The organism is Coprococcus sp. AM100_B19A, from assembly GCF_027662015.1.
In the GTDB taxonomy this organism is placed as follows: Bacteria; Bacillota; Clostridia; order Lachnospirales; family Lachnospiraceae; genus Allocoprococcus; species Allocoprococcus comes.
The window spans coordinates 57,672-115,342 of the sequence record NZ_JAQDKN010000005.1; the positions used below are offsets into that span (position 1 = coordinate 57,672).

Annotated in this window: 56 protein-coding genes, 2 tRNA genes, 5 pseudogenes, 1 riboswitch and 1 other annotated feature (1 of these 65 only partly in view); of the genes and pseudogenes, 55 read left to right on the forward strand and 8 right to left on the reverse strand. The window is 43.3% G+C overall.

Features of this window, described 5'->3' with window-relative positions:
* From PGQ33_RS06410 to PGQ33_RS16960, 9 genes and pseudogenes are all read left to right on the forward strand, one after another.
* A protein-coding gene (locus PGQ33_RS06410) for a putative ABC transporter permease (RefSeq protein ID WP_270205483.1) crosses the window boundary here: on the forward strand, positions 1 to 282 show its 3' portion. 1,026 nt of this gene lie to the left of the window's left edge; the window shows 282 of its 1,308 coding nt (coding positions 1,027–1,308); its start codon lies off the left edge, out of view; it ends in the stop codon at positions 280 to 282.
* Positions 283 to 424: 142 nt separating this feature from the next.
* The gene (locus PGQ33_RS06415; RefSeq protein WP_270205484.1) at positions 425 to 1,426 is read left to right on the forward strand and encodes a permease; all 1,002 of its coding nucleotides are present in this window, start codon (positions 425 to 427) and stop codon (positions 1,424 to 1,426) included.
* A gap of 260 nt (positions 1,427 to 1,686) precedes the next feature.
* Entirely contained in the window at positions 1,687 to 2,025 is a 339-nt protein-coding gene (locus tag PGQ33_RS06420; protein ID WP_270205485.1) for an ArsR/SmtB family transcription factor, read from the forward strand.
* A complete protein-coding gene (locus PGQ33_RS06425; RefSeq protein ID WP_117556840.1) occupies positions 2,022 to 2,954 on the forward strand; it encodes a CobW family GTP-binding protein in 933 nt (310 codons plus the stop codon). The genes PGQ33_RS06420 and PGQ33_RS06425 overlap by 4 nt, the downstream gene beginning before the upstream one ends.
* A gap of 15 nt (positions 2,955 to 2,969) precedes the next feature.
* Positions 2,970 to 3,203, forward strand: a complete 234-nt coding sequence (locus PGQ33_RS06430; protein WP_008374309.1) for a thioredoxin family protein — start codon at positions 2,970 to 2,972, stop codon at positions 3,201 to 3,203.
* 26 nt (positions 3,204 to 3,229) lie between these two features.
* Positions 3,230 to 3,670 (forward strand): hypothetical protein, encoded by a 441-nt coding sequence (locus PGQ33_RS06435; RefSeq protein ID WP_270205486.1) that lies wholly within the window; start codon positions 3,230 to 3,232, stop codon positions 3,668 to 3,670.
* Positions 3,671 to 3,703: 33 nt separating this feature from the next.
* Positions 3,704 to 3,811 (forward strand): annotated as a pseudogene (locus tag PGQ33_RS06440) (Rid family hydrolase); the annotation flags it as partial.
* A gap of 43 nt (positions 3,812 to 3,854) precedes the next feature.
* The gene (locus PGQ33_RS06445) at positions 3,855 to 4,118 is read left to right on the forward strand and encodes a hypothetical protein (RefSeq protein ID WP_243014353.1); all 264 of its coding nucleotides are present in this window, start codon (positions 3,855 to 3,857) and stop codon (positions 4,116 to 4,118) included.
* A pseudogene (locus PGQ33_RS16960) lies at positions 4,033 to 4,206 on the forward strand (carbohydrate kinase); the annotation flags it as partial. The gene PGQ33_RS06445 and the pseudogene PGQ33_RS16960, both read left to right, overlap by 86 nt.
* A gap of 60 nt (positions 4,207 to 4,266) precedes the next feature.
* On the opposite strand, the pseudogene PGQ33_RS06455 reads toward PGQ33_RS16960, so the two are convergent.
* Positions 4,267 to 4,603 (reverse strand): annotated as a pseudogene (locus PGQ33_RS06455) (LacI family DNA-binding transcriptional regulator); the annotation flags it as partial.
* 217 nt (positions 4,604 to 4,820) lie between these two features.
* Here PGQ33_RS06455 and PGQ33_RS06460 point away from each other — a divergent pair.
* The 8 genes and pseudogenes from PGQ33_RS06460 to PGQ33_RS06495 all read left to right on the forward strand — a co-directional run bounded on the left by PGQ33_RS06460 (position 4,821) and on the right by PGQ33_RS06495 (position 8,615).
* Entirely contained in the window at positions 4,821 to 5,090 is a 270-nt protein-coding gene (locus PGQ33_RS06460) for an integrase DNA-binding domain-containing protein (RefSeq protein WP_243263392.1), read from the forward strand.
* An 89-nt stretch (positions 5,091 to 5,179) separates the two neighbouring features.
* Positions 5,180 to 5,290 (forward strand): annotated as a pseudogene (locus PGQ33_RS16965) (TnpV protein); the annotation flags it as partial.
* 227 nt (positions 5,291 to 5,517) lie between these two features.
* Positions 5,518 to 6,648, forward strand: a complete 1,131-nt coding sequence (locus PGQ33_RS06470; protein ID WP_195250583.1) for a PDDEXK nuclease domain-containing protein — start codon at positions 5,518 to 5,520, stop codon at positions 6,646 to 6,648.
* 76 nt (positions 6,649 to 6,724) lie between these two features.
* A complete protein-coding gene (locus PGQ33_RS06475; protein WP_243014337.1) occupies positions 6,725 to 6,886 on the forward strand; it encodes a hypothetical protein in 162 nt (53 codons plus the stop codon).
* Positions 6,883 to 7,056 carry a hypothetical protein gene (locus tag PGQ33_RS06480; protein WP_243014339.1) on the forward strand — a complete coding sequence of 58 codons (174 nt, stop codon included), beginning with the start codon at positions 6,883 to 6,885 and terminating at the stop codon, positions 7,054 to 7,056. Before PGQ33_RS06475 ends, PGQ33_RS06480 begins: the two co-directional genes overlap by 4 nt.
* A gap of 54 nt (positions 7,057 to 7,110) precedes the next feature.
* Positions 7,111 to 7,386 (forward strand): annotated as a pseudogene (locus PGQ33_RS17145) (ATP-binding protein); the annotation flags it as partial.
* Positions 7,387 to 7,622: 236 nt separating this feature from the next.
* Positions 7,623 to 8,048, forward strand: coding sequence for an Hsp20/alpha crystallin family protein (locus PGQ33_RS06490; protein ID WP_008374340.1), 426 nt, complete (start codon positions 7,623 to 7,625; stop codon positions 8,046 to 8,048).
* A gap of 105 nt (positions 8,049 to 8,153) precedes the next feature.
* Positions 8,154 to 8,615: an Hsp20/alpha crystallin family protein gene (locus PGQ33_RS06495; RefSeq protein WP_270205487.1), complete on the forward strand. Its 462-nt coding sequence runs from the start codon at positions 8,154 to 8,156 to the stop codon at positions 8,613 to 8,615.
* Between the two features lie 428 nt (positions 8,616 to 9,043).
* On the opposite strand, the gene PGQ33_RS06500 is transcribed toward PGQ33_RS06495, so the two are convergent.
* Complete coding sequence (locus PGQ33_RS06500; protein WP_270205488.1) at positions 9,044 to 10,072, reverse strand: YeiH family protein; 1,029 nt, start codon at positions 10,070 to 10,072, stop codon at positions 9,044 to 9,046.
* 229 nt (positions 10,073 to 10,301) lie between these two features.
* On the opposite strand from PGQ33_RS06500, the gene PGQ33_RS06505 reads away from it, so the two are divergent.
* Entirely contained in the window at positions 10,302 to 12,026 is a 1,725-nt protein-coding gene (locus tag PGQ33_RS06505) for an ABC transporter ATP-binding protein (protein WP_118217469.1), read from the forward strand.
* Between the two features lie 221 nt (positions 12,027 to 12,247).
* Here PGQ33_RS06505 and sdaAA read toward each other — a convergent pair whose 3' ends face one another.
* Together sdaAA and sdaAB are read right to left on the reverse strand one after the other, a co-directional pair.
* Positions 12,248 to 13,117, reverse strand: a complete 870-nt coding sequence (gene sdaAA / locus PGQ33_RS06510; protein ID WP_117824148.1) for an L-serine ammonia-lyase, iron-sulfur-dependent, subunit alpha — start codon at positions 13,115 to 13,117, stop codon at positions 12,248 to 12,250.
* A 20-nt stretch (positions 13,118 to 13,137) separates the two neighbouring features.
* Positions 13,138 to 13,806: an L-serine ammonia-lyase, iron-sulfur-dependent subunit beta gene (sdaAB, locus tag PGQ33_RS06515; protein ID WP_195502376.1), complete on the reverse strand. Its 669-nt coding sequence runs from the start codon at positions 13,804 to 13,806 to the stop codon at positions 13,138 to 13,140.
* Positions 13,807 to 13,948: 142 nt separating this feature from the next.
* On the opposite strand from sdaAB, the gene PGQ33_RS06520 reads away from it, so the two are divergent.
* The 10 genes from PGQ33_RS06520 to PGQ33_RS06565 all read left to right on the forward strand — a co-directional run bounded on the left by PGQ33_RS06520 (position 13,949) and on the right by PGQ33_RS06565 (position 25,403).
* Positions 13,949 to 14,830, forward strand: a complete 882-nt coding sequence (locus PGQ33_RS06520; RefSeq protein WP_195502377.1) for a LysR family transcriptional regulator — start codon at positions 13,949 to 13,951, stop codon at positions 14,828 to 14,830.
* A gap of 14 nt (positions 14,831 to 14,844) precedes the next feature.
* Positions 14,845 to 16,905, forward strand: coding sequence for an ATP-binding protein (locus tag PGQ33_RS06525; RefSeq protein WP_195250579.1), 2,061 nt, complete (start codon positions 14,845 to 14,847; stop codon positions 16,903 to 16,905).
* A 54-nt stretch (positions 16,906 to 16,959) separates the two neighbouring features.
* Positions 16,960 to 17,217: a binding site (T-box leader), on the forward strand.
* A 246-nt stretch (positions 17,218 to 17,463) separates the two neighbouring features.
* Positions 17,464 to 18,924: an anthranilate synthase component I gene (gene trpE / locus PGQ33_RS06530; RefSeq protein WP_195250588.1), complete on the forward strand. Its 1,461-nt coding sequence runs from the start codon at positions 17,464 to 17,466 to the stop codon at positions 18,922 to 18,924.
* Positions 18,924 to 19,490: an anthranilate synthase component II gene (locus PGQ33_RS06535; protein ID WP_195502378.1), complete on the forward strand. Its 567-nt coding sequence runs from the start codon at positions 18,924 to 18,926 to the stop codon at positions 19,488 to 19,490. The genes trpE and PGQ33_RS06535 overlap by 1 nt, the downstream gene beginning before the upstream one ends.
* 138 nt (positions 19,491 to 19,628) lie before the next feature.
* Positions 19,629 to 20,651 carry an anthranilate phosphoribosyltransferase gene (gene trpD / locus PGQ33_RS06540; RefSeq protein WP_195502379.1) on the forward strand — a complete coding sequence of 341 codons (1,023 nt, stop codon included), beginning with the start codon at positions 19,629 to 19,631 and terminating at the stop codon, positions 20,649 to 20,651.
* 9 nt (positions 20,652 to 20,660) lie between these two features.
* The gene (gene trpC, locus PGQ33_RS06545; protein ID WP_195502380.1) at positions 20,661 to 21,446 is read left to right on the forward strand and encodes an indole-3-glycerol phosphate synthase TrpC; all 786 of its coding nucleotides are present in this window, start codon (positions 20,661 to 20,663) and stop codon (positions 21,444 to 21,446) included.
* Complete coding sequence (locus PGQ33_RS06550; RefSeq protein WP_195502381.1) at positions 21,447 to 22,070, forward strand: phosphoribosylanthranilate isomerase; 624 nt, start codon at positions 21,447 to 21,449, stop codon at positions 22,068 to 22,070.
* A complete protein-coding gene (gene trpB, locus PGQ33_RS06555) occupies positions 22,063 to 23,247 on the forward strand; it encodes a tryptophan synthase subunit beta (RefSeq protein ID WP_195502382.1) in 1,185 nt (394 codons plus the stop codon). Before PGQ33_RS06550 ends, trpB begins: the two co-directional genes overlap by 8 nt.
* Positions 23,240 to 24,022 carry a tryptophan synthase subunit alpha gene (gene trpA, locus PGQ33_RS06560; protein ID WP_195250575.1) on the forward strand — a complete coding sequence of 261 codons (783 nt, stop codon included), beginning with the start codon at positions 23,240 to 23,242 and terminating at the stop codon, positions 24,020 to 24,022. The genes trpB and trpA overlap by 8 nt, the downstream gene beginning before the upstream one ends.
* A gap of 202 nt (positions 24,023 to 24,224) precedes the next feature.
* Complete coding sequence (locus PGQ33_RS06565; protein WP_270205489.1) at positions 24,225 to 25,403, forward strand: iron-containing alcohol dehydrogenase; 1,179 nt, start codon at positions 24,225 to 24,227, stop codon at positions 25,401 to 25,403.
* Between the two features lie 99 nt (positions 25,404 to 25,502).
* Here the strand turns inward: PGQ33_RS06565 and PGQ33_RS06570 are convergent, their stop codons facing one another.
* Entirely contained in the window at positions 25,503 to 26,126 is a 624-nt protein-coding gene (locus tag PGQ33_RS06570; RefSeq protein WP_195250574.1) for a flavin reductase, read from the reverse strand.
* 91 nt (positions 26,127 to 26,217) lie between these two features.
* Positions 26,218 to 27,492, reverse strand: a complete 1,275-nt coding sequence (locus tag PGQ33_RS06575; protein ID WP_270205490.1) for an MATE family efflux transporter — start codon at positions 27,490 to 27,492, stop codon at positions 26,218 to 26,220.
* 178 nt (positions 27,493 to 27,670) lie between these two features.
* Positions 27,671 to 27,785: riboswitch (FMN riboswitch) on the forward strand.
* A gap of 331 nt (positions 27,786 to 28,116) precedes the next feature.
* Here PGQ33_RS06575 and ribD point away from each other — a divergent pair.
* The 16 genes from ribD to nrdD all read left to right on the forward strand — a co-directional run bounded on the left by ribD (position 28,117) and on the right by nrdD (position 42,941).
* The gene (gene ribD / locus PGQ33_RS06580; protein ID WP_008374365.1) at positions 28,117 to 29,229 is read left to right on the forward strand and encodes a bifunctional diaminohydroxyphosphoribosylaminopyrimidine deaminase/5-amino-6-(5-phosphoribosylamino)uracil reductase RibD; all 1,113 of its coding nucleotides are present in this window, start codon (positions 28,117 to 28,119) and stop codon (positions 29,227 to 29,229) included.
* Positions 29,230 to 29,877, forward strand: coding sequence for a riboflavin synthase (gene ribE, locus PGQ33_RS06585; protein WP_117556885.1), 648 nt, complete (start codon positions 29,230 to 29,232; stop codon positions 29,875 to 29,877).
* Positions 29,878 to 29,962: 85 nt separating this feature from the next.
* On the forward strand, positions 29,963 to 31,183 hold the full coding sequence (locus tag PGQ33_RS06590) for a bifunctional 3,4-dihydroxy-2-butanone-4-phosphate synthase/GTP cyclohydrolase II (protein WP_173824741.1): 1,221 nt from the start codon (positions 29,963 to 29,965) through the stop codon (positions 31,181 to 31,183).
* A 59-nt stretch (positions 31,184 to 31,242) separates the two neighbouring features.
* On the forward strand, positions 31,243 to 31,716 hold the full coding sequence (ribH, locus tag PGQ33_RS06595; RefSeq protein WP_008374369.1) for a 6,7-dimethyl-8-ribityllumazine synthase: 474 nt from the start codon (positions 31,243 to 31,245) through the stop codon (positions 31,714 to 31,716).
* Positions 31,717 to 31,883: 167 nt separating this feature from the next.
* On the forward strand, positions 31,884 to 32,882 hold the full coding sequence (gene mgrA / locus PGQ33_RS06600; RefSeq protein WP_270205491.1) for an L-glyceraldehyde 3-phosphate reductase: 999 nt from the start codon (positions 31,884 to 31,886) through the stop codon (positions 32,880 to 32,882).
* 124 nt (positions 32,883 to 33,006) lie between these two features.
* Positions 33,007 to 33,077: transfer RNA gene (locus PGQ33_RS06605), tRNA-Trp, on the forward strand.
* A gap of 493 nt (positions 33,078 to 33,570) precedes the next feature.
* Entirely contained in the window at positions 33,571 to 34,236 is a 666-nt protein-coding gene (locus tag PGQ33_RS06610; protein ID WP_081445281.1) for a F0F1 ATP synthase subunit A, read from the forward strand.
* Positions 34,237 to 34,289: 53 nt separating this feature from the next.
* Positions 34,290 to 34,508, forward strand: coding sequence for an ATP synthase F0 subunit C (gene atpE, locus PGQ33_RS06615; protein ID WP_008374373.1), 219 nt, complete (start codon positions 34,290 to 34,292; stop codon positions 34,506 to 34,508).
* Between the two features lie 33 nt (positions 34,509 to 34,541).
* Positions 34,542 to 35,036, forward strand: coding sequence for a F0F1 ATP synthase subunit B (gene atpF, locus PGQ33_RS06620; RefSeq protein ID WP_117557023.1), 495 nt, complete (start codon positions 34,542 to 34,544; stop codon positions 35,034 to 35,036).
* Positions 35,014 to 35,550: an ATP synthase F1 subunit delta gene (atpH, locus tag PGQ33_RS06625; protein ID WP_270205492.1), complete on the forward strand. Its 537-nt coding sequence runs from the start codon at positions 35,014 to 35,016 to the stop codon at positions 35,548 to 35,550. The genes atpF and atpH overlap by 23 nt, the downstream gene beginning before the upstream one ends.
* 5 nt (positions 35,551 to 35,555) lie before the next feature.
* The gene (gene atpA, locus PGQ33_RS06630) at positions 35,556 to 37,064 is read left to right on the forward strand and encodes a F0F1 ATP synthase subunit alpha (RefSeq protein ID WP_270205493.1); all 1,509 of its coding nucleotides are present in this window, start codon (positions 35,556 to 35,558) and stop codon (positions 37,062 to 37,064) included.
* Between the two features lies 1 nt (position 37,065).
* The gene (gene atpG / locus PGQ33_RS06635; protein WP_008374377.1) at positions 37,066 to 37,959 is read left to right on the forward strand and encodes an ATP synthase F1 subunit gamma; all 894 of its coding nucleotides are present in this window, start codon (positions 37,066 to 37,068) and stop codon (positions 37,957 to 37,959) included.
* Between the two features lie 8 nt (positions 37,960 to 37,967).
* On the forward strand, positions 37,968 to 39,365 hold the full coding sequence (atpD, locus tag PGQ33_RS06640) for a F0F1 ATP synthase subunit beta (RefSeq protein WP_117556895.1): 1,398 nt from the start codon (positions 37,968 to 37,970) through the stop codon (positions 39,363 to 39,365).
* 11 nt (positions 39,366 to 39,376) lie between these two features.
* On the forward strand, positions 39,377 to 39,790 hold the full coding sequence (gene atpC / locus PGQ33_RS06645) for an ATP synthase F1 subunit epsilon (protein ID WP_117556897.1): 414 nt from the start codon (positions 39,377 to 39,379) through the stop codon (positions 39,788 to 39,790).
* Between the two features lie 227 nt (positions 39,791 to 40,017).
* Complete coding sequence (locus PGQ33_RS06650) at positions 40,018 to 40,611, forward strand: HD domain-containing protein (RefSeq protein ID WP_270205494.1); 594 nt, start codon at positions 40,018 to 40,020, stop codon at positions 40,609 to 40,611.
* Between the two features lie 140 nt (positions 40,612 to 40,751).
* Positions 40,752 to 42,941, forward strand: coding sequence for an anaerobic ribonucleoside-triphosphate reductase (gene nrdD / locus PGQ33_RS06655; protein ID WP_008374382.1), 2,190 nt, complete (start codon positions 40,752 to 40,754; stop codon positions 42,939 to 42,941).
* Between the two features lie 86 nt (positions 42,942 to 43,027).
* Here the strand turns inward: nrdD and PGQ33_RS06660 are convergent, their stop codons facing one another.
* Positions 43,028 to 43,537 carry a hypothetical protein gene (locus tag PGQ33_RS06660; RefSeq protein WP_270205495.1) on the reverse strand — a complete coding sequence of 170 codons (510 nt, stop codon included), beginning with the start codon at positions 43,535 to 43,537 and terminating at the stop codon, positions 43,028 to 43,030.
* A gap of 352 nt (positions 43,538 to 43,889) precedes the next feature.
* Here PGQ33_RS06660 and nrdG point away from each other — a divergent pair, with 352 nt between their 5' ends.
* From nrdG to PGQ33_RS06675, 3 genes are all read left to right on the forward strand, one after another.
* Positions 43,890 to 44,399, forward strand: coding sequence for an anaerobic ribonucleoside-triphosphate reductase activating protein (gene nrdG, locus PGQ33_RS06665; protein ID WP_270205496.1), 510 nt, complete (start codon positions 43,890 to 43,892; stop codon positions 44,397 to 44,399).
* Between the two features lie 60 nt (positions 44,400 to 44,459).
* Positions 44,460 to 44,530, forward strand: a tRNA-Trp gene (locus PGQ33_RS06670).
* Positions 44,531 to 44,670: 140 nt separating this feature from the next.
* Positions 44,671 to 45,171, forward strand: coding sequence for a GNAT family N-acetyltransferase (locus PGQ33_RS06675; RefSeq protein WP_195412987.1), 501 nt, complete (start codon positions 44,671 to 44,673; stop codon positions 45,169 to 45,171).
* Positions 45,172 to 45,410: 239 nt separating this feature from the next.
* Here the strand turns inward: PGQ33_RS06675 and PGQ33_RS06680 are convergent, their stop codons facing one another.
* Complete coding sequence (locus tag PGQ33_RS06680; protein WP_270205497.1) at positions 45,411 to 46,730, reverse strand: hypothetical protein; 1,320 nt, start codon at positions 46,728 to 46,730, stop codon at positions 45,411 to 45,413.
* A gap of 280 nt (positions 46,731 to 47,010) precedes the next feature.
* On the opposite strand from PGQ33_RS06680, the gene PGQ33_RS06685 reads away from it, so the two are divergent.
* From PGQ33_RS06685 to PGQ33_RS06720, 8 genes are all read left to right on the forward strand, one after another.
* Positions 47,011 to 48,186, forward strand: a complete 1,176-nt coding sequence (locus PGQ33_RS06685; protein WP_270205498.1) for a M20 family metallopeptidase — start codon at positions 47,011 to 47,013, stop codon at positions 48,184 to 48,186.
* Between the two features lie 37 nt (positions 48,187 to 48,223).
* Positions 48,224 to 49,672 carry an MFS transporter gene (locus tag PGQ33_RS06690; RefSeq protein ID WP_055156456.1) on the forward strand — a complete coding sequence of 483 codons (1,449 nt, stop codon included), beginning with the start codon at positions 48,224 to 48,226 and terminating at the stop codon, positions 49,670 to 49,672.
* 281 nt (positions 49,673 to 49,953) lie between these two features.
* On the forward strand, positions 49,954 to 50,775 hold the full coding sequence (gene thiM / locus PGQ33_RS06695) for a hydroxyethylthiazole kinase (RefSeq protein WP_055156458.1): 822 nt from the start codon (positions 49,954 to 49,956) through the stop codon (positions 50,773 to 50,775).
* On the forward strand, positions 50,762 to 51,400 hold the full coding sequence (gene thiE / locus PGQ33_RS06700; protein WP_055156460.1) for a thiamine phosphate synthase: 639 nt from the start codon (positions 50,762 to 50,764) through the stop codon (positions 51,398 to 51,400). The genes thiM and thiE overlap by 14 nt, the downstream gene beginning before the upstream one ends.
* On the forward strand, positions 51,397 to 52,422 hold the full coding sequence (locus PGQ33_RS06705) for a threonine aldolase family protein (RefSeq protein ID WP_270205499.1): 1,026 nt from the start codon (positions 51,397 to 51,399) through the stop codon (positions 52,420 to 52,422). The genes thiE and PGQ33_RS06705 overlap by 4 nt, the downstream gene beginning before the upstream one ends.
* 275 nt (positions 52,423 to 52,697) lie before the next feature.
* A complete protein-coding gene (locus PGQ33_RS06710; protein WP_022220104.1) occupies positions 52,698 to 53,198 on the forward strand; it encodes a MarR family winged helix-turn-helix transcriptional regulator in 501 nt (166 codons plus the stop codon).
* 32 nt (positions 53,199 to 53,230) lie between these two features.
* Positions 53,231 to 55,624, forward strand: coding sequence for an ABC transporter ATP-binding protein (locus PGQ33_RS06715; protein WP_055246765.1), 2,394 nt, complete (start codon positions 53,231 to 53,233; stop codon positions 55,622 to 55,624).
* A gap of 1 nt (position 55,625) precedes the next feature.
* Positions 55,626 to 57,473 carry an ABC transporter ATP-binding protein gene (locus tag PGQ33_RS06720; protein WP_055246763.1) on the forward strand — a complete coding sequence of 616 codons (1,848 nt, stop codon included), beginning with the start codon at positions 55,626 to 55,628 and terminating at the stop codon, positions 57,471 to 57,473.
* Positions 57,474 to 57,671 lie beyond the last annotated feature (198 nt).

Genomic DNA, 57,671 nt, shown 5'->3' on the forward strand with positions numbered 1-57,671 from the left:
TGTTTTTTCTGGGGAATTGCTGCGGTTGTGTGGTTTAAAATATTATTTCCACCTGTGGAAAAATGGATTGAAAAAATACCGGCAGTTGCAGGAAAGATTCTGACCTGGGTTTTACTGGGATTTATGGTTTGCAACATTCTGGTATCCTGTGTGGCACTGGTAAGATATGATGAGAGAGGAAATGGTGTGCAGGCGACAAATGCCGTCCAGAAGTGGGCGGATGCACATTATGGTGACGCAAAGATGAAGAAAATCTATCCAAATGCGAAGGGGATAAATTAGAAAAAAAGCGGGAACATATTGACAAAATTCTATATGAAGAGTAAGATGTAGTTAGAAAACCGGTGTGAGAAATAGATTGCACCGGTTAAAAAATGAAAAATATATAGAAATATTTCTATATTTCTATGGGAAGGGAGAGAGAATGAAAATCATAAAAAACGGATGGGATTTCTTTCAGGACCAGATTCTTGGAATGCACTGGCTGAAAGATCTGATCGGAAAACTTCTTGTTAAAGCCGGATTGGGAGAGGGGAGGTTTCCAGGAGAATTTCTTCACTTTTTCCTGTATGATATCATAAAAATTTTTGTGCTGCTTGCGGTGCTGATTTTTGTGATATCCTATATTCAAAGCTATTTTCCGCCAGAGAAAAGCAAAAAGATTATGGGAAGATTTCATGGAATCTGGGCGAATCTGATCGGAGCACTTCTAGGAACAGTGACTCCGTTCTGCTCCTGCTCATCAATTCCGATCTTTATGGGATTCACCAGTGCGGGATTGCCGCTGGGAGTTACTTTCTCGTTTCTGATTTCATCTCCGATGGTGGATCTGGGATCTCTGATTCTTCTGATGAGTGTCTTTGGAGGGAAGATCGCATTTGCTTATGTGATTGTTGGACTTGTCATAGCTGTTATAGGGGGAACGATCATTGAGCGGCTGCATATGGAAGACCAGGTAGCAGATTTTATCCGGCAGGCGCCGAATGTGGAGGTAGCTTCGCCGTCGCTTACAATAGCAGACCGTATGGATTATGCAAAAAATCAGGTTGTGGCTACCGTCAAAAAGGTAGCTCCGTATATCGTTATCGGAGTCATCATCGGGGCAGCTATCCACAATCTGATCCCAGAGCATATCGTCCGAAGCATTCTTGGAAAACAGACCTGGTACGCCGTGCCACTGGCGACAGCAGTAGGCGTTCCCATGTATGCGGATATTTTTGGAACCATCCCAGTCGCAGAAAGCCTGCTCGCAAAAGGGGCAGGACTTGGAACGATTTTATCCTTTATGATGGCAGTGACAACCCTTTCACTTCCATCTATGGTAATGCTGTCAAAAGCGATCAAGAAAAAACTGCTCGGAACATTCATCGGGATTGTCTGTATCGGAATCATCATTGTGGGGTATGGGTTTAATGTGATAATATAGGGTAGCAAACTCATATGCCGTTCGTGCTTGCACGAAAAGGCATATGAATTTGCTACCCGCCGGACATGAGGAAGGAGCGATTTACGAAGGAAATCAGCGGATTCCGAATGGACGAAGGATTGCGGGAGCAGCAATGCTGCGGAGCAATCCGTAATATTATCAAAGTAGTGGGGCGAATTTAAATATCATTCGTGCTTGCACGAAAAGACATATGAATTTGCTACCCGCCGGACATGAGGAAGGAGCGATTTACGAAGGAAATGCAGATAGACTATGAAAAATATGCCCGTATATTCAAAGTGATGTCGGATCCGAAACGCCTGAAGATCATCGACATGTTATCCGAAGGAGAATTATGTGCCTGTAAGATCCTGGAGGAATTTCATATTACACAGCCGACCTTATCGCATGATATGAAGCTGATGTGTGATCTGGGAATCGTAAAGGCGCGCAAAGAAGGAAAATGGATGCAGTATTCTCTGGACATAGACGTAATGAATGAGGTTTATAAGACAGTGGGGCGTCTGATGATTCCGGGAGATTATGCCGGACTTTTAAATTGCAATTGTAGTACGGAAAAAGGAGAAAATGAATCATGAGTAAAATTAAATTATATTTTCTGACAGGGTTCTTAGGAGCTGGGAAAACGACAATCTTGAGAAATCTGCTTGAAAACATGGAAGGAACAAAGGTTGGGGTAATCCAGAATGAACTGGGAAAGATCAGTATTGACGGAACGGTGCTTCAGAATAATGATATCCAGATGATAGAATTGAACAGAGGCTCTATTTTTTGCAGTTGCCTTCGTTTATCCTTTGTGGATGCACTGACGCAGATGGCACAGAAAGGTCTGGAATATGTGTTTGTGGAAAGCTCTGGATTCGGGGACCCGTCTAATGCAGAAGAAATTCTTGCAGCCACAGAAGTAATGGCGCCTGGGGCATATGACTTCAGAGGATGCATCTGCCTGGTGGACTGTTATAATTTTCTGGATCAGATCGGGGATTCAGAGACAATTGACCGTCAACTTAAACACTGCAATCTTGCGGTTCTGACAAAGGTTGATCTGGTGGGTAGCGAGCAGATTGAACAGGTGAAAGACAAAGTGCGTGAAATTAATCCGGTATGCCCAATTACAGAGAGTGCGAATGGAAATATTGACCGTTCGTTTTATGATATGGATCTGATGCTGTACAAATGGGCAGAATGTGAGGATACTACGAATTCATCGAAAAATAAACCGAAAACATTTTCCATGGATTTTACAGGAGAGATCCAGAAGGAAAAGCTGGAAGCTTTCCTTGCAAAGATTGAACCGGATGTTTTCCGTGTAAAGGGATTCTTTAAAGTAGAAAAAGAAGGATGGGAAAAGGTTGACGTAGTTGGAAAAAAACGGGATTATGCACCTTACGAACCACAGCCGAAGTCTCAGCTTGTTTTTATTTCCAAAATCGGAATTGCACTGATCCGCGAAATCGCGGCAGCGTGGGAAGAATGTGTGGGACTTCCTATGAAACTGAATAATTAAATCTGGAGGTAGGATATGAATATAAAAGTAATCGGAAGTGGCTGTGAAAATTGTGATAAGACAAATGCGGTTGTGAAGGAGTGTCTTGAAGAACTCGGGATGGATACGGAAATCGAGAGAGTGACAGATCTGGTTGAGATCGTAAAGCTGGGAGTGATGACGGCTCCTTCTGTGATGATTGACGGGAAACTGGTTGTTGCAGGTCAGGTGCCATCGAAAAAACAGATGATGAAGATATTGAAAAAATGAGGTAAAAACAATGGCAAACAAATTTCATGATTTTGATGAACCGATCAATCGTATTGGCACAGATTCTTTCAAATGGGATTATGAAGGAGAAGTTTGATTACAACTACCTTGGAATCGAAGCACTTATGGCTTGCTACAACGAGTGCGATTACTATGTAGACCAGCAGAATGAATATTTCTGGAAGAACATCGGTGTAGTAAGAGACTTCCTTGCAGAAAATATGCCAGAAGTTAAGATGATCGAACCAGAAGGAACTTATCTGTTGTGGATTGATTTCAGTGCATGGAATATGGAACAGGATGATCTGATGAATGCATTTGCAGAGGCTGGTGTGCGCCTGAACAGTGGAACAAACTACGGCGAATGCGGAAAAGGATTTGTTCGTCTGAACGTAGCAACACAGACAGCTGTATTAAAGAAAGGTCTGGACTGCATTAAAGTGGCGCGTGACAGACATATGGCATAACAGAAAGAAGGAGCAAAAGATAAAGCACCGGTTGCGATCGAACCATACTCACAGGGATGGTATACCGAAGATACAGTTTATGTATCCGGACAGCTTGGAATTGATATGACAACAGGACAGCTTGTTGAAGGGGTGGATTAGTGGAAGTAGAGTGTATTGCTTCAAGAAAATAGAGGTATTTAGTATGCCGGAATTTGAATATGGGGAACTTTATATTCACACGGACGAAGAAAATGAATGTAACCAGATTCTGGAAAAGTTATTGGAAAACGGACTGCTTGCTTTGAAATCCGTGTTGGAAAAAGAAAATGTAGAGACAGAAGGAATGCTTCTGAATGAAAAATATTTTCCATGTCGGTTCTCTGTCGCTTACGGAGCAGCCGGCAAGCGACACCACGCATTATGCGATTCGTCGAGCGAAAGAAAAAGGAAGTATTATTTCATATGATCCGAATTACAGAGCCTCCTTATGGAAGGATGAGGAAACTGCAAAGGAACAGATGCGAAATCTGATCCCTTACGTGGATATCATGAAAATTTCGGATGAAGAAACAAAATTATTAACCGATAAAGAAAGTCCGGAAGAAGCAGCAGAAATCAGAGGTTGTTTTTATCATCAGAAAATATCCTTTTTTCATTCACCTCATGGGAAAGAGCGTTCGGCGATGACCTCACAAATCCATCCTCTAAAACCCTGCCCGCATACTTTTCATGGTCATTCACTACCACTCCGATAATTCTTGAATTATTTCTCGCAAGCAAAATGCCAGCCATATTCGGTATATATCCTGACCTTTCAAGTTCCTGCTGGACGCGTTTTACCGTTTCATCTGAAATCTTTTCTGTTTTGCCGTGAATCACTTTTGAGACAGTAGCAGTACTAAGACCTGACGTATCTGCAACATCTACGATTCTAATCCTGTTCTGTGTCATTTCCATTCCTTCTTCTACGATATTATGATTATATGGTACCTTATAAAGGTGGAATTTACAAAGGTTAAGCGCATAACCCATTACAAAAATTGAGCTCGATTTTTGTGATATTTTACTATTATATTCTATATTTTCAGTAATCTGTGGGTTAATCAAAATTAAGTGACTCCAAAAATCAGTCCGAATAACGAAAAATGAAGTGAAAGGAATGATTGATATGGCAAGAAAAGATAATAAAGGCAGAAATTTAAAAACAGGTGAATACAAGCGCCCGGATGGACGTTATGAGTATGGCTACAAGGATGAAATTACCGGAAAGCATAATTCAGTTTATGCAGCTAATCTGGCGAGTCTGCGAGAAAAGGAAAAGAAGATCAATAAGGATATGGATGATCTGCTTATTACAGATGCATCAGTCATTTTGTCTGGTATTGTAAAGCAGTGTCAGATTTGTCGTAAATGTCGTAAATTTGTGGTCACAAAATGATGAGAAATGGAGAGTGCTAAGAAAATGAACGCAGGCAGCGAAGCAACTGTGTTCATGAGTAAGTAGCGAAAGCGGATTGCGAATGTCCTATTTATATAACGTACACAAATGTAAATGGATATCTGATCCCGAATCTCACCTATAAATCCGGTGAGCAGATGGAGCAACTTGGCAAGTATGGTTTTCTTCGCAGAGATTATTCTCAGGAAATTGATTTATGTTTAAATGAAGGTGATGAGGTCGTGGATTACGATCTCATTATTATATGTGAACATGAAATAGCAGTAGGCAGAATGAAAGAGTTGGGGTAAAATAAGAACATAGATTTTGGAGATTTAAAGAAATCGTTTTGAGGTGTCAATCTGGAACTTCAAAATGGAAAAGTTGCGACAGTGTCGCAACAATTATCGAAAAGGAGGTTGCTTTGATGGAAAAAAAACATTCTGAAAAAGAAAAAACAAGTTTGGATTCACCGAGTCCAAAATTAAATAAAAGTATGATTGCTTACCATGAAACAGGAGATTTATTTGCTGATACATGTGAAATCGTGGAGAGTGCACAAAGTATTGCGTATGCGGCTGTCGATACAATTCTGGTTCAAAGAAACTGGTTGTTGGGAAAGCGAATTGCTATAGAGTGTCTGAATGAAAATGGAAAAGCGGACTATGGCAAAAAAACTATGAAAAAGCTATCATCAGAATTAAAAGAAAAATATGGCAAAGGCTTTGACTTTAGCAGTCTTTATAAATATGTGAAATTTCATCAGGAATTTCCTCAAATTTTGGACTCACTGCGTCCAAAGTCTGGGCGTCCCTTGTCATGGACGCATTATAGAATTTTGCTTCAGGAAACATCACCAGAGGCACGAGCATGGTATGCAAAAGAGGCACAGGAGCAAGCATGGTCAGTTCGGACTTTGCAACGGAATATTTCTTCACAGTATTATTACCGAATGCTTATGTCTCAAAATGCAGAACCTGTAGAAAAAGAAATGAAAGAACTGACTGCTTCTTATCAGGCTGATAAGCTGGAATTTATCAAAAATCCAGTAATAGCAGAATTTCTTGGACTATCTTCTAATACAGATTTTACGGAAAGTGAATTGGAGCAGAGAATTATCACGCATATTCAAAAATTTCTCATGGAATTGGGGAAAGGGTATGCGTTTGTAGCGAGACAACAGCATATTCGAACTGAAAAAGAAGATTATTATATTGATCTTGTTTTTTACAATTACATTTTGAAGTGTTTTGTATTGATTGATTTAAAAACGTCGAAAATCACACATCAGGATGTGGGACAGATGGATATGTATATTCGTATGTATGATGAAATGAAACGAAATGAAGGGGATAATCCGACATTAGGGATTATTTTATGTTCCGATACAGATGAAGATATTGCGAAATATTCTATATTGCATGGGCACGAACAATTATTTGCATCTAAATATAAAACCTACCTTCCATCAGAAGAACAACTTCGAGAAGAGATTGAAATTCAGAAGAGATTTTATTATTTACAAAAAGAAGAAGACAAAGAAAATAAAGATTATTAAAATATGAGTAGAGAAAGACGTGAGTCATAGAAATGTGGCTTGCGTCTTTTTCTGTCTGGAAAGGAAGTGAGATAGAATGGAACAGGTCTTTCGTGTAGAACGAAACAAGAATTTTACGGTAATGAGCAACCATCATTTCAAGAACAAAGATTTGTCATTAAAGGCAAAGGGACTGCTATCTCTGATGTTAAGTCTGCCAGAGGACTGGAATTACAGATGCAGGGGCTGGCATCTTTGAGCCGAGATGGAATTGATTCTGTAAGGTCAGCAATTAAAGAATTGGAATATTACGGGTATGTGGAGCGAAATATGATCAGAAATGAATATGGGCTTTTTACGGATAAGGAGTATATTATCTGGGAGATTCCAATCGGGCAGGAAAATGATGTTATCAAATATGAATTATAAAATAACCAGTAAATAAAATATCCATCTTATCAATTTATGTAAGTATTAATAGGATTTGCTTACATGAATTTGATCGAGCATTGGGGAAGCGGCATTCCAAGAATTATAGACAAAGTAAAAGCTTCCGGACTGCAGGAGCCGGAGTTTATTGGTGGCGAAGTGGATTTGCGTATCAATATTTATCGAGGTCAGGTTGATACCAATAACGCCAATAGCACTAAAAATGGCGCTAATGGCGTTAAATGTGGCGCAGATGATGGCACTAATGGCACTGAAGTGCCGCTTAATAAGGAACAGACGCAGATAGAAAAATCGTTGCAGATTATAGAGAATTTTCACCATTTTGCATTGCTCGTAGCGTTCACAAAATCTTCACAAAATAATTAGCACTCACCTCTTGACAGTGCTAATAATAAGTGTTATATTACAGCTAGAACAAAGGAAGGGGAACAAAAAGAGATGATAAAGATTCCACCGACCGGTGTTTGAGATGACAACAACACTTCAGAGTAAATCCGAATGTGCTAAATAAATTAATAAATGTCTTTTGAAAGGAGATATGACTTATGTTAATGCCTAGTATTTTTGGAGAGAACTTATTGGATGATTTCTTTGGAGAACCATTTGGAGGATATGATTACAGTGAATCCGGACTTATGACAACGGATGTAAAAGATACCGATAAAGGCTATGAAGTAACGATGAACATGCCTGGAGTTAAAAAAGAAGATGTAAAAGCAGAACTGAAAGATGGTTATCTGACAGTCAGTGCTGAGACGAACACGAAGAAAGATGAAAAAGCTGAAGATGGCAAGTACATCCGCCGTGAACGTTACAGTGGATCCTGCAGCAGAAGCTTTTATGTAGGCGACGGTGTCAAACAGGAAGACATCAAAGCCAAATTTGAAGACGGTACATTGAAACTGTTCGTACCGAAAGAAGCAGCAAAACCTGCTGTAGAACAGAAGAAATACATTTCCATTGAGGGATAATCAGAATACGGATTGTAAGCGTCCGGTTACAAGGCTGCCAGATGAGGCAGCCGCTTAAAAAGAAAGTTAGCTAAATTCAGATAGATTTATAAGGAGGAACGACTTATGTTAATGCCTAGTATTTTTAATGATAACTTATTTGATGATTTCTTTGATTTTCCATTTTATGATGATAAAGCAGATCGTAAGATCCAGAGAAAACTGTATGGACATCATGCAGGCAATCTGATGAAGACAGATATCAAAGAGAAAAAAGATGGTTATGAACTGGAGATCGATCTTCCGGGATTTAAGAAAGATGAAGTTACAGCAGAACTGAATGACGGATATCTGACAGTCAGCGCTGCCAAAGGACTGGATCAGGATGAGCAGGAGAAAGAAACTGGTAAGTACATCCGTCGTGAACGTTACGCAGGAGCCTGCCAGAGAAATTATTATGTAGGTGAAGATATCACGGAAGAAGATATCAAGGCTGAGTTTAAGCATGGTATCCTGAAACTCTTTGTCCCGAAGAAAGAAGTAAAACCGGCAGTAGAAGAGAAGAAATATATCAGTATCGAAGGATAATGACAACACGTTAAAAACTTTCAAATACACCATATGATGAGGGCAGCATACAGGAGCAAAATCCTGTATGCTGCCCTTTTTGCCATCTATATAAATGGAAATTTGAGAAAGTCTGGATAGTATAATGAAGTTAGGATTTGATCTGTATTTTGAGATGTGGAAAAAGGGAGAAATATCTATCAGAAAAGCTGTATAGTAGTGGTGAATCGAAAAATAAAATCTGAGAGAGTTTTCGGATGTGGGAATCGGAGAATTACAGATAATGAAAAATCAACCATGGGAAAGGGAATGTTTAGTGTTATGGCATGGACATTCCCTTTTCTGGACATAAGGATAATAAGAGGAACATCTTGTTGGCATCGGCAAGCTGTATTATAGAAAAAGCCCTGCTTTATGCAAGGCTTTTGAAGTATGAGAAAGATTTTCATTTACCAGATTCCAAGCACATGCTGCATGGAAAGACTGGCGATCGTGATACCGATCCAACAGCAGAAACCAAGAGCGAGTGGCTTGCCGCCGGTTTTGATCAGCTTGATGATATTTGTATTCAGACCGACTGCACTCATGGCGAGGACGATGAAGAACTTGCTGAGTGTCTTCAGCGGAGTAAATACATCTGCGGATACGCCGGCTGAAGTTGCGATCGTTGTGATCACGGAAGCGAGAACAAAGTAGAGGATGAACATCGGGAAAATCTTTTTAAATTCCACTTTCTTTCCTTCGGCTTTGGAGCTGCGTGTCCGGATAAATGCGAGAACCAGTGTGATCGGGATGATTGCGAGCGTTCTGGTAAGTTTGACCGTAACTGCCTTATCCAGTGTGGCAGAACCGAGAGCGTAGAGCGAATCCCAGGTGGAAGCCGCTGCAGTTACGGAAGAGGTATCGTTGATCGCAGTTCCGGCAAAGATACCAAAGGCTTCCCCGCTTTTGGTTGAGAATCCAAGCAGTGCACCAAGTGACGGGAAGAACAGTGCGGCGAGCATGTTGAAAAAGAATATAACAGAGATTGCCTGTGCAACTTCTTCATCATCCGCATCAATGACCGGTGCTGTTGCGGCAATTGCAGAGCCTCCGCAGATAGAAGATCCGACACCGACCAGTGTGGAAATATTTCCCGGTACATGCATAACTTTATGTAACAGATATGCAATGATCAGGGACGTTGAAATCGTTGTTATGATAATTGGCAGTGACTGTTTTCCGGTTTCCAGAATCACGGAGAGATTCAGTCCGAAACCGAGAAGGATTACAGCGTACTGAAGAACCTTCTTTGACACAAAAGTAATACCGTCCTGAAACATGGATTTGTCTTTTAATAATAAAGTAATGATCATTCCGGCAAGGATACCGAATACCGGTCCGCCGATGATTGGAAATGTCTGTCCGAGGAACCAGCATGGAACGGCGATGACCAGACAAAGTAAGATGCCTTTCCAGCTTTTTGTTATAAAATTCATAGAAATACCCCTTTCAAGTGAAATAAATAAGTTACTCTCATAACGATCTGTCCTATCATAGCATAAAAACAGCAGAATAAAAAGATGAAGGAAGGAAAATTCCCAAAGTAATTTGAGAATAAGGTGGAAATAACGAAAGATTCCCGATATAATAACAATATATGATTTTGGGGATAAGGAGGTAAAGTGTGATAAAACGGGGAATCCGGACATTGCACAAAAGAAAGTGATGCATACACTGAAAAAATTTGTAAAATATTATGCGCCGTACAGGACAGTATTCTTTCTGGATCTGATCTGTGCGGCGATCATCAGTCTGGTGGATCTTGCATTTCCACAGATTTTAAGAACACTGACAAAGACTTTATTTACAGAGGATCCGTCACAGATCCTTGGAGCACTTCTGCCGATCGGACTGGCTTTGCTTGTGATGTATATCATACAGACATTTTGTAAATATTATGTCAGTTATCAGGGCCATATGATGGGGGCACATATGGAACGGGATATGCGCCAGAAGTTATTTGATCATTATGAGAGACTTTCTTTTTCTTATTATGACCAGAATAATTCCGGACAGATGATGAGCAAGCTGGTGTCGGATCTGTTTGATATTTCCGAGTTTGCACACCATGGACCGGAGAATTTATTTATATCCGTAATTAAAATCGTTGGTTCGTTTACATTTTTGTTTCTTATTAACTGGAGACTGGCGATTCCGCTGCTTGTGATGGTTGTATTTATGCTGATCTTTTCTTATAAGCAGAACCGTCAGATGCAGGAGACTTTTATGGACAACCGGAGAAAGATCGGGGATGTCAATTCCAGTCTGCAGGATACGCTTGCGGGAATCCGTGTGGTGCAGTCTTTTGCAAATGAAAAGATTGAACGGGAGAAATTCGAGAAAAGCAATGAAGGATTTCTGGTATCCAAGGATGCAAACTATCATTGTATGGGAAGCTTTATGAGCGGCAATCTTTTCTTCCAGGGAATGATGTATCTGATCACATTAGTGTTCGGCGGATGGCTGATCGCACATGGGAAAATGGAAGCTGCCGATCTTGCCATGTATGCGCTTTACATCGGAATTTTTATCAGCCCGATCCAGATTCTTGTGGAGCTTACCGAGATGATGCAGAAAGGTCTTTCCGGTTTCCGGCGCTTTCTGGATGTTGTGGAGACGGAGCCGGAGATTGTAAATGCACCGGATGCGGAGCCACTTGAAAATGTAAAGGGTGAAGTGGAATATAAAAATGTTTCTTTCCATTATAGCGATGATGATACGCCGGTACTGGATCGGGTATCTTTTAAGATCCCGGCTGGCAGATCCATTGCCCTTGTGGGACCGTCGGGAAGTGGAAAGACGACAATCTGTTCCCTGCTTCCAAGATTTTATGATGTGACCGGAGGTGTGATCACGATCGACGGGCAGGATGTAAGAAAGCTGACACTGGAAAGTCTGAGAAGCCAGATCGGACTGGTACAGCAGGATGTCTATCTGTTCTGTGGATCGATCAGGGAAAATATTGCTTATGGAAAACCGGGGGCATCGATGGAAGAAATTATCGATGCGGCGAAGAAGGCAAATATCCATGAATTTATCATGTCCCTGCCGGATGGATATGACAGCTTTGTAGGAGAACGAGGAACCCGTCTGTCGGGTGGACAGAAGCAGAGGATTTCGATTGCAAGAGTATTTCTTAAGAATCCGCCGATATTGATTTTGGACGAGGCGACCAGTGCGCTTGACAATGAGAGTGAGCGCTGGATCCAGCAGAGCCTGGAAGAGCTTGCGAAGAACCGGACCACGATCACGATCGCACACCGGCTTTCTACGATCCGCAATGCGGATGAGATTCTTGTGGTTGCAAATAATGGAATCGCTGAACGGGGAAATCATGATGAATTGCTTGAGCAGGGTGGAATTTATGCGCATTATTATGAGATGTCATGATGTTGGTGTCAAAAGGTATTTTGACACCTTTGATACCAGATTGCTACGTGCTTTGCACTCTCGCAATCCTCAAAAACATGAGTAAGTGAGGAAATCAAAATAAGTAAACAAAAAAGCTTCTTTTCAGAAAAACAGGAGGGCCGTTTCTGAAAAAGAAGCTTTTTATATCGTAAAATTGTAAGCAGTGTGTGCTGGTCTATATTTGCAAAACATTACACAGCTTAATCACACATATGGCAGGCTGCGCATGCAGACGGTGTCGTTGCGCATCCGCCGAGAGCTGTCTCCCGAAGCTCTGCCGGAAGACGCTTTCCTACAGTGTACACCGCTTCCAGCATTTCATCGAATGGAATCAGCTGGCGTACTCCGGAAAGGGCGATCTCTGCAGCGATCGTTGCATTTGCCACACCGGCAGCATTACGGTTCTGGCAAGGATATTCGACCAGCCCGCCGACCGGATCGCAGACCAGACCGAGCATATTCATAAGAACAGTGGATGCTGCAGCAAGGGATTGTTCCGGGGATCCGCCCATCAGTTCAACGGTTGCAGATGCCGCCATTGCAGATGCGATTCCGACTTCTGCCTGACATCCACCGACTGCTCCGGCGACAGTTGCATTGCGCATAGCAAGATAACCGATTGCGCTGGCATTATAAAGTCCCTGCTTGATCTGTTCATCGGAAAGATCATAGGTTTCCTGGAGGGCAAGCAGAAGTCCCGGAACGATACCGGCAGATCCGGCAGTCGGGGAAGCTACGATCACACCCATGGAAGCATTGGTTTCCAGAGTTGCCATCGCGTAAATGACAGCTCTTTCCAGAAGATCTCCGCAAAGACCTTTTCCGGTATCTTTGTGATCTGAGATCTTTTTTGCTTCGCCACCGATCAGTCCACCCATGGATTTGACCGGGGTATGGATCGGAGTAGAAGCGGCTGATTTCATGATCTCAAGAACACGATCCATTTTGCGGTCTGTCTCTTCCGGATCCTGTTCTCCCTCTGTGAGCTCTCTCTGAAGCATCACAGCAGAAATTGAAAGGTCTTGTTCCTGACAGACTTTTAATAATTCTTTTGCATTTCTAAAATCCATAATCTGTATTCTCCTTCCAATTACATCTGAACAACCATAACGTTGTATACATTTTTGTTTCTTCTGATTGTATCTGCGATATCTTCCGGTACCAGATCATCGGATTCTACGATGGTATAAGCGGTATTTCCTTTGGATTCGCGGAACAGACGCATGAATGCGATATTGATTCCAAGTTCGCTGAGGCATTTGGTAATGTAAGCAACAACGCCCGGTGCATCTTTCTGGACAACGACGATCGAGCTGTATTCTCCGGTAAAATCAACCTCCACACCATTGATCCGGCACAGACGGGCTTTTCCGCCGCCTAACGATTCTCCGCGGATCGTCATCTCCTGACCTTTTTCATTTACCATCAGGATATCAACGGTATTCGGGTGTACGTCGGTCTCTAAGTTGTTCGGAATGAAAGCGTATTCGATTCCATTGTCTGTTGCGATCTGGAAGGAATCGCGGATCCGCACGTCATCGGTGGCAAAACCCATAATACCGCCGAGAAGAGCACGGTCCGTACCATGACCATGATAGGTTTTGGCAAAAGATCCATAAAGGGTAAATTCTACTTTTTTAAGAGAACCGGTGAGAAGCTTTCTTGCAAGCAGAGCGATTCTGGCAGCTCCTGCAGTATGGGAGCTGGATGGTCCGATCATATTCGGTCCCATGACATCAAAAACACTGATAAAGGACATAGTAAACCTCCTGTAAAAAATAGTTTCACGTACGTAAAAAGGATTGACGTCTTATTAGTTATATTGTACCATCAACTTATGAGTGAAACAAATTCATAGATTTTATGAAGATGTTGAAAATTTTTCATAATGGAGTCAGAAGATGGAATTACGTCAATTACAGACTTTTATACAGATCGCGCAGATGCAGAGCTTTTCCAGAACGGCAGAGATGCTGGGGTATTCGCAGTCGGCAGTGACGGTTCAGATCCGCCAGCTGGAAAACGAACTTGGGAAAAGGCTGTTCGACAGGACAGGAAAGAAAGTGGTGCTTACCCCGCAGGGGGAAGAATTTCTGGAGCATGCCAACCGGATTCTTTATGATGTTCATCAGGCGAAAGCATCCATGAATGATACGGATGAATTGAAAAATCCACTTCACATCGGGACGATCGAGTCTCTGTGTACGGTGAAATTTCCAAAGATCATAAGGAAATTCAGGGAACAGTATCCCAGGGTTTCTATCCGGATCACGGTAGATTCTCCGGAAAAGCTGATCCAGATGATGGAACATAATGAACTGGATCTGATCTATATTCTGGATACACCAAGATGGGACAGCAACTGGATCAAGGTGATGGAGAAGGCAGAACCGGTTATGTTTGTGACATCGGTCAGTCATCGATTGGCAAAAGAAAGAAATTTGTTGCTTGATGATCTGCTGAAAGAGCCTTTTTATCTTACAGAGCGCAATGCCAATTACAGGCAGGCACTTGATGGTCAGCTGGCGTTAAGAAGAAAAGAGCTTTCTCCGATGCTGGAGATCAGTGATACTGCATTTATCAAAAAAATGCTGATGTATGGGGGAGGCGTTTCATTCCTGCCACGTTTTGCAGTGGAAGATGATATTGAGAAAAAGAAACTCACACTTTTGGATGTGAAAGATATAGAAATTACGATGTATCGTCAGATTTTCTATCATAAAAACAAGTTTAAAACAAAAGAGATGGAGAAATTTACAGAGTTTGCTCTGGAGGACAACTAAGAGAAAATACAGCTATGGATAAGAAAAAATATACTGGGAGAATCCGGAACAAGACAATACTGGTATTTATTGTTATGTTTATCGGGATAAACTGTGCGGTGCATTTGCAGATAATGAACCGTATAAATGAAGAAAAACTAAAAGCGACGTATACAGCGGAGGCTACAGTCCGGAGAATAGAGGCGCAGATTAATAAATATCTGTCAAAATCCGATCTGCTGAAACAGATCATTGAGTCCGAAAGTACGATATCCGATGAACATTTTACGGAGCTTTCCGGGTTTATGATGGCCGATGATGATGTGATCGATGTGATCGAACTGGCAAAAGGCGGCACCGTATCGTCTGTGTATCCGCTGAGTGGGAATGAAGAAGCAATGGGACTGGACATGCTTACTGACCCGGATCGGAAGACAAGTGCAACAATCGCAAAAAACAGTGGAGAATATACGATCGCAGGTCCGTTTCAGCTGGTGCAGGGCGGAGATGGCGCATTATTATTCGATCCGGTCTATGTGAAAGGAGAAAACGGGCAGGAAGAATTCTGGGGATTTACGATTCTGGTTATTGACTGGGAGAAATTTATAGATGAGGTTGAGCTGGAAAAGCTGGAGGAAGCATCTTATCATTATCAGGTATGGAAAAAGAATCCTGTCACAGGTAAAAAGCTCACGATTGCGCAATGCGAGGAACCGGTGATGGATAATGCCCTGGAAGTCGTATGTGAGGTTCCGAATGATACCTGGTATTTTGAAATATGCCCGAAAGAAGGATGGTATTCCAAATCACAGCTTTGGCTGAACAGTCTGTTAAGTGCACTCCTTGCGGTCCTGATCGCGATGCTGTACTGGCAACGTAGAATGCGGAGTTATAAAGAGGCGCGTTACGCAGAAAAAATCAAAAAGTCGGCAGAGGAAGCGAAGGCGGCGAACACTGCGAAGACAGGATTCCTTTCCCGGATGAGCCACGATATAAGGACACCGTTAAATGGAATTATCGGTTTACTTAAGATTGACGCGAAGCATCCGGACGATAGAGAACAGGTAGATAAAAACCGGGAGAAAATGCTGGTAGCAGCCAATCATCTTCTGGCACTGATTAATGATGTGCTGCAGATGAGCAAACTGGAAAGTGGAGAGATGGTTCTGGCACATGAGGTGGTAAATTTAAATGAGTTATCGCGGGATATTCTGACGATCATGGAGCAACGTGCAGCAGAAGCAGGTGTTAACATAGAGTATGACAGAACATCGGATAAGGTAGAGTTCCCGTATGTGTATGCGAGTGCATTACATGTCCGTCAGCTTTTCCTGAATGTGTATGGGAACTGTGTGAAATATAATCAGGTTGGTGGAAAAGTAAAGATCCGTCTGGAAAATTTAGGGTTGAAGGATGGAATTGTCACCTATCGATGGATCATTTCAGATACGGGAAGAGGGATGAGCCAGGAATTCTTGAAGCATATCTTTGAACCGTTTGCGCAGGAACATACGGACGCAAGAAGTGTTTATAACGGGACCGGACTTGGAATGGCAATTGTCAATACACTTGTCCACAAAATGAATGGTACAATCGAAGTGAGCAGTACAGAGGGAAAGGGCAGTACATTTATCATCACGCTTCCTTTTGAGGTGGCGCAGGAAAAGAAAAAGGTGGAGAGCCTTCCGGAAGAGGAGACACTGAGTATCTCTGGACTCAGTCTTCTGCTTGCGGAAGACAATGAGCTGAATGCGGAGATTGCAGAGGTATTGCTGAAGGATGAAGGCGCTCACATTACTCTGGTGAAGGATGGACAGCAGGCGGTCGATGCATTTGTCGGAAGTGAACCGGGAACTTTTGATGCGATCCTGATGGATATCATGATGCCAAACATGGATGGAATCACTGCAACGAAAAGGATTCGCACGATGAACCGGCAGGATGCAAAAGATATTCCGATCATTGCAATGACGGCGAATGCATTTGAAGAGGATGCCAGAAGATGTATGGAAGCAGGAATGAATGCACATCTGCCGAAGCCATTTCAGATGAACAAAGTAATTGAGACAATTGCGGAATTTTGCAAAAATAAATAAAAAAAATCAGTTGACAAATGGAAAATATCAGCATATAATGTAACCAATTAAAGCGATAAACCGATGAACAAGAGGAGTAAGTAAAGATATTTATTTCCAGAGAGCTGCCGGTGGTGGGAAGGCAGTAGTAAGAGTTTTTACCGAATGGACTTGTGAGGGCAGCTTGAAACTGCAGAGCAGGAGTAGACGCTGACGGGATGCTCGCCCGTTACCAAGGAGATGTGTATGTCAGTACGCAGTTGAGAGGTCGGCGCAGACCGGCAATAAGGGTGGTACCGCAGAAGTAGAATTTCAAGAGCTTTTGTCCCTGTATAAGTGAAAACTTATACGAGGACGAAGGCTCTTTTTGCGTGCTACAAAGAGGACGTGCACGTCCGAAAAAGAATCATTTTTGTGCTCGCACAAAGAATGATTCTTTACAGGACGTATAAGCAGTATTCACACGACCGAGATGCAGCGTAGCGAAATCGAGGTGTGTAAAGACGCACGCCCGGTGTAAATCATTCAATAACAAGCTTACTCAACATAAAAACAACAACGAAAATTCAGGAGGAAAGAATCATGTACCCAGATTGTGATGAAATTTTAAAAATGGCACCGGATTATGACATCATTCCGGTTTGCCGTGAAATCTACGCAGATGTTATTACACCGATCACACTTCTACGGAAGCTCGCAGCAGTCAGCAAACGCTATTATCTGCTGGAGAGTGTAGAGGGAGGCGAAAAGTGGGGACGTTATTCTTTCCTTGGGTTTGATCCGGTGATGCGTGTAAAATGCAGTTGTGGAAAAGTAACGATAGAAAAGGACGGCGAAGAAACGGAAAAAGTGACAGACAAACCGCTTGAAGTGCTGCGGGAGATCCTGAAAGATTATAAAGCGCCGCGGCTTGCCGGACTGCCACCATTTGCCGGAGGATTTGTCGGATATTTTGCTTATGCGATGATCGGATACGCAGAGCCGAAGCTGAAGATCAAAAAAGGAACCTTCAATGACTATGATATGATGCTTTTCGATAAGGTCATTGCCTATGACCACCTGAAACAGAAGATCAGCATTATCGTCAATATGAAAACAGATAAGGTGATGGAGAATTATGGAAAGGCAACCGCACAGATCCAGGATCTGGCAAACCTGATCCGAAGCCAGCAGACAGCAGATATCCCGGTGTCAAAAAGTAAGATTGATTTTACCTGCAATGTCAGTAAAGAAGAGTATTGTAAGCTGGTTGAAAAGACAAAAGAGTATATCGTGGACGGAGATATTTTCCAGGCAGTCATTTCCAGACAGTTTTCCAGCCCGTATGAGGGAAGTCTGATCAATCCTTACCGGGTACTCAGAACCACGAACCCGTCTCCGTACATGGTTTACATGAAGATTGATGACGAAGAGATCATGAGTACCTCGCCGGAGACGCTTGTCCGGCTGGAAAATGGCAGGCTTACCACATTCCCGGTAGCAGGATCCAGACCAAGAGGACTGACAGAAGAAGAGGATCAGGAACTGGAAGCAGATCTTCTTTCCGATGAAAAAGAGCTTTCCGAGCATAACATGCTGGTAGATCTTGGAAGAAATGATCTGGGGCGGATTTCCAAATTCGATTCGGTGGAAGTTACGAAATATATGATGATCCACAAGTATTCAAAGATCATGCACATCTGCTCACAGGTGGAAGGAGATATCCGGGATGACTGTGATGCACTCAGCGCGATCGAGTCTGTACTTCCGGCAGGAACTCTTTCCGGTGCGCCAAAGATCCGTGCATGCGAGATCATCGAGGAGCTGGAAAGCGAAGAGAGAGGTGTTTACGGAGGTGCACTCGGATACCTGGATTTCACCGGCAATATGGATACCTGTATTGCGATCCGGATGGCAGTCAAGAAAGACGGAAGAGTCTATGTACAGGCGGGCGGCGGAATTGTAGCCGACAGTATTCCGGAAAATGAATACCAGGAATCAGCAAACAAAGCAGCAGCTGTGATGAATGCGATCAAGGCAGCAAAGGAGGTACTGGAATAATGATTCTTTTAATTGATAATTACGACAGCTTTTCCTACAATCTGGTGCAGATGGCAGGAAGTATCAACCCGGATATTAAGGTCATCCGAAATGATGAGCTTACGGTAGAAGAAATTGAGAATCTGCATCCGGATAAGATCATCTTATCTCCGGGACCGGGATATCCAAAGGATGCCGGTGTGTGTGAAGAAGTGGTACAGAAGCTGCAGGGCAAGTTTCCGATCATGGGAGTCTGCCTTGGGCATCAGGCAATCTGCGAAGCCTACGGCGGTGAGATCATCCATGCAAAGGAATTGATGCATGGTAAAAAAAGCAACGTAAAAATTGACACAGCAAGTCCGATCTTTCAGGGAATGCCGGAAGAAATCGATGCGGCAAGATACCATTCTCTGGCGGCAGATACCGAAAAGATACCGAGAACTTTAAAAGTGATAGCTACTGCAGATGACGGAGAAGTGATGGCAGTCCAGCACAAAGAGTATCCGGTGTACGGATTACAGTTTCATCCGGAATCGATTCTGACACCGAAGGGAAGGAAGATTCTGGAGAATTTCCTGGGGCTGTAGAGAGGAAAGGTGTTGCCCGGATCATATGGTATCGAACAGAAAGAAGAAGTAAGGATTTCAGGTACACGTGAAAATTTAATAAAATACATTTTACATAAAACAGCAGAGACAACAAGGCAGACAAGATGGAGGAAAAATATGATCAGAGAAGCAATTGCAAAGTTAACAAGAAAAGAAGATCTTACATACGAAGAGGCAAGAGGTGTCATGGAAGAAATGATGGATGGTACTGCAACGCAGGCGCAGATGGGAGGTCTTTTGATGGCACTTTCCATGCAGGGTGAGACCATTGATGAGATCACCGCATTTGCAGAAGTGATGCGTGAAAAGGGTGTGAAGATCAAACCGGAGAGGGAAGTCATTGATATCGTCGGAACGGGCGGAGACCAGGTGGGAACCTTCAACATTTCCACAACCTCTGCATTTGTAGTGGCAGCAGGCGGCGTGCCGGTTGCAAAGCATGGAAACCGCAGCGTGTCCAGCCGGAGCGGAGCGGCTGATGTTCTTGAAAAGCTTGGCGTGGAAGTTGCACTTACTGCGGAGCAGAATGAAAAAGTATTAAACGAGACTGGTATCTGCTTCATGTTTGCACCGGTTTACCACTCTTCGATGAAATATGCGGCACCGGTCAGAAAGGAGCTAGGAGTGAGAACGGTATTCAACATTCTCGGACCTCTTTCCAATCCGGCAGCGGCAACCATGCAGCTTCTCGGTGTATATGATAAAGAGCTTGCGGGAACGATGGCAGAGGTACTTTCCAACCTGGGTGTAACCAGGGGCGTTGCCGTTTGTGGCGAGGACGGGCTGGATGAAATTACACTCACCGGAGAAACGGATGTACACGAAATCCGTTTTGGAGAAATTACTTCTTATACGATCACACCGGAACAGTTCGGGCTGTCCAGATGCCCGCTTGCCGATCTGATCGGAGGAACACCGGAAGAAAATGCACAGATCACGATGGATATTTTGACCGGAAAAGAGACTGGGGCAAAGAGAGATGTGGTTCTGATGAATGCAGGTATGGCACTTTACCTTGGAATTGACGGAATCACGCTTGCCGAAGGCGTGGAGAAAACAAAAGAACTGATCGAGAGCGGAGCAGCACTTAAGAAGTACGAAGAGTTCCGTGAGGCAACAAAAGCAGTCGCAGCAAAATAGGAGAGGGCAATGATTTTAGAAAAGATTGCAGCAGATACGAAGCTGCGTGTGGAAAAAGCAAAAAGAAAGGTTCCGTATTCGGAAATCTGCAGAAGGGCAATGGCGATGGATGCCAATACCGGATTCCCATTTGAAAAAGCACTTGCAGAGCCGGGGATCCATTATATCTGTGAGGTGAAAAAAGCGTCCCCGTCAAAAGGTGTGATCGCGCAGGATTTCCCGTATCTGGAGATTGCGAGGGAGTATGAAAAAGCAGGGGCAGCCGCGATTTCCTGTCTGACAGAGCCAAAATATTTTCAGGGGAAGGATGCTTATCTGAAAGAAATTACGGAAAATGTATCGATCCCGGTGCTCAGAAAGGATTTTACCATTGATGAGTATATGATCTATGAGGCAAAGACACTGGGGGCTTCAGTGGTGCTTTTGATCTGCGCACTTCTGGATACCGAGACACTGAAAAGATACATAAAAGTTGCGGACCGGCTTGGCCTTTCCGCATTGGTGGAAGTCCATGATGAAGAAGAAATGCAGTCAGCGATTGAAGCAGGAGCAAGGGTAATCGGTGTAAATAACCGGAATCTGAAGGATTTCACCGTGGATATCGGTAACAGCATCCGGCTCCGTGGTCTGGCACCGGAAAATGTACTTTTTGTGGCAGAAAGTGGGATAAAGACAGCGGAAGATATTGAAAAACTGCGCGAGGCGAAAGTGAGCGGGGTACTGATCGGTGAGACACTGATGAGAAGCCCGGATAAGAAAGCGGCGCTTGAAAAACTGAATGGTGGAAGCTTATAAATGGGAAAAACTAAAATTAAAATATGTGGTCTGAAAAGACCGGAAGACATCGGGATCGTGAATCGCCTGAAGCCGGATTTTGTCGGGTTTGTATTTGCTGAAAGCAAGAGAAAAATTGACAAAAAACAGGCGGGGAAACTACATGAAGCACTGGATCCGGATATTCCGGCAGTCGGAGTTTTTGTAAATGAACCGATCCCAAATGTCACAGAATTTTGCCGGGAAGGGATCATTCAGCTGGTGCAGCTTCACGGGAATGAGGATGAATGTTATATAGAAGAGATCAGGAAGAACCTGCCGGATACTCCGCTTATCAAGGCGGTGCGGGTGCAGTCCAAAGAGCAGATTCTGGAGGCAGAAAAGCTGGATGTGGATTATCTGCTTCTGGATACTTATGTAAAAGGGCAATATGGTGGCAGTGGAATCAGTTTTGACAAAGCACTGATCCCAAAGCTTACAAAGCCATATTTTCTTGCAGGTGGTCTGGATGCAGAAAATGTAAACGAAAATATTTCCAGATGCAATCCGTTTGCGGTGGATGTGAGCAGCGCAGTCGAAACGGATGGCGTGAAGGATGAAACAAAAATAGAGGAATTCATAGAAAGGGTACGAAATCATGAGTAAAGGAAGATATGGAGAATACGGCGGACAGTATGTGCCGGAAACACTGATGAATGCGGTGCATGAGGTAGAAGAAGCCTACGAGAAATATAAAAATGATCCGGAATTTAACCGGGAATTGGATGATCTGTTAAAGAACTATGCAGGTCGCCCGTCACTTTTATATGAGGCAAAGAAGATGACCAGAGATCTTGGCGGAGCAAAGATTTATCTGAAACGTGAAGATCTGAACCATACCGGTGCACATAAGATCAACAACGTTTTAGGTCAGGTGCTTCTTGCAAAGAAAATGGGAAAAACCCGTGTCATTGCAGAGACCGGAGCCGGACAGCACGGCGTGGCAACAGCGACAGCTGCAGCACTGATGGATATGGAATGTGAAATCTTTATGGGAAAAGAGGATACGGACCGTCAGGCACTGAATGTCTATCGTATGGAACTTCTTGGAGCAAAGGTACACGCAGTTACAAGCGGAACCATGACGCTCAAAGATGCGGTCAACGAAACTATGAGGGAATGGGCAAACCGTATGGATGATACTCTTTATGTATTAGGTTCTGTTATGGGACCACATCCATTTCCAATGATCGTCCGTGATTTCCAGAAGGTCATCGGAGAAGAGATCAAAGCGCAGATGCTGGAAAAAGAAGGACGTCTTCCGGATGCAGTGATTGCCTGTGTCGGAGGCGGAAGCAATGCGATGGGAACATTTTACGAATTTATTCCGGATAAGGAAGTCCGGCTCATCGGATGTGAGGCAGCAGGACTTGGTGTGGATACTGAGAAAAATGCGGCAACGATCGCAAATGGTACAACTGGAATTTTCCATGGTATGAAATCTCTGTTCTGCCAGAACAAAGACGGACAGATCGCACCGGTTTACTCGATTTCAGCAGGACTGGATTATCCGGGAATCGGACCGGAGCATGCAATGCTTGCAGCTGAAGGCAGAGCGGAGTATGTGCCGATCACCGACGAGGAAGCGGTAAATGCATTTGAATATCTGTCAAGAACAGAGGGAATCATCCCGGCAGTAGAAAGTGCACATGCGATCGCCTATGCAATGAAGCTGGCACCGACTATGGACAAGGACAAGATCATCGTTGTAACCGTATCCGGACGTGGAGACAAAGACGTAGCGGCAATTGCAAGATACAGAGGAGTGGAAATCTATGAATAAGATAAGCGAAGCATTTGAAAATAAAAAAGCATTTATCCCATTTATCACAGGAGGGGATCCGTCCCTGGATGTGACGAAAAAACTGATCCTTGCAATGCAGGAGGCAGGAGCAGACCTGATCGAGGTCGGAATCCCATTTTCTGATCCGATCGCAGAAGGACCGGTGATCCAGGAGGCAGACGAACGGGCACTTTCAGCGGGCTGTACTCTGGACAAATTATTTGATGCGATAAAAGAAGTAAAGGATGAGATCCATATTCCGATGGTATTTATGACTTATGTCAATCCAATTTTTACTTACGGAAAAGAGAAGTTCATGCAGCGATGTGTGGAATGCGGTATGGCAGGCGTGATCGTACCGGATGTTCCGTTCGAGGAAAAGGGAGAGCTTTCAGGAGTATGTAAGGAATATGGGATCGAACTGGTATCGTTGATCGCGCCGACTTCCCATGAAAGAATCAAAATGATTGCAAAAGAAGCGGAAGGATTTCTCTATTGCGTGTCTTCACTTGGTGTTACCGGAGTAAGAAAGCAGATTACAACCAATATCGGTGATATGATCGAGAAGGTAAGAGAAGTGACAGATATCCCTTGCGCGGTAGGTTTTGGAATTGCCGAGCCGGAGCAGGCAAAGGAGATGGCATCCCTTTCCGATGGTGCGATCGTGGGATCGGCAATCGTGAAGATCGTTGCAAAGTATGGTGAGGATTGTGTGCCGTATGTGGCTGAGTATGTGAAGAAAATGAAAGCGGCTGTAGAAGAAGCCGGAAAATAAAGAGATATGGGAAATGGCTGTCCGGGTGGCAGCCATTTTGTGTGCATATGGGAAAATACTGATTTTGGCTTGGATGTATTATGAAAATTTATCCGAAGAGCAGGGAGAGAATAATATTTTCTACGTCATCTTGCGAAGGCCCAAAAAAGGATTTATACTAAAAATTAGCAGAAAATCATAAGAGGAAAGAAGGAAATAAAAGATGGAAAATTTCACATTTTATGCACCGACTTATTTTGCTTTTGGTAAGGATACTGAAAATGATACCGGAAAGTATGTAAAACGTTTTGGCGGCAACCGTGTACTGCTCCATTATGGCGGAGGTTCTGTCATTCGTTCCGGACTTTTGGACCGTGTTAAAAAATCTCTGGATGGGGAAGGAATTTCTTATGTAGAATTAGGAGGCGTAAAGCCAAATCCGAGAAGTGGTCTTGTATATGAAGGAATTGATCTGTGCCGGAAAGAAAAAGTAGACTTTGTACTTGCAGTCGGAGGCGGAAGTACCATTGATTCCGCAAAGGCGATTGCGGCAGGTGCGGTTTACGATGGAGATTTCTGGGATTATTATGAAGGAAAGCTTGTCGAAGAAGCACTTCCGATCGGAACAGTTATTACGATTTCAGCAGCAGGAAGCGAAGGATCACCGGACTCTGTTATTACAAAAGAAGAAGGAATGTTCAAAAGAGGGGCAACCGGAGAAGCATTCCGTCCGAAATTCACGATCATGAACCCGACACTTACACAGACACTTCCGGCATATCAGACAGCTTGCGGAATTACGGATATTATGGCACATCTGTATGAGCGTTATCTGACCAATACCGAAGAAGTAGAGGTGACAGACCGTATGATCGAAGGACTTCTTCTGACGATGATCCATGAAGGACCGAGAGTCATTGCAGATCCGGATAATTATCAGGCAAGAGCAAATATCATGTGGGCAGGTATGATGGCGCACAACAATTCCTGCGGAGTAGGACGTACACAGGACTGGACAAGCCATAACATCGAGCACGAATTATCTGCATTATATGACTGCGCGCATGGTGCAGGACTTGCGGTTGTTATGCCGGCTGTATTTACTTATACTCTGGAACACAATGTGATGCGTTTTGCACAGGCTGCAGTCCGTGTCTGGGGCTGTCAGATGGATTTTACAGATCCAAAGAGAACGGCACGGGAAGGAATTGAGGCACTTCGAAACTTTTTAATTTCGATTGGAATGCCAAAGAATTTTGCAGAGCTTGGAGCCAAAGAAGAAGATATTGAAAAGCTGGCACATATCTGCTGTTATGGAGATGTAAATACAGGTACAGTGGAAGGATTTGCAACTCTCGATCAGAAAGATGTGGAAAATATTTATAAACTGATGGTGTTTTAGAAAAGGAATATCGGAAAACAGGAAATTTGGAAGAGGGAGTGCGTGACTTAAACTCAAGTCATACACTCCCTCTTTTTGAAACGTCTATTTTCTAACAGGCTATGCATTTTCATAAATGGGTTCGAAATCATCTGCGCCGTGTCCACAGAGCGGGCAGGTGAATTCTTCCGGAAGATTGCTTCCTTCGTATACATAATTGCAGATCTTACAGCGCCATCCGATAATCTTCTTATCCTCTTTTTTCTGTTCTGGTTTTGGCTTTACATGTGCCTGATAATCTGCGTAAGTCAGAGGCGGATTGTCACTTAAAAGTTTCGCATCGGTTACTTCAGCAATAAAAAGGGTGTGTGTTCCAAGATCCTGACTGGAAACTACTTTTGCGCTGAGAACAGAACATGTCTGCCATCCGAGGTAAGGAACTGCATTTTCATCTGCAGGTGCAGTGATATTTGCGAATTTATCAACATCTCTGCCGGACTGGAAACCGAAATGCCGGATCGTTTCAAAAGAGCAGGTCTGGTCAAGCAGGCTTAACGTAAAAATGCCGCTCTCTTTGATCAGATCACAGGTATAGTTGCTATTCAGCACAGAGATTGCGATTCGTACCGGATTATTCGCAACCTGGATGCAGGTGTTGGTAATACATCCGTTTACTACATTCCCAGAGCGTGTTGCAAGCATAAATACTCCATAAGATAAATTGTAAAGTGCTTTTTTATCCATATGACATTCCTCCTGACTTTTAAACTCAATAATAAGAATCATTACTATAATTAAAGAATACATGATAAAAGAAAAATTGTCAATTACAAAATCAAGATTTCCGGAAAATCAGAATCACAAAAAATGTGATGATTTCCGATCCTAAGAAAGAAAGCCAGATTCCATTCAGCCCCAGAAGCTGTGAGAACAGAATCGCACAGAAAGCAATTGCGATAATGCCGCGCATAACAGAACCAAGGACGGCAGGAAGTGCCCGGTCGATTGCGGAAAAATAGGCAACCAGCACAATATTGATACCGGCGGCTAAAAAGCCCAGGAAATAAAGCCTAAGACCAGTATGGGCGTAAGCAAGCAGCTGGAGATTATGTTCGCTGTTAAAGATACTGATAAAGGTATCCGTAAATCCGTAGATCAGTACAACGATCACAAGCTCGATTAGAAGTGCTGCAGCAAGAGACCAGTTGAGAAATTTACGGACTAGATCATGTTCACCTTTTCCGTAACTCTGGCTGATCAGCGGCTGTGCACCCTGGGCAAGTCCGTTTAGGATCGCCATTGCGACCAGTGAAATATTTGCAACTACGCCGTAGGCTGCGATCCCGATATTTCCCGCAATGCGCAGGATCAGCATGTTAAATATAATCGTAATGACAGCGGAAGAAATTTCAGCAAAAAATGCAGAAACACCAAGCTGGCAGCATCCGATGATCCGGCGAAGAGAGGGCTTGCGCCAGTGAAACTCTACATGGTTATTCTTTCCAAGATAATGTGTCGAACATACCAGCATCGTCACAACCGGTGAAAGAGCGGTTGCAAGTGCAGCCCCCAGAAATCCAAGATTCAAAGGGAACATGAAAATATAGTCAAATAAAATATTAAAGAAGCTTCCGGAAATGGAACCGATCATGGCGATAGAGGTCGCATGGTCATTCCTCGCAAATGCCGTGAAGGTATAGTTTGACATAAAAAACGGGGTAAAGAGCAGGACGATACGCATATAATTACGTCCAAGCCGGATGAGCCCGGCATCTGCTCCTAAAAGTGCAAGTGCTTTATGCGGAATGAAGATTCCGGTGAGCATAAAAGGAATGCTGCATATGAGACACCAGAAGATGGACTGGGTAAAATAGTAGTCCGAAGGTGAACCTTTGGCTGTGCTGATATTGTATCGTGTGGCGGAGCCGATTCCGATCATCGAACCGATTGCGAAGACCAGACCGAACACCGGCAGGATCAGATTCAGGGCAGCAAGTCCATCTGCACCGCATTTGTAAGAGATAAAAAAGGTATCTGCCAGAATGTAGACGGAGACACCGATCATTCCGGAAATACTCTGGGAAATGTATTTTAAAAATTTATGAAACATGTTTTTGAATTCCTCATCTTTCTTAAAGCCAGATTAAATGAAATAACCATCTGTACCAGCCTGGTAATAAGCGGACTCTGATATCTCCATATAAGAATAGCATAAACATACTGGTTTGTCGAAAAAATAATCTTGCAATTACTGCGTTACCGTGCTATAGTAAGGTTTGTAAAACCAAATAATGCTTCAGGGCGGGGCGAAATTCCCCACCGGCGGTAAAGCCCGCGAGCCGTAAGGTATGAACTGGTGAGATTCCAGTGCCGACAGTAAAGTCTGGATGGAAGAAGTTGAATCGTTGCTGATAGAAAGATTCTCTATCATATCTACAGGAATAAAGAAAGTAAAACGCTCTGGAACGTGAATCGTTTCAGAGCGTTTTTTCTATACCGGGAAATAAAGTTTTCAGGATAGAAGGTCTCCTGCAGATACGGCAGGATCTACAGAAATACAACCAATAAAAGAAAACCCTGACAGGAAAAAAGCTGTCAGGGTTTTCGTATTTCACAGGAACTTCCGGTTAAGTGGAAAAAACATTTTCACAGGAAAATTATCCGATAGATCTAAACCGTTCAGTAAAGTACATTTCCCGGGGGTTTTTCCGGGAGAGATGAGAAAGGAGAAAAAATGACAGATGAATTTTACATGCGCCGTGCAATTGAACTGGCAAAAAAAGGACGTGGATGGACAAATCCAAACCCGATGGTTGGTGCCGTGATCGTAAAGGACGGAAGCATTATCGGGGAAGGATATCACGAAAAATGTGGTGAGCTTCATGCAGAACGGAACGCAATCGCATCCCTGACAGAAAGCGCCGAGGGAGCAACACTTTATGTGACGCTGGAGCCGTGCTGCCATTATGGGAAGACACCACCATGTACGGAAGCGATTCTGGAACAGAAGATCGCACGGGTTGTGATTGGATCGAGAGATCCGAATCCGAAAGTGTCCGGCAAAGGAGCAAAGATTTTACGCGAGGCAGGCGTCCGGGTGGAAGAGGATTTCCTGCGCGAAGAATGTGATGCGTTAAATCCGGTCTTTTTCCACTATATCACAACAGGGCTGCCCTATGTGGTGATGAAATACGCAATGACGGCAGACGGAAAGATTGCGACAAAAACAGGAGCATCAAAATGGATATCCGGTGAGGAAGCAAGAAGTCTGGTACATGAGATGCGCCATGACTATATGGCGATCATGGCAGGAATCGGAACGGTTCTGGCAGATGATCCGATGCTGAATGTGCGTCTGGAGGGAAAGAAAAGTCCGGTCAGAATTATCTGTGACAGTATGCTCAGGATCCCACTGGACAGTCAGATCTGCCAGACAGCAGGGAGATACCGGACGATCGTTGCATATGCCGGTGAAAAGGGGAATGCGATTTGTTTAGAAGAGAAAAAACACAGTCTGGAAAAGCTTGGAGTCGTGCTTCTCAGCGTTCCTTCGGAAAAAGGGGAGATCAATCTGCAGCTTCTGATGAGAAAGCTTGGAGAGCTGGGAATTGACAGTGTACTTATTGAAGGCGGTGGAACTTTAAATGAGGATGCCCTGCAATCCGGTATTGTAAATGAGGTGAAAGCTTTTATCGCACCGAAAATTTTTGGCGGAAGAGGCGGCAAGACTCCGGTGGAAGGCTTTGGAGTTGAGAAAGTAGACGATGCCATCAAGCTACAGCTTATGAGAATCTCGCAGGTTGGAGAAGATATTCTGGCAGAGTATAAGGTTTTGGAGGAAATGTAAATGTTTACAGGAATTGTAGAAGAAACCGGATCCATCCGGTCACTCCGACTTTCTGGATCATCCGGGAAGATTGCGATTCGGGCAAAAAAAGTACTCGGTGGAACCAGGATCGGAGACAGTATTGCGGTAAATGGTGTCTGCCTGACGGTGGTTTCCCTGGAAAAAGATGGATTTACCGCAGATGTGATGGCGGAGACGGTGCGAAGAACCAACCTCGGTGACACAAAGATCGGTGAAAAAGTGAATCTGGAACGCGCGATGGCGGCAGATGGCAGATTCGGCGGACATATCGTTGCAGGGCATATTGATGGGACCGGAATGATTGAAGAACTCAGAAAGGAAGAAAATGCAGTATGGGTAAAAATCCGGACAACGCCGGAGATTCTGGAACTGATCGTAGAAAAAGGTTCAATCTGTATTGATGGAATCAGTCTGACAGTGGCAGAAGTAAATGAAAAAAGCTTTCAGGTATCAGTCATTCCTCATACCGGAGAGGAAACCACGCTGCTGAAGAAAAAAGCTGGGGACAGGGTGAATCTGGAAAATGATATTGTAGGGAAGTATATTAAAAAGTTTCTTACACCATCGGAACCGGCTGGAAAATGTGGAGGACTTACCATGGAATTATTAGAGGAGTATGGAATTTGATGCGAAGAAATTCCGGGATTGAAATGGAGAGTACAAAGAAGAACAGGATAAAAATGAGTTATGATCGGACAGGAGGAAGTAACAAATGGAGAAACAGTATCAATACAATAGCGTAGAAGAGGCACTTGAAGAATTACGCCAGGGAAGGATCGTTCTGGTAACGGATGATCCGGACCGGGAAAATGAAGGGGATATGATCTGCGCGGCGGAATTTGCAACCCAGGAGAATATCAATTTTATGGCATGCCATGCGAAAGGGCTGATCTGCACACCGATGAGTGCAGCGCTGGCCGGACAGCTTGGGCTGCCACAGATGGTTTCTGAAAATACAGATAACCATTCGACTGCATTTACGGTATCCGTTGACCATGTGGATACGACAACGGGAATTTCAGCAGCAGAGCGCGGATATACCATGCGTAGCCTGACAGAAGAAGGAACAAAACCACAGGACCTTCGAAGACCGGGGCATGTATTTCCACTGGTGGCAAGGCATGGAGGTGTGCTGGTAAGAAATGGTCATACCGAGGCAACGGTTGATCTGATGCGTCTTGCCGGACTGAAAGAATGTGGAATCTGCTGTGAGATCATGGAAGAGGACGGAACGATGATGCGGACAGAGAATCTCTGGAAGCTGGCGAAGAAGTACGACCTGAAATTTATTACGATTAAAGATCTGCAGGATTACTGCAGAATCCATGAAAAACATGTCGTGCGGGAAGCATGTGCAAAGATGCCAACCCAGTATGGAGAATTTCAGATCTATGGGTATGTGAATGACATTACCGGTGAACATCATGTGGCACTGGTGAAAGGTGAGATTGGTGATGGGGAAGACGTTCTGTGCCGTGTACATTCCGAGTGCCTGACCGGCGATACTTTCGGATCTCTCCGGTGCGATTGTGGAAAACAGCTGCAGTCGGCGATGAAGCAGATTGAGAGAGAAGGAAGAGGAGTTCTTCTGTATATGCGACAGGAGGGAAGGGGAATCGGTCTGATCAACAAGCTGAAAGCGTATGAACTTCAGGAACAGGGATACGATACCGTGGAAGCCAACATCCGTCTGGGATTTGCACCGGATCTCAGGGAATACTGGGTAGGGGCTCAGATTTTATCAGATCTGGGAGTAAAATCACTCAGGCTTCTTACTAATAATCCGGAGAAGGTATATGGACTTTCCGGTTTCGGGCTTGCAATCCATGAGAGAGTACCGATTGAAATAGCACCGCAGAAATTTGATGCATTTTATATGAAGACGAAGCAGGAAAAGATGGGACATATCTTTAAAGAAATCAAATTTCAGTAAAAAGAGAATAAACAGTATTTATATATAGAATAAACATTTTAATTACAGGAGGAAAAAACATGAGACAGATCAACGTATTAGAAGGAAAAGTAGTAGCACCAGAGGGAATGAAAGTAGGAATTGTTGCTTCAAGATTTAATGAGATTATTGTCAATAAACTACTTGGTGGTGCGGTAGACGGGCTGGTACGCCATGGCGTGGAAGATGAAAACATAACGGCAGCATGGGTACCTGGAGCATTTGAGATTCCGACAGCAGCTTCTAAAATGGCGGCATCCGGAAAGTATGATGCGGTGATCTGTGTGGGAGCAGTGATCCGTGGAGACACGACGCATTATGATTATGTCTGCAATGAGGTATCCAAAGGGATCGCACAGGTCGGACTTGCAACCGGAGTGCCGGTATTATTTGGTGTGATCACGACTGAAAATATCGAGCAGGCAATTTCAAGAGCCGGAAGTAAAGGTGGAAATAAGGGATATGATTGTGCGCTTTCTGCAATCGAAATGGTTAATCTTCTGAGACAGATGTAATTTCCGGCTGTCGATTATAAAAAAATCCCGTTTTCTGGCAGAAAAAAGGGCAGATGCCGGGATTTACTGGACATTTATGCAGGAAAAAGGTATCCTATCTGATAGGAGAAATCTGTAAAAGAAATAGTAAAGTTTCATTTCAGAGATAATGAAGGAGGAAATGAATTATGTATACAGCATCATCTGAGAGATATGATACCATGGTATATAACCGTTGTGGGAAAAGTGGGCTTTTACTGCCGGCAGTTTCTTTAGGACTCTGGCACAATTTTGGAACCAATGCGGATCCGGAGAATATGAAGGCAATGTGCAGGACAGCATTTGATCTGGGAATCACCCATTTTGATCTTGCGAATAACTATGGACCGGAATACGGAAGTGCTGAGACGAATTTTGGAAAGATTTTAAAAGAAGACTTTGCACCATACAGGGACGAGATGATCATCAGCACCAAGGCAGGCTATGATATGTGGCCGGGACCTTACGGGAACTGGGGAAGCAGGAAGTATCTGATCGCAAGCCTTGACCAGAGCTTGAAGAGAATGGGGCTGGATTATGTAGATATTTTCTATCATCACAGAATGGATCCGAATACTCCGCTGGAAGAAACGATGGGTGCACTGGATTCCATCGTAAAGAGTGGAAAGGCACTTTATGTCGGAATTTCTAATTATGATGGTCCGACAATGGTACGTGCAGCGGAGATTCTGGAAGATCTGAAATGTCCGTTTGTCATTAACCAGAACCGGTATTCCATTTTTGACCGGACGATTGAACAGAACGGTCTGAAAAAGACGGCGAACCAGATGGGAAAAGGAATCATTGCATTTAGTCCGCTGGCACAGGGGCTTCTGACAGATAAATATCTGCACGGAATACCGTCAGACAGCCGGATTGCTGTGGATGGAAGATTTCTACATGCCGATGCATTGACGAAAGAAAAGCTTGCGCAGATCGAGGCTCTGAATAAGATGGCAGGTGAGAGAGGACAGTCTCTTGCACAGATGGCACTGAGCTGGATCCTGAAAGATGAGGATGTGACCAGTGTGCTGATCGGAGCGTCCAGACCGGAGCAGATCATTCAGAATGTGGAGATTGTGCAGAATACGAAGTTCACCCGGGAAGAACTGAAAAAGATCGATCAGATCAGCAGGGGCAATCTGTAAGTGAAACCTGCGCGAAGAAATTATTTGCAAAGGATGCAAAGAAAATATTGAATAAATGATTGACAGGAAGCAGCCATTGTGTTAATATAGTCCATGGTTGCTTCAGCAATCAACAATTTCATATAGGGGATTGGTCAAATGGTATGACAGGAGTCTCCAAAACTCTTAGCGGCAGTTCGATTCTGTCATCCCCTGTAACTTGAAGGACTCAGTTTGAGTCCTTTTTTTATCTAATGGACCAAGTGCGGAATGGTGATAGCGCAAGTCCAAATCAACTCTTCATTTCCAAAAATAAAATAACCATCCTACCATATACATATTCGACATAGTCACTATACATAGTGCATAAAAATGAAAGAAAATAATTGTAAAAAATGCCAAAAATTCAACTGTACGAAAGCACAAAATCCGTCAAAAAAGAATCTCGAATGCTACAAACTAAAAAAAATGTCAAAAAATAGAAGTAAAAACAGCTAAAGAAAATAAAAGAAAAATAGATGAAGATAGTGAAAATAGATAAAAAAATTGGTTTTTTTACTGTACAATCTACAAAAGCTGAAAATATTGACAAAGAAAAAGTGTGAGCGTAATATAAGCATGACTTTTAGAGGACACTCTAAAAAGTACTCTAAAATAAGAATAAATAAAACGAAAGGGAGGGAGCGATACGGAACATTTAACAGAGACTCTGTTAGAAGAGCTGAACTGCGAGACAGTGTTTACGATCCCGATATTCGGTGGAATACCGGTAAAAGAGTCGGTCGTAGTTACCTGGATCATCATGGCGGTAATCGTAGGACTTTGTATCATATTTGTCCGAAGCTTGAGCGTCGAAAATCCGGGAAAGGTTCAGCTTTTATTGGAATCCGCAATAGGAAAAGGACTGGACTTCTTTGAAGACATCATGGGAAAAGAAAACAGGAAATATATTCCGTATCTGATTACAGTGCTTATCTATATTGGGATAGCCAATATCATTGGTCTGTTCGGATTTAAGTCACCGACAAAAGACCTCAATGTAACAGCAGCACTTGCGATCATGAGTATGTGCCTGATTGAATTTTCCGGAATCCGGAAGAATGGATTTAAGCACTGGGCGGCGCATTTTGCAAAGCCGGTACCATTCGTAGCACCAATTATGGTTCTGGAGATTGTGATCAGACCATTATCACTTTGCATGCGTCTGTTCGGTAATGTATTGGGAGCGTTTGTTATCATGGAGCTTTTAAAAGCAGTGGCTCCGGTTCTTATCCCGATACCATTTAGTTTTTACTTCGATATTTTCGATGGATTCCTGCAGGCATATGTATTCGTATTCCTGACAGCACTTTTCATGAATGAGGAGCAGGAATAATCCCGAAATGACAGAAGAAACACAAATCTATAAGAAAAAAGGAGATTAAGATTATGTTAGTAGCAATTGGAGCAGCAGTAGCAGTTTTAACAGGTTTAGGAGCAGGACTTGGAATCAGCCTTGCAACAGGTAAAGCAGTAGATGCGATCGCAAGACAGCCGGAAGCAGAAAGCAAGATCAGCAAGAACCTGATCCTTGGTTGTGCACTTGCAGAGGCAACCGCTATTTACGGTTTCATTATCGGACTTCTTATCATCTTGATGCTGAAATAAGAAAAGTAAAATGAAGAAAGGCAGGTGGGACAGGTGATACAGTTTAATGTAAGCCTTCTCTTTACGATCATCAACCTGATTGTCTTTTATCTTTTGCTGAAAAAATTCTTATTCAAACCAGTAATGGGAATTATGGAAAAACGTGAAAAAATGATTGCTGACGGACTGAAGAATGCCAGTGATAGTCAGGAAGAAGCGGCGAGACTGAAAGCGGAATATGAAAAGGCTCTGGAAGGAGCAAAGGCAGAATCCATTCAGATCGTGGAAAAAGCTAAGAAAACTGCAGCCGGAGAATCAGAGCGTATCCTTCAGGAAGCCAATACGGAAGCCGTAGGAATCCTGAAAGATGCCAGAAAGACGATTGAAAATGAACGCAAACAGACCATGAATGATCTGCAAAGTGAGATCGCAGGACTGGCAATGCAGGCAGCACGTAAGATTGTGGATGACACAAAAGGAAATCAGGATATATATGATCAGTTTCTGAAAGGTGCAGGTGATGCTCATGTCAATGAAGAGGTTAAATAAAGAGTATTGCTGTAGCCCTTCGGCAAAACAGTATGCACATGTTTTATATGAGCTTGGAATTTCAAAAGAAGCGGTAGGAGAGACTGAAAGGCTTTTTGAAGAAGTACCGGTGCTTGAAGAAACATTTGCAAGTCCGGTGGTACCGATGCGGGAAAAATTAAGTTCGATCGACAAGATTTTCCCGGAAGAAATAAAAAATTTTCTCAAGGTTATATGCCGTAATCAGAGAATGAGCGAGATCAGTCAGATTCTTTTTGCTTATGACAGATACTGTAAAATGCAGGAAGGAATCCAGATGGCAACGCTTACCTGTGTGGAAGCACCAGATGAAAAGCGACTTGAGAAAATCAGAGAATTTCTTTGTGAGAAGTACCATAAGACAGATGTGAAGATCGAGATAGTCAAAGATCCGGCATTACTTGGCGGATTTATCTTAAAGACCGGTGATGATGAATATGACTGGAGTCTGAAAGGAAGATTATCGAGATTAGAGCAAAAATTGACCTGGAGGTGAACAAAGTGAGTTCAATTAGCTCAGATGAAATTATTTCTATTCTGAAAAATGAAATAGAGAACTTTGATCAGATCAGTAAAGACAGCGAGGTCGGTACGGTTGTCTCTGTCGGTGACGGAATTGCAAATATCTATGGAATAGAGCATGCAATGTACGGAGAAATCGTGACATTTGAAAATGGACTGAAAGGTATGGTTCAGGACATTCAGAAAGATACGATCGGCTGCATCCTGTTCGGATCAGATGTAGAGATCAAAGAAGGTACGAAAGTGATGCGTACCAAAAAGAAAGCCGGAGTACCGGTTGGCGATAAATTTATCGGACGTGTCGTAAATGCACTTGGAGCTCCGATTGACGGAGCGGGAGAAATCGAAGCAGAAGATTACAGACCGATTGAAAATGAAGCACCAGGAATTGTAGACCGTAAATCCGTCAGCGTTCCAATGGAAACAGGAATCCTTTCTATCGATTCTATGTTCCCGATCGGACGTGGACAGAGAGAGTTGATTATTGGAGACCGTCAGACAGGAAAGACTTCCATTGCTACAGACACGATTTTGAATCAGAAGGGTAAGGATGTCATCTGTATCTATGTAGCAATCGGTCAGAAAGCATCAACGATCGCAAAGGTTGTCAATACTTTTAAAAACGGCGGCGCAATGGATTACACCATCGTAGTAGTATCAACAGCAAGTGACTGTGCACCGCTTCAGTATATTGCACCATATGCAGGAACCGCGATCGCAGAACATTTCATGCATAAAGGAAAAGATGTCCTGATCGTTTACGATGATCTTTCAAAGCACGCGGTTGCATACCGTGCGCTGTCCCTGCTTCTTGGACGTTCACCGGGACGTGAAGCTTATCCTGGAGATGTTTTCTATCTGCATTCAAGACTGCTTGAGAGATCAAGCCGTTTAAGTGATGAAATGGGAGGCGGTTCGATCACAGCACTTCCAATCATCGAGACACAGGCAGGAGATGTATCTGCATACATTCCGACCAACGTCATTTCCATTACAGATGGACAGATCTTCCTGGAAAGTGATCTGTTCTTCTCAGGAATGAGACCGGCGGTTAACGTAGGTCTTTCCGTATCCCGTGTTGGTGGTGCAGCACAGACAAAGGCAATGAAGAAGGCAGCCGGAAGTATCCGTATCGATCTTGCACAGTATCGTGAGATGGAAGTATTCACACAGTTCAGTTCCGATCTGGATGCAGCAACAAAGGAACAGCTAGAATATGGATCTGGTCTGATGGAACTTCTGAAACAGCCACTCGGACATCCAATGTCCATGCATGAGATGGTCATCACCCTCTGCGCAGCACGAAATAAAGTGCTTCTGGGAATTCCGGTAAAAGAGGTTAAGAAATTCCAGATGGATATGCTGAATTATTTTGCAACAGTTCATCCGGAAATCAGTGAAGAGATTGAGCAGACAAAGGCTCTGTCCGATGAACTGGCTGCAAAGATTGTGGAAACAGCGAAGGAATTCAAAGACAGCAGGTGTTAATATGGCAAATATCAGAGAAATACAGACTCGAATCAACAGCGTCAAAGATACGATGAAGATCACGAACGCCATGTATATGATCTCGTCTACCAAGATGAGACAGGCGAAGAAAAAGCTGACAGATTCAGAGCCGTACTTTTACGGACTTCAGGGAGAGATTTCCAGAATCCTGAGGCATATTCCTGAGATCGAGCACCGGTATTTTGATGTGCGGGAAGAGATTCCAAAAGAGAAACGAAAGATAGGTTCCATTGTCATTACTGCGGATAAAGGACTTGCAGGAGCTTACAACCACAACATTGTCAAGGTGGAGGATGAGATCCTGGAGGAACCGGGAGAGCATAAGCTGTTCGTAGTCGGTGAGCTTGGCAGACACTATTATGCGAATAAGGGTGTGGAAATTGACACCAATTTCCTCTATACTGTGCAGAAACCGACCATGCACAGGGCAAGAGATATCGCGGAAGTGATTCTTTCCCAGTATGAGAGAGGTGAACTGGACGAGGTCTACATCGTTTACACCAGAATGGAAAATTCGATGCTGACAACGGTTGAAAAAATGAAGATCCTGCCGCTTGAGAGATCTTCATTTAATGAAATGAAAATGCCGCTTAACATCCATAGAGAGGCGATTGCGCTTTATCCATCAGCAGAGGCGGTTCTGGACAGCATCGTACCAAACTACGTGGTTGGTATGATTTATGGATGTCTGGTAGAGGCATATGCAAGCGAACACAATGCGCGAATGACAGCAATGCAATCAGCAACAGACAGCGCGCAGGAAATCATCAAAGATCTTTCTATTATATATAACAGGGCAAGGCAGGCTGCGATCACACAGGAAATTACTGAGGTTTGTGCAGGCGCCAAAGCCCAGAAACGGAAAAGGAAGTGAAAACAGGTATGAATAAAGGACGTATTGTACAGGTCATGGGACCAGTTGTTGACGTTGTATTTGAAGACGGAAATCTGCCGCGCATCAAAGATGCCCTGCAGGTGGAGAACAACGGAAAAACCTGTATTATGGAAGTTGCGCAGCATCTGGGAAATGATGAGGTTCGTTGTCTGATGCTGGCAGCAAGTGAAGGACTTTGCAAGGACATGGAAGTAACCGCTACCGGTTCTGGAATTAAAGTACCGGTTGGAGAGCAGACCCTTGGACGTCTGTTCAACGTACTTGGAGAAACCATCGACAATGGCGAAGAAATCAAAGAAGATACCGAACACTGGGTGATCCACAGAGATCCGCCGTCATTTGAAGACCAGAGCCCGGTTGTAGAAATCCTGGAAACCGGAATCAAGGTTATCGACCTGCTTGCACCTTATGCAAAAGGTGGTAAGATCGGTCTGTTCGGCGGTGCCGGTGTAGGTAAGACTGTACTGATCCAGGAACTGATCCGTAACGTAGCCACAGAGCACGGCGGATATTCCATCTTTACCGGTGTTGGAGAACGTTCCCGTGAAGGTAACGACCTCTGGACAGAAATGAAAGCATCCGGAGTTCTGGATAAGACAGCCTTAGTGTTTGGTCAGATGAACGAACCACCTGGAGCACGTATGCGTGTCGCTGAGACAGGACTTACAATGGCTGAATATTTCCGTGATAAAGAACATCAGAATGTGCTTCTTTTCATTGATAATATTTTCCGTTTTACACAGGCAGGTTCCGAAGTATCCGCACTTCTTGGACGTATGCCATCAGCCGTAGGTTATCAGCCGACACTGGCAACTGAAATGGGTGAACTGCAGGAGAGGATCGCATCTACAAAGAATGGTTCTGTCACATCCGTACAGGCTGTTTATGTCCCTGCCGATGACCTTACAGACCCGGCTCCGGCAACTACATTTGCTCATCTGGATGCAACAACCGTACTCTCCCGTAAGGTTGTAGAACAGGGTATTTACCCGGCAGTTGATCCACTGGAATCTAACTCCCGTATTCTGGAGGCAGATATTGTCGGAGAAGAACATTATGAAGTTGCAAACCGTGTAACAGAGGTTCTGCAGAAATACAAAGAGCTGCAGGATATCATAGCAATTCTTGGTATGGAAGAGCTTTCCGATGAAGACAAGGCAACGGTTATGAGAGCAAGAAAGATTCAGAAATTCCTCTCCCAGCCATTCTTCGTTGCAGAGACATTTACCGGAGTTCCGGGAAAATATGTACCTCTGAAAGAGACGATCCGAGGATTTAAGATGATTCTCGACGGAGAAATGGATGAGTATCCGGAGAATGCATTCTTCAATGTAGGAACGATTGATGAAGTCATCGAGAAGGCAAAGGCTGAAAAAGCAGAATAGAGGTGCCAGGTATGGATACATTTGGACTTAAAATCATTTCCAGTGACCGGGTATTCTATGAAGGACGTTGCAGAAAGATGATCGTGCCGGTACCGGACGGCGGTGGAATGGAAATTCTTCCGCACCATGAAAATATGGTGATCGCTGTGGTGATCGGTGAGGCAATGCTTCAGTTTGAAGAAGGCGAATGGGTGAACCTTGCGGTCGGAGCCGGATTCCTTGAGATCGTTAACAACCGTGTGACGATGCTGGTGCAGACGGCAGAGAAACCGGAGGATATCGATGCCAGACTTGCCCAGGAGCAGATGGAGTATGCAGAAGAAAAGCTTCGCCAGAAACAGAGTATACAGGAATATTACCGGACACAGGCTTCGCTTTCAAGGGCGATGAACCGGTTGAAGGTGTCGAAGCGAAAAAAATGGTAAATAGGAAACAAATTTATGTGGAAGCGCGTAATCTACTACAGATTGCGCGCTTTTTCAATACGGAATTTTTGACAAAATTTATTGGGAAAAATGGTACAATCTTTTACAAAATAAAAGTTCCGATACAGGGTAGTTTGTGGTAGAATATATAACAGTGTGCGTGTACTGAGAAAAAGGATTTTGAGGTGTTCAAATAGAGTGTATTTCATCATAGAAGGAGCAAAAACGTGGAAAAAGAAGAGCTTACGCAATTATTTAATTTCTTTCGGGAGATTGATAAGGAAAAATTTATTGGAAGGCAGACATATCTGACGGATGGGGTGCGTAAGGAGAATGACGCGGAGCATGCGTGGCATATGGCAATCATGACGGTTCTGCTTGCGGGATATGCCAATGAGAAGATCGATGTTCTTAAGACAGTGACGATGCTTTTGATCCATGATATTGTAGAAATTGATGCGGGGGATACCTATGCCTATGATGAAAATGCGAAGAAGACGCAGAGGGAACGGGAAGTGAAGGCTGCGGACCGGATTTTCGGACTTCTTCCGGAAAAGCAGGGAAAGGAATTTCGGGCGCTCTGGGAGGAATTTGAGGCACAGGAGACTGCTGAGTCGAAGTTTGCCCGGACGATGGACAATATCCAGCCGATCATGTTAAATGCGGCTACAGACGGCAAAGCGTGGGAGGAACACGATGTTCATATTGAACAGATCCTGAACCGTAACCGGAATACGGCAAAAGGCTCAGAAGCGATCTGGGAGTATGCGAAAGAAGAATTCTTAAGACCGAATCTGGAAAATGGCAAGATAAAAAAATAACATAAAAAAAACAAAAATCCCCCTTTTCATTTTCGTGAATATGGGGTATCATATACTACAGAGCGCAAAATATAGTGGAGAAACTTAAAAGTGACACTATATTTTGTGGAGCGATGGAACAAAGTTAGGAGAAAGTTGGGATGGATTTGGAAGTAAAGACGAGAGTAATCAAAAGAAACGGTGAGGAAGTAGACTTCCGGCTGGAGAAGATTGTGAATGCGATCAAAAAAGCGAATGAAGAGGTTGAGAACATCCACAGGATGAATGACTTTCAGATCATTGCAATTGCGGAGAAGATTGCACAGCAGGCAGAGGAATTTACGCATGCAGTGAATGTGGAGGACATCCAGGATATGGTTGAGACCGGCATTATGGAGATGCGTGGTTATGAGGTTGCCCAGAAGTATGTCCGCTATCGCTATAAGAGAGAATTAACCAGAAAGTCGAATACAACGGATAACGGAATTCTTGCATTGATCGATCATATGAACGAGGAAGTAAAGCAGGAGAACTCCAATAAGAATCCTGTGATCAACTCTACACAGAGAGATTACATGGCAGGAGAGGTCAGCAAGGACCTTACCAAGAGAGTCCTTCTTCCGGAGGAAATCGTCCGTGCACATGAAGAAGGAATCATTCATTTTCATGATATGGACTATTTTGCGCAGAAAGAGCACAACTGTGATCTGATCAACCTGGAGGATATGCTCCAGAACGGAACTGTCATCAGCGAGACGATGATCGAGAAACCACATAGTTTCTTTACCGCGTGTAATGTGACCACACAGATCGTTGCACAGGTTGCAAGTAACCAGTATGGCGGACAGTCATTTACGCTGTCACATCTTGCACCATTCGTAGATGTAAGCCGTCAGAAGCTCCGCAAGAGTGTCATTGAAGAAAGAATAGAATCCGGAGAGGTTCTGGATGATGCGATCATCGACAAGATCACAGAGAGAAGGCTTCGTACCGAAGTACAGAGCGGAATCCAGACGATCCAGTATCAGCTGATCACACTGATGACCTGTAACGGACAGGCACCTTTCGTAACGGTGTTTATGTATCTGGATGAGGTCCCGGAAGGAAGAACCAGGGATGACCTTGCGATGATCATCGAAGAAGTGATGAAGCAGCGTATGCAGGGTGTTAAGAATGAAAAGGGTGTATGGATCACACCGGCGTTTCCGAAGCTGATCTATGTACTGGATGAAGATAATATTACCGAGGATTCCAAATACTGGTATCTGACTGAGCTGGCTGCAAAATGTACGGCAAAGCGTATGGTGCCGGATTATATTTCTGCAAAGATCATGAAAGAACTGAAAAACGGAGATGTTTATCCGTGCATGGGGTGCCGCTCATTCCTTACCGTAGAAGATTCCCAGAGAAATGCAGACGGAAGTCATAAGTTCTATGGACGTTTCAATCAGGGGGTTGTAACGATCAACCTGGTTGACGTGGCATGTTCAGCAGAGGGCAATATGGAACGTTTCTGGGAAATCCTGGATGAGAGACTGGAGCTTTGTCACAGAGCACTCCGGTGCAGACATGAACGCCTTCTCGGAACCGTTTCAGATGTTGCACCGATCCTGTGGCAGAACGGGGCACTTGCCCGTCTGAAAAAGGGTGAGACGATTGACAAGCTGTTATTTGACGGATATTCCACCATTTCTCTTGGCTATGCAGGACTTTATGAGATGTGTATGCGGATGCTTGGCAAATCCCATACAGATCCGGAGGCGAAGCCATTTGCACTGGCAGTTATGCAGCGCCTGAATGATAAATGTAAAGAATGGAAAGAAGCAGAAAATATCAGCTATTCCGTATACGGCACACCGATGGAATCTACCACATACAAGTTCGCGAAATGTCTGCAGAAGCGTTTCGGAATCATTCCGGGCGTTACAGATAAGAACTATATTACCAACAGCTATCATGTACATGTTACCGAAAAAATTGATGCGTTCAGCAAATTGAAATTTGAATCGGAATTTCAGAAGCTTTCACCGGGTGGGGCGATCAGCTATATCGAAGTACCGAATATGCAGACCAATATTCCGGCGGTACTTTCCGTATTACAGTACATTTATGAGAATATCATGTATGCAGAGCTGAATACCAAGAGTGATTTCTGTGAAGTCTGCGGCTATGACGGAGAGATTAAGATCATCGAGGACGAGACCGGAAAGCTGGTATGGGAATGCCCGAACTGTGGCAACCGGGATCAGGATAAGCTCTTTGTAGCGAGAAGAACCTGTGGATATATCGGAACCCAGTTCTGGAATCAGGGAAGGACCCAGGAGATTAAGGACAGGGTACTGCATCTGTAAGGATGGAAATGTTTTTGAAAAAATAGTGAGAAGATATAATAAAGGACACGGCTTTCGCTTGGCGAAGCCGTGTCCTTTATTATAAATTATTTAAAATTAATTGGATAAACGTCTTTTATCAAACCATCCTGGTCATAAGAAAAATAGATTTTTTCGACCATTTCTTCTTTATTGATCTTAAAAGTCACAAGAACTGTTTCAGAATCATCTGTTTTGGAGTCAAGCGAAATATCTTTTACAGCTATTTGGGTATTATTAACAGCTGCCTCTGACAGATAGGTCTGACCATAGGTTGAAACAAAATATTCTAATCGGTCGCGCTCAAAATATTTTCCTACAAGCTTGTTCCAGTTCTCAAGAATTTTCTCAGAATTGGCGAAAGCATTTTCAGAATCTGCCGTGCTATTCTCACCGATTACAGTAGAAGAATCCAAAGAATACAAGTCATCATTTGGTGCAGTGAACATCGCATTGAGTACTGCTTCAGCTTCCGGACTTACGGCTGATTCAGATGCTTTTTTGGTTGAGCAGCCAGTAAGAAGAATGAACAAAAATAACAGAATAAAATAAATTTTTGGCGTTGCTTTTTTCGTCATGAGAATCCCTCCTTTGCTTGTGGGGGCAGTTAAAATAGTTTTCCTGCCATTGGATTGATCTGCCTTTCACATTTTGGGTGTTTATAAGTATAGTATAATGGAGCTGGCTGTAAAACGCTAATATTATTTTTACAAAAAGGCAGTTGCTTGGGCGAATGTATGCGGACAAATCATAGCAGCACTTATCACAGCATTTGGAGGAGTCAAAAGACCGCCGGAGCGGTTGGAATCGTACTTTATCGGAGGACAATAGTAGTTGATTTTCAGGTGTGATTTGCTATAATTGATAAGAAGAGTATGAACGGACAGCAGAGCAGTTTTGCTATAATAAGAAAAAGGGAAGTATAAAGATATGAATTACGGAACAATCAAAAATTACGATATCGCAAATGGAACCGGCGTCAGGGTCAGCCTTTTCGTATCCGGCTGCCGGCATCATTGCAAAGGATGCTTCAATTCCGAGACCTGGGATTTCAATTACGGCAATCCATATACCAAAGAAGTAGAAGCAGAGATCCTCGAAGCACTCAAACCGGCATATATCCAGGGATTTTCTCTCCTAGGCGGCGAACCCTTCGAGCCGGAGAATCAGAAAGAACTCGCAGGACTCCTGCAAAAGATCAAAGAAAGCTACCCGGAGAAAAATGTCTGGTGCTACACCGGATATCTCTATGATGTAGACCTCATCCCCGGCGGAAAAGTCTACACCGAATACACTGACAAGATGCTCGCCTGTATCGATACCCTCGTAGACGGCGAGTTCATCGAAGCCGAAAAAGATCTCACCCTGGAATTCCGCGGAAGCCGCAACCAGAGAATCCTGCATCTTAATGAAATGCGAAAAACTAAAATAATTCATTGACAAAAAAAGACCACTGTGCTATAAATAACAAGTGGTCTTTTTTAGATCATAAAATCAAATAGGGGATTGGTCAAATGGTATGACAGGAGTCTCCAAAACTCTTAGCGGCAGTTCGATTCTGTCATCCCCTGTAGAACCCTCTCGGAAGCAGTTCCGGGAGGGTTTTTATACTTTAATAAGTATTTCTTGAACAAAATACAAAAAGGAGTGACAGTATAATTTTCTAATGCTATGATGTATAGAAACGTAAAGTATAAGTGAGGTGTGGAAAATGAAAATTGAATTAAAAAAATGGAGTATTGAAGATAAAGAATCCCTTATTAGAATATGTAATACTATAGATAGAAACTATTTATCAGATAGATTACCAAATCCATATACTAATGAATCAGCAGAATGGTGGTTAAACATAGTAAAAGAAAATGAGGGAAAAACGGGTATATTTCGAGAAATTATTGTTGATGGCAAAATAATAGGAACAATATCAGTTGAACAAAAAGAAGATGTCTATCGAAAAGATGCTGAAATAGGATATTATTTATTACCAGAAGAATACTCAAAAGGAATCATGACAGAAGCAGTAAGACAAATCTGTGAAACAGCTTTTGAAAAATTAGACATCATCCGAATCACAGGGCTGGTATACGAACCTAATATTGCCTCCAGAAAAGTACTGGAAAAGAACAACTTTATACTTGAAGGCACAATGAAAAAAGCAGTCATCAAAAATAATAATATTTATGATCTTTGCATTTACGGAAAAATAAGATAACAAGTTGAAACAATAAGTAGATCTGCAACCAATAAATGTAAGCGGCAACGAAGCAAAATAATTCCCCTCAGATTCAATTTTTGTGCAATGGAGATGAAACGCAGGAATCGTGGAAGCCTCTGCTGAACACGATTCCCGCTCTAAGCGGTTCATCGGAATGGTTTGCACAAAGAATCTGAGGGGAATTATTTTGCTTCGTTGCCGTCACAACCTATAAATTTGCAAACTTAAAAATATCTTTAGAAATTAAAATCTAACTCGTACACCTTAACAGGTCTCCCCTTCGCATTGGTCGTCTGCGTATATGCGAGCCTCGCAACTCCCCCATTTTCCAGATTCTGAATAATCCGGTTCGCATTTCTCACCGTACTTCCCATACGTTCGGCAAGCTCGTGCGTTGTAATCTTATTTGATCCGGCAGCATGCGTACTGACAAGGACTTTCTTGATCGTAACCGGTGAAAGATTACACTGCTTTGCAATCTTTCCAAGATTCTGCACATACTGATTCTGGATCACTCTTCGGTCGGATGAACCAAGGGGTCCGATCATATCCCCGTTTTCATTCTGGATAAAACTTTTTCCAAACTGAACAGCCTCTTTGCGGGCATTTACAGAATTACGGATCGCATTGTCAAAATTTGCCCCGATTCCGTATCCTACAGCACATTCAAAATGCAGTTTGTCGGTGAGAAATTCATTCAGTTCGCAGACCTTGTTATTGTGTGTAATATGCTGCAGCATTTCCACAGTGGTCAGGGCACTGCAGTGATTATCCACTTCCTGAGGGATACAATTCATCAGATTCTTTTTAAAGAAATCTTCCATACAGACATAGATCTGCTGGATATTTTCCGGTGTGTTATCTGTCGAACTACGGGGAGATACATTGATGATAACCGGAAGGTTGGAACGCATGTGCTCCAGCTCGATCGTGGACAGAAGTTCATTTGCAAGATCCCGGATATGGCTGACACTTGGCAGCGGATAGATTGTCGGGATCCCGTGCGCACGAAGCTCCGGCAGGATATTACTGTACTGACAGAGAACCATATCCATTTCATTGTTGTTCCACATACGGATCAGCTCTGAAAGGACATGATTTTCAATCGTACTGATACTGGTGCGGGTCAGTGCCTTGGTCCAGTTGTTAATATGTGGTGGAACTGTATCAATGTCCAGCTCCTTAAGGAAAGCGGTTGCAGTACAGCCACCGTCGATCGGAATCAGGAAATCCAGAATAATCCGGTCCATATCCAGATCCCGGTTGGAAATCAGCAGATTCAAAAGAGCACGGTACAGACCGGCTGTATCAATTTCAAAGGATACAATCGGACGGTTATAAGCGTGCGCAGTTGACTCAATGGCAGCTTTTGCGATCTTACCACTGATAAGAAATCCGTCAGTGTCCCCGGCGTAAGAATCGTAAACTTCTGATATTGTGTCAAATTTGTTGTAGGAAACCACCTGGATGTCGCAGTTTAGTTTTAGTTCTGAGACGATCTGCGAGACAGGTTCCTTTAAGTACTGGCTGGTAATAGCCACAATTTTTCTTCTCATTTTCTTTCACCTCTCAAAAAGTATCATATAAAATTATCTTCCATAAATCAACCATAATATTCTGAAAATTAAAAAAATAACGATTAAATAGGTAAAAACAACGAAAATCAAGAATATTCTGTAATATTATTGACTAAAATTTTAGAAGTTGGTATTATGTAATCACGATAACTATTCTGTAAATGTTCCAAAAACTAATAAAAATATTCTGTAAATATTCTAAAAGTAGAACAGTATTTTTAATGTAAATGGCAGGAACAAAGTTAAAGGAGGGCTTAGTATGAATTACTATGAAAGAGCATTGGAATTAAAGGATGAAACAATTGCAAACCGCAGACACATCCACAAAAATGCTGAAACTGGTCTGGATCTTCCAAAGACCAAAGCTTATGTTATGAAAAAGCTGACAGAATACGGACTTGAGCCGAAGGATTGTGGCTACGGGGTAACAGCTACACTCGGCAAAGGGGGAAAGGTTCTTCTTCTGAGAGCAGATATGGATGCACTTCCGATGCCGGAAGAAAGCGGAGAAGAATTTGCATGTCCTACAGGAAAAGAAGCACATACATGCGGACATGATTTCCACGCTACAATGCTTCTTACAGCAGCAAAGATGCTGAAAGAAAAAGAAGATACACTGGAAGGAACTATCAAATTCATGTTCCAGCCGGCAGAAGAGACTTTTGAAGGAAGCAAGAATATGATCGAGAATGGTATTCTTGAGAATCCTCCGGTTGATGCAGCACTTGCATACCATGTATCACCGGGAAAAATGCCAATCGGACTTTTTATGTACAATGATAAGGATACGATGATGTATTCTGTAGATGGATTTAAGATCACCATCCATGGAAAAGGATCCCATGGTGCTTATCCACATGTAGGAGTTGACCCGATCAACATCGGAGTTCATATCCATCTTGCATTGCAGGAACTGATCGCAAGAGAAAGTGATCCGACACATTCCTGTGTACTTACAATCGGACAGTTTGCAGGCGGAACTGCAGCAAACATCATTCCTGAGACCGCTGTTCTCCAGGGAACGATCCGTACCAATAAGCCGGAAGCAAGAGAACTTTTGGTCCGCAGAATGAAAGAAGTCGCTGAAAAGACAGCAGCTGTATATAACGGAACCGTTGATATTGAGATGATCTCAGAAGTTCCTCCGCTGATCTGCAATCCGAAGCTTACCGACGAAGTGGTTGGATATATGCAGGAGCTTGGAATTCCGGGACTCACACCATATCCGGGAATTTCTGCAAGTGCTTCTGAAGATTTCGCAGTGATCGCTGAAAAGGTTCCAAGTACATTTATGTATCTGTCAGCAGGATATCTGGATGAAAGAGGACAGTATCCGGCACATCATCCGAAAGCACAGTTTAATGAAGATGTTTGCCCGATCGGAGCAGCTTGTCTTGCCCATTGCGCTTCACAGTGGCTTAAAAATAACAAATAGAGAGTAAAGGTTTCTTTAGGAACAGGAGGAAAAGAATATGAGTAAAGAACAGCAGGCTCAGGAACAGCCACAGGTTGCGATTCCGCTTCCGAAGGCAAAGAAAAACTTGGTTCAGATCGGATGTATCTGCATGATGCTTTCCGTAGCAATGTATGGACTGGTATTTGCAACGTTAACAGCACCTATCCTTGAAAAAGTTGATGCGATGGGATATGTAGGACTCTTCTCTATCGTAGGTGCGATCGGTGTATCGATTATGACTCCGATCGGAGGAAAATTAGGTGACCTTATTGGTAGAAGAAACATTGTAGTGATTCCTGGAATTATCTGTGCACTTGCAGGTTTTGCATTTGCATTTGTGAGATCTCTGATTCCACTTATGATCCTCAGACTGATTGTCAGCCTTGCACAGGGCGCATTTACAGCAGCACCATACATTATCGCAGGTCTTATCAATGAAAGAAAAGATGTACCAAAGGCAATGGGTATGCTTGCAACCGCAATCGCTGTTGGTGGATTTGGAGGAAGTATCATCGCAGGTATTTTAACAGATATGGGATTATTGACTGTGGCAATCCTTATGCCGGCAATTCCACTTATTCTTGGTATAGTACTGATTGGAATGAACATGCCGAATCAGAAAAGAGAAGGAAAGGTTACGATTGATGTTCCGGGGATGATCGCACTCATCGTATCACTTTGCGGAATTCTGCTTGCACTGAACTTTGGATCTTCTATGGGATGGACAAATCCAATGATTCTTGCAGGTCTTGTAATTGGTATCATTGCTCTTATTGCACTTGTTAAGATTGAAAATAAAGCTGCAGAGCCGTTGATTCCAATGAAATTATTTAAAAATAAAAACTACACAGTACTCCTTATTGTAGGATTTATCTGCTATTTCTATCAGAATGCCATGAACTATTATGCACCGATCGGTGCCATGCAGGTTATGGGAGCATCCACGAGTGCAGCAGGTGCACTGCAGATGCCTCGTACACTGATTACAATCATTCTTCCTACTATCGCAGGTGCATGGGTAGGAAAGAAAGCTGCCAATGCATGGAAAGCAATGGTAATTGGTACAAGTCTTGCAATGATCCCGATGGCTGTGATGGCGTTGGTAACAAATTCAGGTGCTTCGATCATGATTTATTTTGTAGCACTTGCAGTTACAGGTATTGCTGAAAGCTTCCGTGCTGTATCCATTACGCCAACAGCACAGGCAATGCTGGCACCGGAAGATATGGGAATCGGAACTTCTCTGGTTAACTTCGCAAACTCACTTTCAGGAACAATTGCAGTTGCAGTATTTGCAGTCGCATATAATGCAAGTACATCAGCTGATCCGACCAATGTAGCACTGATCCAGAATGGTGTAAAATCTGTATTCTGGACAGCAGCAGTCGTTACTCTGATTGGACTTCTTCTGGTAATCTTCATTGTAAAACCGGAGATGAGCAAGAAAGCAGCAGAAAGCAAATAGAATATTGAAATCCATGTGAACATGTGAATAAGAAGCCGGGGCGGATGTGAAAAAACATCTGTCCCGGTTGTTATCTGGAGAAGTCTTTTATAGATCTGCCGGATACAGGGATGAGAATGGAAATGACATATGTTTCAGGTAAATGCAGATTGCATTTCAGAAAATCAAGAGTATAATAAGAAATAGTGAAAAGAAGAAAGGCAGACATATATCTGTCTTTTTATAATTATAGAGACAATTTTAAAGATATAAGAAATAATATGATTTACCGGAGGAAAAGAATGCTTGGAAACTATCTGGATGAAGTACGAAAAAAAGCACCACTGATACACAATATCACCAATTATGTGACGATCAATGATGTGGCAAATATGGTTCTTGCCTGCGGTGCAAGTCCGATTATGTCGGATGAGCCGACTGATATTGAAGAAATCACATCTATCTGTCAGGGACTGAATATCAATATGGGAATGCTGAATCCGCGTAAGATTGAAAGCATGCAAAAAGCAGGAAAGAAATCCAATGAACTGTATCATAAAGTACTGTTAGATCCGGTTGGAGCAGGATCGAGTTCGTTCCGAACAGAGGCGGCACTGAATCTGATACGTGATATTCAGTTTGATGTGATCCGGGGAAATATTTCTGAGATCAAGACCTTAGCAGCAGGACATGGTACAACGAGTGGTGTGGATGCAGACGAGGCAGATACACTGACGGAGCAGAATCTGGAGAAAATGATTTCGTTTATAAAGGATTTTTCCAGAAGGACAGGTTCCGTGATTGCTGTGACTGGAGGAATAGACCTTGTAAGTGATGCAAAGAGGTGCTTTGTGATCCGGAACGGTCGTCCGGAGATGGGACGGATCACCGGAACCGGGTGTCAGCTTTCCGGGATGATGACGGCATTCCTTGCGGCGAATCCGGAGAATAATCTGGAAGCAGCGGCAGCAGCGGTCTGTGCCATGGGGCTTGCCGGTGAGACTGGCTGGAAATATATGCAGCCGGGAGATGGAAACGCAACCTACCGTAATCGGATCATCGATGCGATTTATAATATGGAAGGAAAAGAATTGGAAGAAGGTGCAAAATATGAGATTAGATAAGAAAGATATGGTTCTGTATGCGGTAACAGACCGCCACTGGCTGAATGGAGAAAGTCTGTACAGCCAGGTGGAAAAAGCGCTGAAAGGCGGGGCTACATTTATCCAGCTCAGGGAAAAAAATCTGGGTGAGGAAGAGTTCCTGGCAGAAGCAAAAGAGATTGCCAGGCTCTGTAAATCCTACCATGTACCATTTGTGATCAATGACAATGTAGAGATTGCAAAGAAGGTAGATGCCGATGGTGTGCATGTGGGGCAGAGCGATATGGAAGCTCTTGATGTGCGGAAAACACTGGGTGAGGACAAGATCATCGGTGTTACGGCAAAGACGGTCGAGCAGGCGCTAAAGGCACAGGCACATGGAGCCGATTATCTGGGAGTCGGTGCAGTCTTTGGCACGACATCAAAGGCAGATGCAACAAAGCTGGATCATAAGGTTTTAAAGGAAATCTGCGAGACGGTGGACATTCCGGTTGTGGCAATTGGGGGAATCACGGGAGAGAATGTGACAGAGCTTGCCGGAAACGGAATCTGTGGAGTTGCCGTGATCAGTGCAGTTTTCGGACAGCCGGATATTGAGCAGGCTACAAAAGAATTAAAAGAGAAAGTAGAGGGGATGTTGAAATGATTTTGTTTACTAGCGATTACACAGAAGGGGCACATCCGAGAATTATCGAGAAGCTTGCCGAGACCAATATGGAGCAGACAGTAGGATATGGGGAAGATCCTTACTGTGAAGAAGCGAGAGAAGCAATTAAGAAGGTGTGTGAAGCACCGGAGGCAGATGTTCATTTTCTGGTGGGAGGAACCCAGACGAATTTTACAGTAATTTCTTCTATTTTACGCCCGTTCCAGGGAGTGATCTGTGCAGATAGCGGACATATCAATGTCCATGAGACCGGGGCTGTAGAAGCGACCGGACACAAAGTTCTGGAACTTCCTTCAAAGGAAGGAAAAATCACAGGACAGCAGATAAAGGAATATTACGACCTGCACTGGAGTGATGAGTCTCATGAACATATTGTACAGCCAAAGATGGTTTATATTTCACATCCGACAGAGGTAGGAACATTGTATACAAAGAATGAACTTGAAAATATTTCTACTGTATGTAAGGAATGTGGACTTTATCTTTTCCTGGATGGGGCAAGAATGGGTTATGGACTGATGGCACCGGGGACAGATGTGACACTTCCGGATATTGCAAAGTGTTGTGATGTATTCTATATTGGAGGAACAAAGGTCGGTGCATTGTTCGGAGAAGCTGTGGTAATCACAAATCCATGTCTAAAGCAAGATTTTCGTTACTGCATTAAACAAAAAGGTGGAATGCTTGCAAAAGGAAGACTGCTTGGCGTTCAGTTCCTGGAGCTTTTTAAAGATGGTCTTTATTTTGAAATCTCCAAACATGCGATTGATATGGCAATGCTTTTGAAAGATGGACTGAAAGAAAAAGGATATGAATTCTTCATGGACAGCAATACCAACCAGCAGTTCATTATTGTGGAAGATGCCAAATTGCAGGAAATCCGCCAAAAATATGGCGTAACTTATCAGGAAAGGTACGATGAGACCCATAGTGTGATCCGATTATGCACTTCCTGGGCGACAAAAGAGGAAAATGTGAAGGCATTCCTGCAAGATATGTAATTTGTGAAAAATTGAATAAAGCTTTACAGGTAAGGCAGATATGGTAAATGATAAGGACTTTTTTGCACAGAAAATGGCAGAAGAGTCCTTTTTTGCTTTTCGTAGTGTTTTAATATGAGAAAATAATAGTTAGGCATTTAATTATTTGTTTGTGAAAAATATTATAAAAATATAAATTATTGAGAATAAATGTTGACTTATGTGTGTGATACGCATAAAATAACGATTAGACTTCTAATGAATAGATATCTAATCAAATTGCGGGAGGTGAAAGGGTGAAGTCGGATAAATTTGAGTGTGGGGATTTTACCAGGGAGAATATGCCGGTACAACTTCTTCTTGCACAGGTCGGACATATGTATAAATGGTATGTGACGAAACAGATGAAGGATACAGAGCTGAAAGCCGGACAGGCAGGAATTCTTGCAATATTGCAGATGGTAGGACCGATGTCACAGAGAGAGCTTGCAGATCATATTCATATTACGCCGCCATCGGTGAATGTAGCAGTTCAGAAACTGGAAAAGCTCGGATATATTAGAAAAGAGCAGGACGAAAAAGACCAGCGGATGACAAGGATCCATCTGACAGAACGAGGAGAGAAGATTCTTGGCAACATGCATGAGATTCTCCGAAGCACGGAAGATACACTCCTGAAGAATATGAGTACAGAAGAGAAAATACTGTGCAGAAGACTGCTTTTACAGATGAGTGACAATCTTTTCCAGGAAAAAGAATTCCGTGATATGCCATGTAAAAATCCATTTAAGGAATAAAAATAGTTACTAAGAAAGGAAATAATTGCTATATGAGAAAGTTATTCAAACATTTGAAGCCTTATGCAGCAACTATAGCAGCGATTGTTGTTATCCTGATCGTTCAGGCGTACTGCGATCTGTCATTGCCTTCTTATACTTCAGACATTGTCAATGTCGGAATCCAGCAGGGAGGAATTGATGAGAAGATTCCGGATGCAATCGCAGAGGAAGAGATGAATAAGCTGTTGCTTTTTGTGGCAGAAGAAGACCAGCAGACAGTGCTGGATGCATATGAGAAAAAGGAATCCGATTCGGATTATAAGTATGATGGAGCAATTTATGTTCTGAAGGATTCCGTGAAAAAAGATGAAGAAAAGTCAGGAAAGGTATTTGACATCCTTGGAAAGCCGATGCTTCTGACTTATGGATTTGAATCTGGAAGCGATACAACAAAGAAGATGGAAGAATCTATGAAAGAAAACATGATTTCTTCTATAAAAGAGCAGGCAGAAAAGCAGGCAGAGAGTATGCAGTCCCAGATGACAGATGAGCAGAAAGCAGCACTTGCGGCAAATCCGGAGCTTGCCAAGAAGCAGCAGGATGAAATGCAGAAAAACATTGATGAACAGGTGAAAAAGATCGAAAATGCAGATATCTTTGAGATCCTGAACATGATACCGGATGAACAGAGAGCAGACGTTATTGATAAAATATCAGAAAAAATGGACGATATGCCGGATACTATGCTGGAACAGTCAGCAACTTCATATATTAAAGAAACCTACAGTGTTCTGGGCGTGAATACAGATAAGATCCAGAACAGATATATTTTAACAACTGGCGGTAAGATGCTTGCACTTGCATTTCTTGGAATGCTCGCAAGTGTTACCGTAGGACTTCTTGCTTCCAGAGTGGCAGCAAGTACGGGACGTGATCTGAGAGGAAAGGTATTTAAAAAAGTTGTTGGATTTTCCAATGCAGAATTTGACAAGTTTTCAACTGCATCACTGATCACAAGAAGTACCAATGATATCCAGCAGATCCAAATGCTTGCAGTTATGCTTCTGAGAATGGTGATGTATGCACCAATCATGGCAATTGGAGGTATTTTCAAGGTTCTCCATACGAATGTCAGCATGTCATGGATCATCGTACTTGGGGTAATCCTGATCGTGATGGTTGTTGCTGTATTATTTATTGTGGCAATACCAAAATTTAAGATTCTGCAGAACCTGGTTGACAGACTGAACCTTGTTACCCGTGAGATCCTTACCGGACTTCCGGTTATCCGTGCATTCAGTACAGAAAAGCATGAAGAAGAACGATTTGATAAAGCGAACAGAGATCTGACAAGAACCAATTTATTTGTAAACCGTGCCATGACATTTATGATGCCGATGATGATGCTGATCATGAACGGAATTACCATACTGATTGTATGGAGCGGCGCACATGGTGTCAGTGACGGGCAGATGCAGGTTGGTGATATGATGGCATTTATCCAGTATACAATGCAGATCATCATGTCCTTCCTTATGATCTGTATGATTTCTATTATGCTTCCAAGAGCAGCTGTTGCAGCAGACCGTGTGGATGAGATCCTGACAAGCAGGACAGCGATCGAAGATCCGAAAACACCGGAAAAACTGGAAGAATCCAGAAAAGGCGAAGTAAAATTTGACCACGTATCCTTCCGTTATCCGGGAGCAGAAGAAGACGTACTTCATGATATCAGCTTTACAGCAAAACCGGGACAGACAACGGCGATCATCGGAAGTACCGGTAGTGGTAAATCTACGATGATCAACCTGATCCCAAGATTTTATGATGTAACAGAAGGTACGATCACATTGGATGGAAAAGATATTCGTACCATTTCCCAGCATGATCTGCGGGATGAACTTGGATACGTTCCACAGAAAGGTGTACTTTTCTCAGGAACAATCGAGTCCAATATTCTGTATGGCAATCCGGATGGATCCGAAGCCGAGATGAAGGAAGCCGCAGAAATCGCACAGGCAACCGAATTTATCGAAGAAAAACATAAAAAATACGAAAGTCCGATCGCACAGGGCGGTTCCAACGTATCCGGCGGTCAGAAGCAGCGTCTTTCTATCGCACGTGCGATTGCAAAGAAACCAAAAGTTTATATTTTTGATGACAGTTTTTCAGCACTGGATTATAAGACAGACGTAACCCTTCGTGCTGCATTGAAAGAAAAGACACAGGACAGCACAGTGATCATTGTAGCACAGCGAATCAGCACCATTTTACATGCGGAGCAGATCATTGTGCTGGATGATGGAAAGATTGCGGGAATCGGAACACACAAAGAGCTTCTGAAATCCTGTGATGCATATTATCAGATTGCGTCATCGCAGCTTTCTGAAGCAGAGCTTGCGAGAGACTTAAATAACGAAAATGACGGAAAGGAGGAAGCATAGTATGAGTAATCAGCCAAGAAGAAGAGGACCTATGGGCGGTGGACATGGAAGAATGGGAACCGGCGAGAAGGCAAAAGACTTCAAAGGTACCATGAAGAAACTTTTTACTTACCTTAGTGAATATAAAATCGGTATTTTCTTTGTTATGATATTTGCAATCGGAAGTACGGTTTTCAATATTATTGGACCAAAGGTTCTCGGAAAAGCGACGACCGAAATTTTCAAAGGTCTGGTCGGAAAAGTATCCGGCGGCAGCGGAATTGATTTTACAAAGATTGGTAAAATCCTGTTAACTTTATTGTGTCTGTACGTGATCAGCGCATGTTTCTCCTTTATCCAGGGATATATCATGACAGGCGTATCACAGAAGCTGACCTATCGCATGCGAAAAGAAATTTCTGAAAAAATCAATCGTATGCCGATGAATTATTTTGATACGACTACACACGGTGAGGTACTTTCCAGAGTAACCAATGACGTAGATACTCTGAGCCAGAGCCTGAACCAGAGTGCAACCCAGATGATCACATCCGTGACAACGATCATCGGTGTACTGATCATGATGATCAGTATCAGTCCGCTGATGACTGTGATCGCACTTCTGATCCTGCCGGTATCTATGGTACTGATTTCTGTAATCGTAAAACACTCACAGAAATACTTCAAAAGCCAGCAGGAATATCTGGGACATATCAATGGTCAGGTAGAAGAAGTATATGGCGGACATAATATTGTCAAAGCATTCAATAAAGAAGAAGACGTGATTCGCGAATTTGATGAGACTAATGATATCCTGTTCCGTTCTGCATGGAAATCACAGTTCCTTTCCGGAATGATGATGCCGATCATGCAGTTTGTCGGAAACCTTGGATATGTAGGAGTTTCTATCTTAGGAGGTTACCTTGCAATCAAACAGACCATCGAAGTTGGAGATATCCAGTCCTTTATCCAGTATGTAAGATCCTTTACACAGCCGATCCAGCAGGTTGCACAGGTAGCAAACATGCTCCAGTCGACAGCCGCTGCATCAGAGAGGGTATTTGAATTTCTGGACGAAAAAGAAGAAGATCAGTTTGCTGAAAATCCAGTATCTGTAGAAGGATTACAGGGAAATGTAGAATTTGAACACGTACACTTCGGATACAATCCGGAGCATATCATCATCAATGATTTCTCTGCAAAAGTAAAAGAAGGTCAGAAGATTGCCATCGTAGGACCGACCGGAGCCGGAAAGACAACCATGATCAAACTGCTGATGCGTTTTTATGATGTCAACAGCGGGGCAATCAAGATCGATGGACACAACATCAAAGACTTCAACCGGAGCGAACTCAGACAGATGTTCGGAATGGTACTTCAGGATACCTGGCTGTTCAGCGGAAGCATCGAAGATAATATCAAATATGGAAAACTCGATGCCACCCACGAAGAAGTCGTAGCAGCAGCCAAAGCTGCCCACGTACATCGTTTCGTCCAGACTCTTCCAAGCGGATACAACATGATTCTCAACGAAGAAGCCAGCAACGTATCCCAGGGTCAGAAACAGCTCCTCACGATCGCCAGAGCCATCCTGGCTGATCCAAAGATTCTGATCCTCGATGAAGCTACCAGCTCCGTAGACACCAGAACCGAAGTCCAGATCCAGAAAGCCATGGATAACCTCATGAAAGGCAGAACCAGCTTCGTAATCGCCCACAGACTCTCCACCATACGAGACGCAGATCTCATCCTGGTAATGAAAGACGGCGATATCATTGAACAAGGAAACCACGAAGAACTTCTGGCAAAAAATGGATTCTACGCAGAGCTGTATAACTCGCAATTTGAAAACGCTACAAGCTGTGCATAAAGAGAGAAAGAGGCAGAAATCATGCTCGCATGAATTTCTGCCTCTTTCTCTCTTTATATAGAGCGCCAGCTCTCATTCGGATGATGCGACAGCATTAGCCGAATGCAGCACAGCGTATGTGTCGGGGCAAAAGAGTAGAGTGCATCATTCCACAAACTAATCAATCTCCAGCGGAACAGGAGCTTCAGCTCCGCTTCC

Coding starts and splice junctions, on each gene's coding strand:
- PGQ33_RS06415 (WP_270205484.1), top strand. CDS start 425: ATGAAAATCATAAAAAACGGATGGGATTTCTTTCAGGACCAGATTCTT.
- PGQ33_RS06420 (WP_270205485.1), top strand. CDS start 1,687: ATGCAGATAGACTATGAAAAATATGCCCGTATATTCAAAGTGATGTCG.
- PGQ33_RS06425 (WP_117556840.1), top strand. CDS start 2,022: ATGAGTAAAATTAAATTATATTTTCTGACAGGGTTCTTAGGAGCTGGG.
- PGQ33_RS06430 (WP_008374309.1), top strand. CDS start 2,970: ATGAATATAAAAGTAATCGGAAGTGGCTGTGAAAATTGTGATAAGACA.
- PGQ33_RS06435 (WP_270205486.1), top strand. CDS start 3,230: ATGATTTTGATGAACCGATCAATCGTATTGGCACAGATTCTTTCAAAT.
- PGQ33_RS06445 (WP_243014353.1), top strand. CDS start 3,855: ATGCCGGAATTTGAATATGGGGAACTTTATATTCACACGGACGAAGAA.
- PGQ33_RS06460 (WP_243263392.1), top strand. CDS start 4,821: ATGGCAAGAAAAGATAATAAAGGCAGAAATTTAAAAACAGGTGAATAC.
- PGQ33_RS06470 (WP_195250583.1), top strand. CDS start 5,518: ATGGAAAAAAAACATTCTGAAAAAGAAAAAACAAGTTTGGATTCACCG.
- PGQ33_RS06475 (WP_243014337.1), top strand. CDS start 6,725: ATGGAACAGGTCTTTCGTGTAGAACGAAACAAGAATTTTACGGTAATG.
- PGQ33_RS06490 (WP_008374340.1), top strand. CDS start 7,623: ATGTTAATGCCTAGTATTTTTGGAGAGAACTTATTGGATGATTTCTTT.
- PGQ33_RS06495 (WP_270205487.1), top strand. CDS start 8,154: ATGTTAATGCCTAGTATTTTTAATGATAACTTATTTGATGATTTCTTT.
- PGQ33_RS06500 (WP_270205488.1), bottom strand. CDS start 10,072: ATGAATTTTATAACAAAAAGCTGGAAAGGCATCTTACTTTGTCTGGTC.
- PGQ33_RS06505 (WP_118217469.1), top strand. CDS start 10,302: ATGCATACACTGAAAAAATTTGTAAAATATTATGCGCCGTACAGGACA.
- sdaAA (WP_117824148.1), bottom strand. CDS start 13,117: ATGGATTTTAGAAATGCAAAAGAATTATTAAAAGTCTGTCAGGAACAA.
- sdaAB (WP_195502376.1), bottom strand. CDS start 13,806: ATGTCCTTTATCAGTGTTTTTGATGTCATGGGACCGAATATGATCGGA.
- PGQ33_RS06520 (WP_195502377.1), top strand. CDS start 13,949: ATGGAATTACGTCAATTACAGACTTTTATACAGATCGCGCAGATGCAG.
- PGQ33_RS06525 (WP_195250579.1), top strand. CDS start 14,845: ATGGATAAGAAAAAATATACTGGGAGAATCCGGAACAAGACAATACTG.
- PGQ33_RS06535 (WP_195502378.1), top strand. CDS start 18,924: ATGATTCTTTTAATTGATAATTACGACAGCTTTTCCTACAATCTGGTG.
- trpD (WP_195502379.1), top strand. CDS start 19,629: ATGATCAGAGAAGCAATTGCAAAGTTAACAAGAAAAGAAGATCTTACA.
- trpC (WP_195502380.1), top strand. CDS start 20,661: ATGATTTTAGAAAAGATTGCAGCAGATACGAAGCTGCGTGTGGAAAAA.
- PGQ33_RS06550 (WP_195502381.1), top strand. CDS start 21,447: ATGGGAAAAACTAAAATTAAAATATGTGGTCTGAAAAGACCGGAAGAC.
- trpB (WP_195502382.1), top strand. CDS start 22,063: ATGAGTAAAGGAAGATATGGAGAATACGGCGGACAGTATGTGCCGGAA.
- trpA (WP_195250575.1), top strand. CDS start 23,240: ATGAATAAGATAAGCGAAGCATTTGAAAATAAAAAAGCATTTATCCCA.
- PGQ33_RS06565 (WP_270205489.1), top strand. CDS start 24,225: ATGGAAAATTTCACATTTTATGCACCGACTTATTTTGCTTTTGGTAAG.
- PGQ33_RS06570 (WP_195250574.1), bottom strand. CDS start 26,126: ATGGATAAAAAAGCACTTTACAATTTATCTTATGGAGTATTTATGCTT.
- PGQ33_RS06575 (WP_270205490.1), bottom strand. CDS start 27,492: ATGTTTCATAAATTTTTAAAATACATTTCCCAGAGTATTTCCGGAATG.
- ribD (WP_008374365.1), top strand. CDS start 28,117: ATGACAGATGAATTTTACATGCGCCGTGCAATTGAACTGGCAAAAAAA.
- ribE (WP_117556885.1), top strand. CDS start 29,230: ATGTTTACAGGAATTGTAGAAGAAACCGGATCCATCCGGTCACTCCGA.
- PGQ33_RS06590 (WP_173824741.1), top strand. CDS start 29,963: ATGGAGAAACAGTATCAATACAATAGCGTAGAAGAGGCACTTGAAGAA.
- ribH (WP_008374369.1), top strand. CDS start 31,243: ATGAGACAGATCAACGTATTAGAAGGAAAAGTAGTAGCACCAGAGGGA.
- mgrA (WP_270205491.1), top strand. CDS start 31,884: ATGTATACAGCATCATCTGAGAGATATGATACCATGGTATATAACCGT.
- atpE (WP_008374373.1), top strand. CDS start 34,290: ATGTTAGTAGCAATTGGAGCAGCAGTAGCAGTTTTAACAGGTTTAGGA.
- atpH (WP_270205492.1), top strand. CDS start 35,014: ATGTCAATGAAGAGGTTAAATAAAGAGTATTGCTGTAGCCCTTCGGCA.
- atpG (WP_008374377.1), top strand. CDS start 37,066: ATGGCAAATATCAGAGAAATACAGACTCGAATCAACAGCGTCAAAGAT.
- atpD (WP_117556895.1), top strand. CDS start 37,968: ATGAATAAAGGACGTATTGTACAGGTCATGGGACCAGTTGTTGACGTT.
- atpC (WP_117556897.1), top strand. CDS start 39,377: ATGGATACATTTGGACTTAAAATCATTTCCAGTGACCGGGTATTCTAT.
- nrdD (WP_008374382.1), top strand. CDS start 40,752: ATGGATTTGGAAGTAAAGACGAGAGTAATCAAAAGAAACGGTGAGGAA.
- PGQ33_RS06660 (WP_270205495.1), bottom strand. CDS start 43,537: ATGACGAAAAAAGCAACGCCAAAAATTTATTTTATTCTGTTATTTTTG.
- nrdG (WP_270205496.1), top strand. CDS start 43,890: ATGAATTACGGAACAATCAAAAATTACGATATCGCAAATGGAACCGGC.
- PGQ33_RS06675 (WP_195412987.1), top strand. CDS start 44,671: ATGAAAATTGAATTAAAAAAATGGAGTATTGAAGATAAAGAATCCCTT.
- PGQ33_RS06680 (WP_270205497.1), bottom strand. CDS start 46,730: ATGAGAAGAAAAATTGTGGCTATTACCAGCCAGTACTTAAAGGAACCT.
- PGQ33_RS06685 (WP_270205498.1), top strand. CDS start 47,011: ATGAATTACTATGAAAGAGCATTGGAATTAAAGGATGAAACAATTGCA.
- PGQ33_RS06690 (WP_055156456.1), top strand. CDS start 48,224: ATGAGTAAAGAACAGCAGGCTCAGGAACAGCCACAGGTTGCGATTCCG.
- thiM (WP_055156458.1), top strand. CDS start 49,954: ATGCTTGGAAACTATCTGGATGAAGTACGAAAAAAAGCACCACTGATA.
- thiE (WP_055156460.1), top strand. CDS start 50,762: ATGAGATTAGATAAGAAAGATATGGTTCTGTATGCGGTAACAGACCGC.
- PGQ33_RS06705 (WP_270205499.1), top strand. CDS start 51,397: ATGATTTTGTTTACTAGCGATTACACAGAAGGGGCACATCCGAGAATT.
- PGQ33_RS06715 (WP_055246765.1), top strand. CDS start 53,231: ATGAGAAAGTTATTCAAACATTTGAAGCCTTATGCAGCAACTATAGCA.
- PGQ33_RS06720 (WP_055246763.1), top strand. CDS start 55,626: ATGAGTAATCAGCCAAGAAGAAGAGGACCTATGGGCGGTGGACATGGA.